Raw genomic sequence first — 56,032 nt, forward strand, 5'->3', positions numbered from 1 at the left:
TTTTCACCGAACTGGCGAGCTGAGCGCTTGCCTGAGGCCGGCGCGCCGCCTCACCCCGCTTTGAGCTGGGACACGCGATCAAGCAGCCGCAGCAGGCGACCCACATCCAGCGGCTTGCTGAGGTAGTCGACAAAGCCCTGGGCGCGTGCCTCACGAACCAGATCGGGCAGCACGTCGGCCGACAGCGCCACGCGCGGGATGTCGGCGGTGTCGGCCTGGCGGGCAAGCACGTTCGAGACATCCAGTCCGCTCATGTCGCCCAGGTGCATGTCGAGCAAGAGCAGGTCGGGTGGGTTGCGCAGCGCCATCGTGATGGCATCCTGACCGCAGTAGGCCACCTCCAGCCGCCACTGTGGGCGCATGCGCATCACCTGGCGCACCAGTTCGATGTTGACCACATTGTCTTCGGCGTAGAGCACGGTCAGCGGGTGCTCGCTGGCGCAGCCTTCGAGCTCGCCAAAGGCGGAGCCGGTGGCGAAGGTTTCTTCAGGGACCGGCTGCGTGGTCTGTCCTTGCGGCAGCCAGAGGCGCAGACAGGTGCCCACCCCGGGCGTGCTGGCCACTTCGATGCGCCCCTGCATCAGCTCGACCAGGCGCTTGACGATGTGCAGACTCAGGTGGGTGCCGTCGCTGGGGCTGGTCTCGTGTCCGGGCCCGGCGGGCGGCATGTCGAACAGCTGGGCCTCGGGGGGCGCGCCCCCGCTGCGTCGGGCGTCGCTGAGCGTGATGGCCACCTGATGGTTCAGGGTCTGCACCTCCAGCAGGAGGCGCCCGCCCTCACCGGGTTGGCGCAGGGCATGGTGCAAGAGCTTGAGCAGGATCTGACGCAGGCGGTCGCGGTCCGCCCAGACGCACACGGCGTCCTCGGCTTGGTGACAGCGCAGGGACACGCCGGTGTGGGCCGCAGTCGCCGCGATGCTGGCCAGCACCTCATCAAGCATCGGTGCCAGAGGCAGCAGCTGGATCTGCAGCGGCAGGCGCTGGGCCTCCAGGCGGGCGAGGTCGATGACGTCGGACAGCAGGGCCAGCAAGTGCGCGCCCGACTGTTCGATGTGGGCAACCTTCTCGCATTGACCAGGACTCAGACCCTGGCTGGGGTCCACCCGCAGCAGCTGCGCGAAACCCAGCATGGCATTGAGGGGGGTGCGCAGGGCATGGCTCATGCCCGCGATGACGTCAAAGCCCGCCGGGGCCGGGAGGGGCGGCTCGGCCTGCCGGGGCGCGTTCAGCGGTGCGGCGGCGGGCGTGCCCTCTTGCACCAGGCCCACGAACTGCAGGGGGTGCCCCAAGGCATCTCGCAGCAGGCTGCCCTGGATGTGCACCTGCGTCAGTTGCCCGTCGGCCCGCACGAGTCGCGGGTTCAGTACGATGGGGTGGGGTTCGCCGGCCAGGGCCTCGTCCATCTGGGCCAGGCCCGTCGTCAGGTCGTCCGGGTGGGTGATGTCGGCCAGATGGCGGCCGACCAGCGTGTCGGGCGTGGTGCCCAGCAGGGCGGCGCAGCGCGGGTTGACCTCCAGGATGTAGCCCTCGAGGTTGGCCCGCATCAGGCCGATGTCGAGGGCCTGAAAGATCTGGCGATACGCGCTGTCACCATCGGTAGCAGGCGGGGGCTCGAAGGCGGGCATGGTCATGGGTCCCGGGTGGCTGCCTCGGCAGGCAGGGCATCAGTGTGCGCCCACCAGAGGCTCTGCACCAGCGATTCCCACTCGAGAGGGGCTCGCGTCGTCGATCACGGTGCGGTCCCGCCCCGTTGACTTGGCTCGGTACAGGGCCCGGTCGGCGCGTTCGATGCACGTGCTCAGCTCTTCCACGTCGTCGTAGCCCGTCAGGCCGGCCGAGAACGTCACCTTGAGATCGGGCAGGTGCGCCACCAGCGGGCCGGCGGCCAGCATCTCGCGGGCCCGATCCAGGCCGATGTTGGCCAGCTCAGGGCTGGTGTCATTGATCAGCAGCAGGAACTCCTCGCCTCCCCAGCGGGCGAGCACATCGGTGTCACGCAGGGCGCGCTGCAGCGTGGCAGCAAACTCGCGCAACACCTCGTCGCCCACGCCGTGACCATGCGTGTCGTTGATGCGCTTGAAGTGGTCGATGTCGAGCAGGGCCAGGCAGAAGCGGTGGTGGCCGGAGCGGATCAGGCGCTTTTGGTGCTGGGACAGCACCTCGAGCATGTGGCGGCGGTTGAACAGGCCGGTGAGCTCGTCGCGCGTGGCCAGGATCTGGATGCGGGTGAGGGCCTGGGCCAGCTCGTTCTTTTGGCTTTGCAGCCGTGTCCGCATGCTGTTGAGTTGCGCCGCCAGACTGGAGATGGTCGGCAGGATGGCGGCGATCAGGATGAAGTGGGCGATTTCGACCTGGTAGGGGTAGTTGGCGGGGTCGGTGAGGGTCTTGTAGACCATGGCGACACCCATCAATGCCAGGCTGTAGAAGCCGGCCACACGCGCGTCACGCTGGCTCATGTTGAAGATGCCGAACACCTGTACCAGGGTCAGCAGCATCATGATGGAGCCGTGGATGCGGCCCGTGATGGAGTAGGCGTAGACGATGATGGTCAGCGCCGCAAGCACCTGGGGCAGGGTGAGGGAGGGGTCCTGAAAGCGCAGGTTCAGACCCGAGCGCAACAGGCCGTACCAGAAGACGACGTTGAACAGGATCAGGCTCGACAGGTGCCAGGCATGGTCGGCGTCCATGAAGCCGGAGCGGCAGGCGTAGATCTGCAGGCCGATGCAGGCCAGGAACACGTAGGCGGCGGTCAGGGAACGCGAGATGCGCAGCTGTTGCTTGCGCTCCGAACCCAGAAACAGGACAGCGAGCTGGTGGGAAAAGGCGGGTGCGTGCATGTGGACGGTTTTGGAGCCATCATGTGCCATCGGGAACGGGGACACAAGCCCGAATCGGGGGATAGGGTGGGGGGTAAAACCCGCAGACAGACCGCGTCTACCTGTTCAAAAAAATTGAAGCAAGGCGTGAACCGGTCTCAACCCGGGTGAGTGGGCAGGTCGTTACAGTGATGTTCATCAATCGGATTCTTTGGGGACGGCGATCATGAATGCACACACTTCCACGGAGCCGCGCTACGGCCTGATGGCCATCGCGTTGCACTGGTTGCTGGCGGTTTTCATTCTGTCTGTCTTTGCGGTGGGTGTGTACATGGTTGACCTGCCGTTTTCCCTTGCCAAGCTGAAATGGATCAACTGGCACAAGTGGGCCGGCGTGACCATCCTGGCGCTGTCGGTGTGGCGTTTGCTGTGGCGCCTGACCCACCGCCCCCCGGCTTTGCCGGCGCGCATTGAGCGGGCCATGCCGGGCTGGCAACGTGCGGCCTTCCACGGCACCCACCACCTGATGTACCTGCTGTTCTTGGCCGTGCCTCTGCTGGGCTGGGCCTACAGCTCGGCCAAGGGCTACCCCATTGTGTGGTTTGGCGTGCTGCCGCTGCCCGACTGGGTGCCGGTCAGCGAGGCGCTGGCCCAGGTGCTCAAGCCCCTGCATGCCCTGTCGGCCTACGGCCTGATCGGTCTGGTGGCCTTGCATGTGGGTGCGGCCCTCAAGCATCAGTTCGTTGACCGCGACGGCCTGATCGACCGGATGCGCCCGGGGCGTTGAGCCGCCGCTTGTATTTGCTCTCATTTTTGTAAGGATGCCGACCATGTTTTCTCGTCGTACCCTGTTGAGCGCCCTGGCACTGAGTGCCGCAGGCTGGGGCCTGTCCGCCCACGCGGCCGGTCAGACCCTGGTGCCAGCCCAGAGCGAAGTCACCTTCGTGGCCAAGCAACTGGGCGTGCCCCTGCAAGGCCGCTTCAAGCGCTTCCAGGCGCAGGTGGCGTTCGATCCCAAGGCGCCAGCCACCAGCAAGATCGCTTTTGAGCTGGACTTGGGCAGCGTCTCACTCAATGCTGACGCCGACGCCGAGCTGCCCAAGGCCGAGTGGTTCAACGTGCCCAAGTTCCCCAAGGCCACTTTCCAGTCCACGGCCATCCAGGCGCTGGGCGGGGGCAAGTTCCAGGTGAGCGGCAAGCTGGTCATCAAAGGCCAGGCCCGTGACTTGGTGGTGCCGGTCACCTTGACCCAGGCCAAGGGGCTGAGCACGGCCACCGGGGCCTTCACGCTCAAGCGTCTGGACTACCGCATTGGCGAGGGCGACTGGACGGACACGTCCATCGTGGCCAACGACGTGCAGGTGCAGTTCAAGCTGGTGCTGCAGGGCGTGCCAGCGCTGTGACCTGTGCCTTTGGGCTTGTTCTCTCTGCCGGCATCCTTTTCATTCCGGCGCCATGACGGCGCCTCATTCCCTCAGGAGATCTGACATGAACCGTACCGTGATTGCTTCCGTTCTGGCCGCTGCCACCCTGGCTGCCGTGGGTGTCGCCCATGCCGCCCCGGCCACCTACGCCATCGACCCCACCCACACTTTCGTGACTTTCGAGGCCAAGCACTTTGGCACCTCGACCAACCGGGGCCGTTTTGACAAGAAATCGGGCACCGTGACCCTGGACAAGGAAGCCAAGACCGGCTCGGTGAACATCACCCTGGACACCGGCTCGATCAACACCGGCACCGCCAGCTTCGACGGCCACCTCAAGAGCAAGGACTTCTTCAACGTCGAAGCCTTCCCCCAGGCCACGTTCAAGAGCTCGCGCGTTATCTTCAACGGTGACAAGGTGAGCGCGGTGGTGGGCGACCTGACGCTGCTGGGCAAGACCCAGACCGTGACCCTGTCGGCCAACAACTTCGGCTGCTACGACAACCCGATGCTCAAGCGTGAAGTGTGCGGTGGTGACTTCGAAACCACCATCCAGCGTGAGAAGTTCGGCATGACCTATGGCCTGCCTTTTGTGCCCAATGACGTGAAGCTGGTGATCCAGGTGGAAGCCGTCAAGCAGTAAGTGCCAGACGCGATTGCGCCGCCTGGATGGGTGGCGCAGGAAGGACAAAAGGCCGGGTGCGTGATGCACCCGGCCTTTCTGTTGGGCGATGCCCAGGAGCGGTCAGGCCGCGTGGCGACGACGGCGCGTGACCCCCAGGATGCCGACCAGCCCCAAGCCCATCAGGGCATAGGTGGAGGGCTCCGGAATCGCGGGGATGTCGATGGGTGGCACGTCGATCGGCGGGGTCCAGAGGCTGGGGCGGCTGGCGTACAGACTGAGGTCGCTGCTGACGTTCAAGTTCAGCGCCAGCACGCCGGTCAGGTCGGTCTGCCCCAGATTGGTCAGCGTGAACTCGAAGTCTTGCGAAGCGCCTTCATGGCGCGTCAGTTCTCCATCCAGGTTGCTCAGGTAGTTGGCGCCGTTGTTCAACCGGCTGGCAAAAATCCCGTTGACCTGATTCCCGGCCAGTCCAGCGAAGTGACCAGTTTCTGCTGCCAGATCATGAAGTTGTGCAGCCAGGATGAAGGCACCGTCAGCATACGCGGTGTGGTACAGAGACCAGTCGGTGTAACCGTTGGCACTCAACTCGGCCTGGAGGGCGGTGCCGTCGAGGGAGACGCTGCCGGACAGGGTGCCGCGCAGCACCAGCGCGGTGCCGGCGCTCAGCGTGAAGTGCTGAAACTCGCCGGGATAGGGATTGCCCACGGCCAAGTTGGTGCCCGTCGTGGACCAGTGGGAGATGTAGTCATCGGTGCCCTGGGTATTGGGGGGCGTCAAGGGCGGGAGCACCTGTGACAGCGGCAACTGGCTCTGCAGGGTTACGCTGTTGGCGGTGCTCGTGACGGTGCTCAGCCCATCGGCGCCGACGTAGTTCAGCGGGGTGGTGGGCAAGAGGCTGTTCTGGAATTGGGGCCCCTGGTGGCTGTACGTGTCGCTGGCCTCGTCATAGGCCATGTTCGAGGTGTCAATGAGTCCCTGCGTCTGGAAGCTCAAACTGGGGGCGATGCCATCGCCGGGGGTGAGGTCGATCAGCTGAAAGCTCAGGCCGCTCAGGCTCAGGGTGGCCTGAGAGACGATGGGACCGTCTGCGGCCTGCGCGCCGGTGGCGAAGCACAGCGCGGCTGCGAGGGCGAGCGAAGCGGGGCGCAGCCCCATGCGAACCATGTCGGACATGGCAACTCCTTGATTTTGTATGAGGAGCCGCCATCGTCTGAGGCCGGGAAAGGCCTGTCAATCAAGCGAACAGGGGGCGCTGTGTAACGGCATGCATCCGCCACGGTCCGGCGTTCAGGCCGGTGCGCTCACGCCTCAGGTGTGTCGCTCGTTGACGTTGAGCCGCTCGCATACCCGCATGGCCGCCAGCTGGAAGGCCTGGAAGTGCAGGCCGACCTGATGGGCGATGGGCTCCATCGTGGCCCACACGGCCGCGGGCTGGTTGGCGGTGGCCGGATTGAGCAGCAACTGGTCGACCGCGTGGCCGATGGCCAGCAGCTTTTGCACCGTGGGGCGTTCCTGGGTCCATTGGCCGGGGGCGTTGGTGCGCGCCCGCACGCTGTCGGTGACCTCGCGGGACAGGCCCCACGATTGACACAGGGCGGCACCCAGGGCGGCATGGCTCACGCCGAAGGTCTCGATCTCGCTGGCGCACAGCTGTGCTTCGTCGCTGGCCTTCTGCTCCAGAGCCGCATAGCGTTCGCGGTCGTGGGCATACAGGACGGCGCGACCGCTCTCGGCAAACAGGCCGACGGTGTGGGCCTGCCAGGGATCGACGTCGAGCTGACGGGCAATGCGCCCCATGGCCAGGCCCCGTACGCCCGCGCGGTCCCAGATGTTTTGCAGCGTGGGGCTGGGGGGAAAGGCGCCGCGCAGACCGATTTCATAGGTGAGGCCGGCCACCTGGGCCATGCCCAGGTAGCGCACCGCCTCGTGCACGGTTTCGACCCGCTTGAGCAGGCCGAACAAGGCGGAGTTGACGGTGCGCACCACCGCCGAGGCCAGCGCCATGTCGGTCTCGATCAGGGCCGCGAGCGGGTCGATGGCGCAGTTCTCGTCGGCCATCAGCAGGGAGAGCTTGACCAGGGTCCCAGGGCAGGCGGGCAGGTCGATGTTGAGGTTGCGCAGTTGCGGATCGATGGTCATGACACACTCGGAGATGGCAGCGACCTCAGTCTAGGGGCATTCACGCGCTGCCGTGAAGCGCGGATGCCCTGAGTCTGGGGCGATGACGGGACCGTTCCGTTGCGGCGGCGTCACGCGACCGATCGGGGGGGCTCCCTCAACGGGGGACGAAGCGGCGGCGGCTCAGGCGCGGGTGCTGGTTGGTCAAACCGCTGGCTCGACGGAATTCGCTGGGCGGCACGCCCTTCCAGCGGCGAAAGGCTTCGATGAAGGTGGTGACGTCGGCATAGCCCAGACGCTCGGCAATTTCACCATGGGTGAGGTTGGCCCCGCCCATCAGCTCTTCGGTGAGCGTGGAGCGCACTTCTTCGAGCAGGCCGCGGAAGGTGGCGCCTTCGGCGGTCAGGTGGCGGCGCAGGGTGCGCGAGGTCATGCGCATTTCTGCGGCCACTTCTTCCATGTCGGGGATCTGGCCCGGGTTGCGCAACAGGCGGTCGCGCACGGTGGCCGCCACGCCGGTGCGCTGGTTGCGCGCATCGATCAGCCGCTTGAGCATGTCTTCGCACAGGCGCTTGGTGTGGGCATTGGCCTGCGGCAGGGGCTGGTGCATCAGGCTGGCATCGAACAGGCTGCGGTCCTGCGGCTGGCCGAACAGGGGGCGCACGCCAAACAGCTGGGTGTAGGCCTCGACCATCTGGGGCGAGGGCTCCGGGCGGCGCAGCAGCATGGCGCGGTAGGGCATGGGCTGGCCGAGGACTTCGCGCTGCAGGGTGACGGCGGCCGCGCGGTCCCGGTCGAGGACGAACTGCCGGATGTCGGGGGGCAGGTGCTCGGCGTGGTAGCTGATCATCACCTGTTCGCCAAGCTGCTCGACCTCGTTGGTGCTCAGCGAAAACGTCTGGTTGAGCATGCGCGCGGCCATCCCGAAGGCGCTGCCCAGCGTGGGACTGCTCAGCACGGCATAGCCCCACAGGCCATAGGTGGTGACGTGGTAGCGCGTGCCGGCTTCGAGACCCAAGGTCTCGACCTGAGGCAGGTCGGCCTGCAGGTTGCGAATCAACTGGATTTCCTGCTGTGCCTCGATTTCGCCGTCGGCAGCGTCCAGCCGCGTGGGTGTGATCCCGGTGTGGCGCAGCAGGGCGTCCAGGGTCAAACCGCGGTCCAGACCCAACTGCGTAAGCACCCTGGCGGAGGCCATGCCTCGGCGGAAGTCCCAGGTGGGTTGGCTGGCTGCTTTGGTGACCATGACGCGATGCGCTCCGAACATTGACAATTAATTATGTCCGTTTTCAATTGGGGTGGGGCGGGCAACGTCCCATTTCCCATGACATTTTCAGCAAACGATTCGCATTTGCGGAAATATGCCTGCCAGACCCCCCTTAAAGGAGGGGTCAATCTTTGCGGCGGGCACGGGGGTGGGCGCGGTCGTAGACCTGGGCGAGGTGCTGGAAGTCGAGCTTGGTGTAGACCTGCGTGGTGCTGATGTGGGCATGGCCCAGCAATTCCTGCACGGCGCGCAGGTCGCCGCTGGACTGCAGCAGGTGGCTGGCAAAGCTGTGGCGCAGCATGTGCGGGTGCACGTGGGTGGGCAGGCCCGCTTGCTGAGCCAGTTGCTTGAGCCGGTTGCGCAACTGCACCGGGGTCAGGCGGCGGCCCAGGCGGCTGAGGAAGAGGGCGTCGTCCTGCGGGGGCGTGAGGGCCGCGCGCAGGTCCAACCAGCGTCGCAAGGCCTGCAGGGCGGCCTGGCCGACGGGCACGCTGCGGCGCTTGCTGCCTTTGCCCAGCACATGGGCTTCGCCGCCGGGCAGGTCGATCCAGCCGGCGGCCTGTGGACTGGCCTGCACGTCCAGGCCCAGCAGTTCGGCGCTGCGCAGGCCGCTGCTGTAGAGCAGCTCGATCATGGCGCGGTCGCGGGCCTGCAGCCAGGGGGCTTCGCGGGCGGCCCGGGTGGCGGCCGCAGGCGAGGCGGCGGTTTCGCCGGGATCGTCGGGTTGGTGTTCGGCCAGGGCGACGGCCTGGTCGACCGACAGGGCCTTGGGCAGGGGCTTGGCTGCTTTGGGCGGCTTGAGGCCATCGACCGGGTTCAGCTTCACCAGGCCCTCGCGTCCCAGCCATTTGTACAGCCCCCGCCAGCCGGCCAGGGTGATGGCGAGGCTGCGTGGTCCCAGTCCCTGGGCGTGCAGGCGGGCGGTCCAGCCGCGCACGTGGTGGGGGCGCACGGCCGTGAGGTCCAGGCCTTCCTGGGTGCAAAAAGCGCTGAGGCGACGGAAGGCATCCCCGTACATGGCCAGCGTGCGTTCGGCCAGCCGGCGCTGGATGCGCAGGTGGTCGAGGTGGCGGGTGATGAGGGGCGGCAGTGCGGGCGGGGCGGGCACCGCCGACTCGACCAGGGGGGCGCGGGCGGGGGCCGGCTCGGACATGGTCGGGGGCCTGTGCGCGCGCGTCCGCCGCGGTGCGGGGCTCAGTCCAGCAGGCGCGCCAGCGCGGCGCTGGCCACGTCGCCCACCTGGACGAGGAAGTCCACCCCCATGTCGGCGCTGTAGCGGGTGGCGTCGGGCGAACCCAGCACGAGCAGACCGAAGCAGACGCCTTCGTGGTGCAGCGGGATCAGGGCCAGCGAAGTGATGCTGGTGCCGTCGTCCAGCCACTTGCTGGCTTCGAAACCGGCGTTGAGACCGCAGTAGGGCTGGTTCAGGCTGGCGGCGAAACTGCGCGCATCGTCGCTGACGGGCTGGGTGCAGGCCAGGGCGCTCATGTTGGCGCGCAAGGGGTGGGCGTCGGTGCCCCAGAGGCGCACGCCCGCTTGCGGGATCAGGAAGAGGTCGCGCAGGCTGTCGAGCATCACGCCGGGCAGGGTGGCGGGGTCGTGGGCGAGCAGCACGGCGCGCACCCAGTGGTGCAGGCGTTCGGTGATGGCCTCGTTGTCCTGGCTGTGGCGGATCATCTCCATGATGCGCTTTTCCAGGCCGCGAATCTTGTCGCGCAGCATCTCCATCTGACGCTCTTGCAGCGAGACGGCGCGCTGGCCATGCGGGCTGGTGAGCTGGATGCTGGCCAGCAAGCTGGCGTTGCGCTCGAAGAAAGCCGGGGTGTGCACGAGGTAGTTGGCGATCTCGTCTTCGGTGATGCCTTGCAAGGTCATGTCAGGGATGCTCACAGTTCAGGAACGTCGATCACGCCGTCAAACACAGTGGTGGCGGGACCGGTCATCAACACAGGGGTGCCGGGGCCGGCCCAGCTGATGGTCAGGCGGCCACCGGGCATGTCCACGTCCACAGTGGCGTCCAGCCAGCCCAGGCGGATGCCGGCCACCACGGCCGCGCAGGCGCCCGAGCCACAGGCCAGGGTCTCGCCGGCGCCGCGCTCGTAGACGCGCAGGCGGATGTGGCCGCGGGTGACCACTTCCATGAAGCCGGCGTTGACGCGGCGGGGAAAGCGCGGGTGGCTTTCGATCTGCGGGCCCAGTTCGTCGACCGGGGCCTGGGCGACGCTGTCCACGCGCATCACGGCGTGCGGGTTGCCCATCGAGACGACGGCCAGCTCGACCGGGTGGTTGGCCAATGCGACGGGCCAGAGTTCGCAGCCGAACTCCATCCGCGGGCTCAGACCGGTGCTGTCAAACGGCACTTCGGCCGGGTCGAGGAAGGGGGCGCCCATGTCGACGGTGACACGGCCGTCGAGCTGCAGGCGTGGCTCGATGACGGCCTTCTGGGTCTGGACACGCAGCGTGGTCTTGGCCGTCAGGCCTTTGTCGTGCACGAAACGGGCGAAGCAGCGCGCGCCATTGCCGCACTGCTCGACCTCGCCGCCATCGGCGTTCATGATCCGGTAGGTGAAGTCGGTGCCGCGGGCCGGGTCGCCCGGCTCAACGATCAGGATCTGGTCGGCCCCGATGCCGAAGCGGCGGTCGGCCAGGAAGCGGTATTGCGCCGGGCTCAGGGCCAGGGGCGCGCGGGTGGCGTCGAGCACGACAAAGTCGTTGCCGGCGCCGTGCATTTTGGTGAAGGGCAGCTTCATGGCGCCGATTATCCGCCGCCCGCGCCCGTCTTGTCAGCGCAAGGCGGGGGTTTGCGCGATGCGACGGTCGATGTCCTGCATCAAGGCCCGGTAGGCGGGGGCGTCGATGCCGCCGTAGCGCTGCTGCAACTGGGCCGCGGTGAGGAACTCGGGCAGGTCGGCCACATGGGGCAGCAGGTCGGCATCGGCCTGCAGGCCGGCCAGACGGGTTTGCAGCGCCAGCGGCTCTTGCACGGCGAGGCGCCCCAGGCGCACCCCGGCCTTGTCGGCGGCCAGGTCGTTGAAGCTGAAGCCGCTGCCCTGGCCCTGGGGCGCGGCGTCCAGCAGCTCCTTGTACATGCCGATCAGGTCGGACAGGCGCCCGCCCAGGTCGGTGGCCATGGCGGCCGAGGTGAGGTAGTGCTGGGCCCAGTCGTCCCGTCCTTGCAGGGTCAGGGGCCGCGCGGGCAGCGCCGCCCAGTTGTGCGCCGCAGGCACCAGGGTGGCCAGGGAGACGCGGTTGACATACAGGCCCAGCACCAGCAGCACGGCGCGGTTGTCACGGGCGGCCTCGTCTTGCTGACGCGGGGCCGATGCGGTGAACGCGAGCGCCAGGCTGCGTTGCTGGGCGGCGGCCATCAGTGCCGGCAGCACCTCGCTCAGGCGCAGCTCCCAGCGGGGTTGACCGGGCCGATCGCCCGGCGCAGGCTGGGCCAGCAGCGTCGCCAGTTGGTGGTGGGCTCGGGACAGGGCCTCGACCATCTCGGGCGGCACCAGCAGGGCCGAGGCCTGGGCGCTCAGCTCCGGGCGCCAGCGCAGCGTGGCCGACACGCGGTGCGGAGTCAACTGGATGGTTTCGATCGCCGACAGGCCGAGTGCAGCGAGCTCGCCGACCCCGTGCGAGCGGGCGATGCGCTGCGCCCCCCACAAGGCCAGCGCCGGCGGAATGGACAAATCCCCCACCTGCACCGCCTGCAGCACCGGTGGGCCGCTGGAGGGGGCGCTGAGGCGCACGCGCACGTTCAGCCAGCCACCCAGCGGGTGCAAGGCACGCCAGGGCGTTTGCTGGACGGGCAGGCTCAACGCGAGGTCGGCCTGCTGGTCGGACAGGGTGAGGGTGGCGGGCGCGTGCAGCACGCGCGTGCCCATGTCCTGGGCGAGGGCACGCGCCTGGGAGGCGGTCAGCGACAGCGTCAGGGGCTGGCCGTGGAAGGCCTCGCGCAGCACCCCGCGGCTGATCAGCCGGCGAGCGGCATTCAGATCGCTGATGGCCAGCGGGGCGCCGGGGGCGGCGATGGGTTGAGGCTGCAGGGCCTGCGCGGCCACCCACAGCGCCGCGGCCGGCAGCAGCACGGCGCTGGCGCCGAGCACGGAGAAAACCACCAGCCAGGGACGTCGGAACATCGGCGCAGTATGCCGTGATCGCGTCGCCCCGGCCGGACTCAGGCCTGAATGGCCGCGTTGGCGCTGACTTCGATGTGGAAGCGCTGCACCGTGCGCGACAGCTCGATGGCCTGCTGGCGCAGGCTGTCGGCGGCGGCGGCCGACTCCTCGACCAGCGCGGCGTTCTGCTGCGTCATCTGGTCGAGCTGGTTGATGGACTGGCTGACGTGGCCGATGCCCATCGACTGCTGGCGGGTGGCCTCGGCGATTTCGCCCATGGCGTGGGTCACGCGCTGGATGGCGTCCACGACATCGGTCATGACCGCGCCGGCTTCGCGCACCTTTTGCGAGCCGATTTCGACCCGCTCGGTCGACTTGCCGATCAGGGCCTTGATTTCGCGGGCGGCCTCGGCGCTGCGCTGGGCCAGCGAGCGCACCTCGCCGGCCACCACCGCAAAGCCGCGACCTTGCTCGCCGGCCCGGGCGGCTTCCACCGCGGCGTTGAGCGCCAGGATGTTGGTCTGGAAAGCGATGCCGTCGATCACGCCGATGATGTCGCCGATCTGGCGCGAAGCCTGGCTGATGTCGGCCATCTGCGTGACGACACTCTCCACCACCTCGCCGCCGGCGACGGCCCGCTGGCTGGCGGTGCTGGCCAGGTCGTTGGCCACATGGGCCGAATCGGCCGAGTTCTCGACCGTCTTGCTCAGCTCGTCCATCGCCGAGGAGGTGGACTGCAGGTTGGACGCCGTTTGCTCGGTGCGGCTGGACAGGTCCTGGTTGCCGGCCGCGATCTGGGTGCTGGCCGTCAACATGCTCTCGGACGATTCGCGCACCGAGGCCACCATTTCGCGCAGCCCATCTTGCATGTGCTTCATCGACACCATCAGGTGGGTGATCTCGTCGTGGCCGCGCGGCTCGATGTCGTGCGTCAGGTCACCGTGGGCGATCGCCTGGGTGATGCCTTCGGCGCGGCGCAACGGGATGGTGATCGACAGGATGGTCAGCGCCATCAGCGGCAGGAAGATGAAGCCGGGCGACAGCAGCAGGCCCCACAGCAGGGCGATGGCATTCGTCACACCTTGCGTGGCCTTGACGCGGCGGGCCTCGGCCAGCTCGGTGATGCTCTCATTGAGCTCGTTGACCTGGCGCTCGATGGCGTCGGCCTCGGCACGCGCGGCCGTGCTGCTCTGATAGGCCTCGGCCGACGAGGTCATCGACTCCGACGTCACCAGGTTCAGCAGCGGCTCCAGCGACTGCCCATAGCCCGCGAGCTTGGGCTGCAGCGCCTGGATCTGGGCCTTGATGGCCTCGTTGGGGGCAACGTCCTGCAGGGCCTGGGTGGCCTGCTCGGTGGCCTTCAGGGCCTCGCGCCAGGCCTTGACCTCGGTCTGCGCCGACACCGAATCCCCGGCGTTGATGATGGCCGCTTTCTCGTGGCCGCGCAGTGACGACAGGTTCAGGGCCAGTTTGGCCATGCGCTGCACCGAGGCGAACTCCTGCTGGGTGAAGTCATCGAACTCGCCCTTGAGGGACCACAACTGCCAGCTCATGCCGGAGCCCACGATGGTGCCAATGCCCACCACCAGGACCATGCAGGTTATCAGGCGGGAGCGGATGGAAAATCGCCGCAACCAGGTGATCAAATTCATGTGCCGATACTCCTCAATCTCGTGAAAGGTCCCCGGCCGCGGTTGGCGGGACGTGGGATTTGCAACGGATCCTGAGTATCGACGCAGAATCACCCCGGTGCGGTCAATAAAAGCGCGTTTCCCCTGGGGGTCTTGTCTTGAAACGACGGTGAACCCACAAATATTGCGCAGGTTGTTTGAGAATTTCACGCTCGATGAAGTGGTTCATCTGCGCGGCATCGGCTTGGGCATCGGCGGTGGGGAAGTCCTGCAAGGCCGGCAGAAAGCGCACCCGCCAACCCCGGCCCCCTGGCAGCAGTTCGGTGATCACGGGCTGCACCACCATGTGGAGCATGCGCGCCATGCGCGACGGCGCCAACAGGGTGGCTGCCGGCACGCCGAAGAAAGGGACGAAGGCGGCGTCCTGCAGGCCAAAGTCCATGTCGGGCAGGTTGAAAAAGCCCCGGCCGTCCTTGATGGCGCGCAGCAGGGGTTTGACCGAGTCGCTGCGTGGGAAGATCTGGGCGTCGCCAAAGCGCAGGCGGCCGCGCTTCATCAGCTTGTCCATCAGCGGGTGGCTTTGCGCCTGGTAGATGGACGCGCCGGGTCGCGACTGGCACAGCAGGATGGCCGCACCGGCCACGTCCAGCCCGACGAAGTGCGGGCACAGCCACATCGTGGCGCGGCCTTCGGTCTGGTAGACGCGCTCGGCCAGTTCAATGTCGCCTTCGACCTGGATCAGGCCCTTGATGCGCGCGGGCGAGGCCCACCACAGCACGGCGCGGTCGAGCAGGCTCTGTGTCAGCCACTGGAAGTGCTGCTTCAGCAGGGCCTCGCGCTCGGCCGCCGGCATGTCGGGGAAGCACAGCTCGAGGTTGCGCAGGCCCACTTTGCGGCGCGATCCTGCCACGTGATAGAGCAAGCGGCCCAGGCGGTGGGCGAGGGCGGCCAGCCAGGGCAGGGGCAGCCAGTGCAGCAGCCACAGCAGGCCCAGGGCCAGGCGCAGACCGATCTCCTTCATGCCTGGCCCTCCCCGCTGCTGGCCGAGGTCAGGATCTCGGCGCGGGGGCCTTTGTAGCGGTTGTATCCCCACAGGTACTGCTCGGGTGCTTGCATGATCATCTCTTCCATCAACCGGTTCACGGCGGCGGCGGATTGTGCCGCATCGCCCCCGGCGAGCAGTTGTTCGGTCTCAAGGGCCACGCGGTCGGCGTGCACGATGTAGTCGCAACCGTGGGCTCGGCGTGCACGCCAGCCCAGGCGCTCTCCGCGCAGCAGCACCACGGCGCAGCCGGTCTGGGCCACGAGCTTGGCGGCCATCGTCATCGTGTAGGCCTCGCGGCCAAAAAAGGGCGCCCACACGCCCATGCCTGCGGGCGGCACCTGGTCGGGCAGCAGGCCCACGGTCTCACCCTTTTTCAGGGCGCGCAGCATCTGGCGCACGCCGCTGAGGGTGGCGGGGCTGGTGAGCATGCCGGGGCGGTTGCGGGCGTTCTTCATCAGCTCGGCCAGCCAGGCCTGCTTGGCCGGGCGGTACAGCGCCGTGATGGGCTTGTGTGCGCCAAAGCGGTCGGCATAGGCCTGCGCCGTGATCTCGAAGCAGCCCAAATGGGGCGTGAGCAGCAGCAGGCCACGGCCTTCGGCCAGGGCCGCGTCCACCACTTCGGGGCGTACCCAGCGCACGCTGTCGCCCAGCGGCAGGTCGCGCGGGCGACCCCACAGGCGGGGCGATTCGCTGACCATCTTGCCGGCATGGGCCACGGCTTGCCAGCGCTGCCTGCGGCTCAGCCCGGCCGCGCGGGCGTGGGCGTTCAGGCGATGCCGGTAGGAGGGGGACAGCAGGTAGGCCAGCCAGCCCAGCAGGCTGCCCAGGGGGTGCAGCACGGCCAGGGGCCAGCGTGACAGCATGAAAAACAGGCGGGCCATGAAACGGAGCTTGAGCCAGAACACAAAACCCTGATCTTCGCAGATCCCACGCTGCACGCGCCGGCGAGTTTGGCTACACTATGGTCATCGCCGAGTTAACAGGACAACTTGCGGGGCGATTCACAAATCCCGCTAAAGCGTTCGCCGCTGTGCACCTTTTCCATGCTCACAGCCTTGGCGACGCCGAGGTCTATGTTTTCAGCAATGGAGCCCACAGCGTGTCAAACGACTATCTCTTCACTTCCGAATCCGTCTCTGAAGGCCACCCCGACAAGGTCGCCGACCAGATCTCGGACGCCATCCTCGACGCCATCCTGGCGCAGGACCCCCTCTCCCGCGTCGCCGCCGAGACCCTGACCAACACCGGTCTGGTCGTGCTGGCGGGTGAAATCACGACCCAGGCCAACGTCGACTACATCCAGGTCGCGCGTGACACCATCAAGCGCATCGGCTACGACAACACCGAGTACGGCATCGACTACAAGGGTTGCGCCGTGCTGGTCGCCTACGACAAGCAGTCCAACGACATCGCCCAGGGCGTGGACCGCGCCAGCGACGACTACCTGAACATCGGTGCCGGTGACCAGGGTCTGATGTTCGGCTACGCCTGCGACGAGACGCCCGAGCTGATGCCCGCGGCCATCTACTACGCCCACCGCCTGATGGAGCGTCAGGCCCAGCTGCGCAAGGACGGCCGCCTGCCCTTCCTGCGCCCGGACGCCAAGAGCCAGGTCACCCTGCGCTATGTGGACGGCAAGCCCGTGGGCATCGACACCGTGGTGCTGTCGACCCAGCACAGCCCGGACCAGTCCGAGACGTCGCACAAGATGAAGGACAGCTTCTATGAGGCGGTGCGCGAGGAGATCATCAAGCCGGTGCTGCCCAAGGAATGGCTGACGGCCGAGACCAAGTACCTGATCAACCCGACCGGTCGTTTCGTCATCGGTGGCCCGCAGGGCGACAGCGGCCTGACCGGTCGCAAGATCATCGTCGACACCTATGGCGGTGCCTGCCCGCACGGCGGTGGCGCCTTCTCGGGCAAGGATCCCACCAAGGTGGACCGCTCGGCCGCTTACGCTGCCCGCTATGTGGCCAAGAACGTGGTGGCCGCCGGTCTGGCCCGCAAGTGCCAGGTGCAGGTCGCCTACGCCATCGGCGTGGCCCGCCCGATGAACGTGACCATCAACACGGCGGGCACCGGGGTGATTCCTGACGACCAGATCGCCAAGTTGGTGAATGCCCACTTCGACCTGCGTCCCAAGGGCATCATCGAGATGCTGGACCTGCTGCGCCCGATCTACCAAAAGACCGCGGCCTACGGCCACTTCGGTCGCGAGGAGCCCGAGTTCACGTGGGAGAAGCTGGACAAGGCGCCGCTGCTGCGCGACGCGGCCGGCCTCAAGGGCTGATCACACCCGTGCACAATGAAAGGCCGCCGCGTGCGGCCTTTTGCTTGCCTGGGAGACCCTGAATGACCGCTCGCACCCACCTGCCTGTCGCCAGCTGGCTGGCCATTTTGCTGGCCGTGCTCGTCTGGTCCTGGATCGGGGCCTATGACCCCGGTGTCTGGGTCATGGAGGTGCTGCCGGTGTTCATCGCGGTGCCGGTGCTGGCCTTCACGCGCTCGCGCTTTCCGCTCACGCCTCTGGTCTACACCCTCATCCTGCTCCACGCCATCATCCTGATGGTGGGCGGGCACTACACCTACGCCCGCGTGCCGCTGGGTTTTTGGCTGCAGGAGTGGTTCGATTTCAGCCGCAACCACTACGACCGCATCGGCCACCTGGCGCAGGGCTTCATCCCGGCCATGGTGGCGCGTGAAATCCTGCTGCGCCAGACGCCGCTGAAGCCGGGCGGCTGGCTGTTCTTCCTGGTCACCAGCGTGTGCCTGGCCATCAGCGCCGTCTACGAGTTCATCGAGTGGTGGACGGCGCTGGCGCTGGGCGCCGGGGCCGACGAGTTCCTGGCCACCCAGGGCGACCCGTTCGACACCCAGGCCGACATGCTGATGGCCACGCTGGGTGCCCTGCTGGCCCAGGTGCTGCTGGCGCGCTGGCACGACCGCCAGCTGGCGGCGCTGCCAGATCGTTGACGCGTTGCGCTGACGCTGAGCTGCGGGCCTCGGGCGGACGCGCTGCCCCCGCGCTGGCGCCGTGTCAGGCCCGTTGCGCGTCGGTCTGGAAGGCGTTGACCGCCGCGGTCAGGCGTTGGGCCTGCTCGGTGAGGCTGGCGGCCGCAGCGGTCGACTCCTCCACCAAGGCTGCATTCTGCTGCGTCATCTGGTCAAGCTGGCTCACCGCCTGGTTGATCTGGCCGATGCTGCTGCTTTGCTCGGCGGCGGCGGCCGAAATCTCGCTGATCACGCTGCTGACGCGCACCACGTCATTGACGATTTCCTGCATGGTGGTCCCGGCGTCCTGCACCAGCTTGGAGCCCGATTCCACCTGCGTCACCGAGGCACCGATCAGGCCCTTGATCTCGCGTGCGGCTTCGGCGCTGCGCTGTGCCAGCGTGCGCACCTCGCCGGCCACCACGGCAAAGCCACGGCCCTGCTCGCCCGCTCGGGCCGCTTCCACGGCCGCGTTCAGGGCCAGGATGTTGGTCTGGAAGGCGATGCCGTCGATCACCCCGATGATGTCGCCGATCTTGCGCGAGGCCTGGGCGATGCCGTCCATGTTGCTCACGACCCGGCCCATCACCTCGCCGCCCCGGCGTGCGGTGGCCGAGGCTTGCTCGACCAGCGCGTGCGCCTGCTGGGCCGCATTGGCCGACTCCTGCACATTGCCCGTCAGCTCGATCATCGACGAGGCCGTTTCTTCCAGGTTGGCGGCCGTCTGCTCGGTGCGGTTGGACAGGTCCTGGTTGCCGACGGCGATCTCGTTGGAGGCGGTGTAGATGCTGTCGGTGGTGTGGCGCACATCGCCCACCAGGCCGTTCAAGGAGCGGCTCAAGGTGTCCAGCGAGCCAAGCAACTGGCCGATCTCGTCCTGCCCGTGGGTGGGGATGCGCACGCGCAGGTCGCCGGCGGCCATCTGGGCGGCGGCGGCCACCGCCGCGTTCAAGGGACGGCGGATCGAGCGGATCAGCAGCGCGGCACCCAGGGCCATGGTGCTGAGCACCACCACGCCCATCACGCCGGCCAGCAGCACGGTCTTGCGGCGCTCTTCGGCAATCTGGTGGCGCAAGGCGATGGCGGCGCGCGGCTGCATGGCCGCGAACTCGCGCAGCGCCTCGGCGTAGGCCTTCAGCGCCGACTCGACCTGCGCGGGGTCACGCAGCGCCTGCTGGAACTGCGCCTGGGCGGCGTCGATGCGCGCGAGCTGCGCGCGGTCGGCCTCGTCCAGCGCCAGGGCATCGAGTTGCTGGCGCAGGCTCACCAGGCTGGCCTGGCTTTGCTGACGGGTGTCGGCCAGGGCGTTCGAGCCACCTTCGACGTGGCTCAGGGCGGCGGCCCGGTTGGCCTCGGCCTCACTCAGGCTGGTCCATTGCTGGGTGGCAGACAGCTTGGCATCGATCAAGGCCGATGCCGTTTCCGAGCGGGCCGTGAGCTTGGCCGTGCGCACACCCGAAAAGCCGACGATGAACACGTTGGCGACGATCAGGAAGATCACGCCCAGCCAGAGTTTGCGGGCGATGCCCAGGTTGTGAAGACGCATGCCGAGGACCAGAGAAGGGGTGACGCACCCCAGGTGAACAAATGACATGCGCATGTTGCGCGCGAACCTCACTGTAATGAAGGTGTGCTAGGGGTAACCCTGAGTAAAATGACGCGCTTTGCGGTGATTTCACGCAGCCCTCCTGAACGATGCGCGTTCATCGGTCCTAAGATCGGTTGAACCGCAGCCGCGTCTGCATCTTCGTCTGACCATGCTCCGAAAGATTCCCACCGATTCCCTGCGCGTTGGCATGCATGTTCACGAGGTGTGCGGCTCCTGGTTGGATCACCCCTTCTGGCGTGGCTCCTTCAAGGTGACCGAAGAGGCGCAGATCGCCCAGCTCGGCGCGATCCGCGAGGTGGTCATCGACACCGACAAGGGCCGCGACGTGGACATGGCCGTGATGGACGACATCGAGGTGCCGTCCACCGATTTCGCCGACCTGCCCGAGCCCCTGCCCACGGCGCCGATGCCGCTGGCGCCGCCGGCCACGCCTCAGGAGCGCGCCACCTTTCGCGAGGAGCTGGCCCGGGCCGGACGCGTGCTGGCCAAGTCGCGCGAGGCCATGCGCAGCATGTTCCAGGACGCCCGCATGGGCAAGGCCATCGACACCGAGCATTGCCTGCCGCTGGTGCGAGAGATCGCCGACTCGGTCGAGCGCAACCCCGGCGCCCTGGTCAGCCTGGCGCGCCTCAAGACGAGTGACGCCTACACCTTCATGCACTCGGTGGCGGTGTGCGCGCTGATGGTGTCGCTGGCCCGCCAACTCAAGCTCAGCGAGGACCAGGCGCGCGAAGCCGGCATGGCCGGTCTGGTGCACGACATGGGCAAGGCCCTGATGCCGCTGGAGGTGCTCAACAAGCCCGGCGCCCTCACGCAGGAAGAGTTCGCCATCATGAAGAGCCACCCCGCCGAGGGCTACAAGCTCCTCAAAGAAGGGGGGGCCGTGGGGCCGGTGGCGCTGGACGTGTGCCTGCACCACCATGAAAAGGTCAACGGCCGCGGCTACCCCAAGGGCCTCAAGGGCGACGAGATCAGCCTGTACGCCAAGATGGGCGCGGTGTGCGACGTCTACGACGCCATCACCTCCAACCGGCCCTACAAGGCGGGCTGGGATCCGGCCGACTCGCTGATGAAAATGGCGGCCTGGACCAAGGAAGGGCACTTTGACGAGCGCGTCTTCCAGGCCTTCGTCAAGAGCATCGGCATCTACCCCACCGGCTCGCTGGTCAAGCTGCAGTCCGGCCGCCTGGCCGTGGTGGTGGAGCAAGGCAGCGGCTCGCTGCTCTCGCCCATCGTGCGCGTGTTCTTCTCGACCAAGTCCAACCAGCCCATCCCGGTCGAGCTGCTCGACCTGAGCAAGACCGTGGACCAGATCGTCTCGCGCGAGTCCAAGAGCCAGTGGGGCTTCCAGAACCTCGATCAGCTCTGGAATCAGCCGGGCTGAACCCGGCGCCCCACCTTCCGGCTCATTGGTTCGACAGGCTCAGGCCCGCGTGCTCGCGCAGCGGGTGGAAGTGCACCTGCGGGTGGCGCTCGGCCGTCAGGCGCAGGTCGTAGGCCGAGGTCATCATGTAGGCCAGGGTGTCGGCCGCGTCCAGCGCCAGCTTGCTGGCGTTCTCGTCGGTGAACTTCTTCAGGGCCGCCGGGGTGTCGGCCGTGATCCAGCGTGCGCCCACGAAGCGGCAAGGCATCAGGCGGATGTCGACGCTGTACTCGGCCTTCAGGCGGTGCTGCACCACTTCAAACTGCAGCTGACCGACGGCGCCCAGCAGCATCGAGCCACCGACTTCGGGGCGGAACACCTGGATGGCGCCTTCTTCCCCCAGTTGCACCAGGCCCGCCTGCAGCTGCTTCGATTTCATCGGGTTGGCCAGCTCGACCGTCTGGAACAGTTCGGGCGCGAAGAAGGGCAGGCCGGTGTATTGCAGGGAGATGCCATCGGTGATGGTGTCACCCAGTTGCACGCCGCCGTGCGTGGTGAAGCCGATGATGTCGCCGGCAAAGGCCTCGTCCACCGCCTCGCGGCGCTGTGACAGGAAGGTCACCACCGAGGTGGGGCGCAGTTCCTTGCCCGAGCGCTGCACCTTGAGCTTCATGCCCGGCGTGTACTTGCCCGAGCACACGCGCACAAACGCAATGCGGTCGCGGTGGCTGGGGTCCATGTTGGCCTGCACCTTGAAGACCACGCCGGAGAAGTTCTCCATGTCCGGGGTGATTTCCTTGTGCGAGCCGTCTTTCTCGGTGCTGAAACGCGGACGCGGCGAAGGCGCCAGGTCCACCAGCGCGTCGAGCACCTCCTGCACGCCGAAGTTGTTCACGGCCGAGCCGAAGAACACCGGGGTCTGCTTGGCGGCCAGGAACAGCCCCAGGTCAAAGGCCGGGGCGGCCTCGGCCATCAGCTCCATGTTCTGTTCGGCCAGCTCCCACTCATGGCCAAAGCGGGCATGCAGCTTGTCGCGCTCGCTCAGCGGCACGACCTCGTCGGCTTCGCCACGTTTGTCGGCACCGGCGTCGAACAGTCGCATCGACTGCGTGCGCAGGTTGACGATGCCGCCGAACTGCTTGCCCTGGCCCACCGGCCATGTCATCGGCACGCAGGGCATGCCCAGCTCCTGCTCGACCTCATCGAGCAATTCGAGCGGGTCGCGGCCTTCGCGGTCCATCTTGTTCACAAAGGTGATGATGGGCGTGTCGCGCTGGCGGCAGACCTCGATCAGGCGCTTGGTCTGCGCTTCCACGCCGTTGGCCGCGTCGATCACCATCAGCGCCGAGTCCACGGCGGTCAGCACGCGGTAGGTGTCTTCCGAGAAGTCCTTGTGGCCGGGCGTGTCGAGCAGGTTCACCACGTGCTCGCGGTAGAGCATTTGCATCACGCTGGATGCCACCGAGATGCCGCGCTGCTTTTCGATCTCCATCCAGTCGGACGTGGCATGGCGCGAGGCCTTGCGACCCTTGACGGCACCGGCAATGTGGATGGCGCCCGAGAACAGCAGCAGCTTCTCCGTCAGCGTGGTTTTACCCGCGTCAGGGTGGGAAATGATCGCAAAAGTGCGACGGCGGCTGGTTTCAGGGGCAAAAACTGAGGTGGTCACGGCAGGCAGACTCCGGCGAAGCCCGACATGCTAGCCGATTCGCCCCCGCAGGTCACCCTCGCTCGACGAGGCCGAGCAGCTGGCCCAGCGGTTCCGGGCGGTGGATCAGGTAGCCCTGGGCGTAGTCCACCCCCAGCTCCAGCAGCTCCTGCAAGATGGGCTCGTTCTCGACGAACTCGCCCACGGTCTTGAGGCCCATCACCCGGGCGACGTCGCAGAAGCAGCGCACGGCGGCGCGGTCGAGCGGGTCGTGCACCACGTCCTTGATGAACTGGCCGTCGATTTTCAGGTAGTCCACCTGCAGGGCCTTGAGGTAGCCAAACGACGAGGAGCCCGCCCCAAAGTCGTCGAGCGCCAGGCGCATGCCCAGGCGGCGCATGTCCTGCACGAAGCTGCCGGCCTCGGCCAGCTTGGTGATGGCCGCGGTTTCGGTGATCTCGAAGCACAGCTTGCTGAGGTCGACCGGCTGGCTGTCGATGAGCTCAAGCAGGTAGCGCTGGAAGGCGGGGTCGGCCATCGACTGGCCCGAGAGGTTGACCGCCAGGGTGTGCACCGCGTCGAGCGCCGGGTGGCGCGAGGCCAGCAAGGCGAACACCTGGCGCACCACCCAGCGGTCGATGCGCGAGGCCACTTGGAAGCGTTCGGCGGCGGGCAGGAAGGCGCCCGGCGGGATGATGGCGCCGTCCTGGTCCTGCAGGCGGATCAGCACCTCGCAGCGCAGGCCTTCGCCATTGGGGCGAATCGGGGCGATGCGCTGGGCGTACAACAGGAAGCGGTCTTCGTCCAGGGCCTGCTCCAGGCGCGTGGCCCATTGCATCTCGCCCTTGCGGGTCTGCATGGTCTGGTCGGTGTCAAACCAGACGTGCACGCGGTTGCGACCGGCCTCCTTGGCCGCGTAGCACGAGGTGTCAGCAGCCTGCATGATGGCGTCGCCGTGGCTCCAGCGCTTGTCCAGGGGCACCAGGCCGATGCTGGTGCCGATGCGAAAGCGCCGGCCTTCGTGCACGAAGCGGAACTCCTCCATTTGATCGCAGATTTTCTGCGCCACGCGCTCGGCCTGTGCGACGTCGCAGTGCTCCAGGATCACGCCGAACTCGTCGCCGCCCAGGCGCGCCAACGTGTCGCGCGAGCGCACACAGCTGTTGAGCAGCTCGGTGACCTGGCGCAGCAGCTGGTCGCCCACCGCGTGGCCGCAGGCGTCGTTGACGAGTTTGAACTGGTCGAGGTCGATGTACATCAGCGCGTGTTCGCTGTCGCGCTGCAGGCTGTCGCTGAGGGCGCGTTGCAGCCGGGCCTCGAACTCGCTGCGGTTGGCCAGGCCGGTGAGCTCGTCGTGCGTGGCCCGAAAGCTCATCTCGTGGCCCATGCGGCGCTGCTCGGTCACGTCGTGAAACACCAGCACCACGCCCAGCACCTGGCCTTGGGCGTCGCGGATGGGCGCGGCCGAGTTTTCGATGCCGTAGGTGCGGCCGTCGCGCGCCGTCAGCTGGGTCAGCTTGAGCCGGTCGTCGTCCGGCTCGTCGATCAGGCAACGGCTGACGGGGCACATCTCCGGCTCACCTGTGGCCTCGTCCACAATGTGGAAGACTTCGCTCAGGGGCTGACCTGCGGCCTCGGCATTGCCCCAGCCGGTCATGCGCTCGGCCACCGGGTTGAGCCACTGCACCCGGCCGCGCGCGTCGGTGGTGATGACGGCGTCGCCGATCGAGTGCAGCGTCACGCGCAGCAGCTCGTGCTTCTCGGCCAGCTCGCGCTCCATGCGTTTGCGCTCGGTGATGTCGTAATTGGTGCCCAGCATGCGCAGCGGGCGCCCGTCCGGGTCGTAGAACACCGTGGCGCTGGCGTTGACATCGTGGATGCGGCCATCGCGGTGAACAATCCGAAAGTCGAAGTTCATGGGCCGCCCGGTGGCGACGGCGCGTTCCATCTCCTGCACACACATCGCCAGGTCGTCGGGGTGCACGCTGCGGCGCCAGTCCTCGGCGCGTCCCTGGAACTGCTCGCGGCGCACGTCGAAGATCTGGAACATCATCTCGCTCCAGGTCAGGCGCTGGTCGACCAGGTTCAGCTCCCAGATGCCGATGCCGTTGGCCTGGGTGGCCAGGGCCAGGCGCTCCTGGTTGGTGCGCAGCGCCGCCTCCACGGCGTGCTTTTCGGTGATGTCTTCGAGGATGGCCAGCGAGCGCAGCGGGCGCCCTTGCTCGTCACGCTCCATGGTGGCCGACAGCAGCACGTCGATCAGGGTGCCGTCCTTGCGCACCATCTGGTATTCGATGTGGTCGCAGCGCCCGTCGCGCAGGTAGCGGGGCAGGACGACGTTGCGGGCGTACTCGTGCGACTCGGGGGTGAGGAAGTCGGCCGAGTTGCGCCCGATCACCTCGGTGCGCGTGTAGCCCATCTTGGCCAGCCAGGCGTCGCTGACCATGAGCAGGCGGCCTTGGACATCGATCGAGTGCAGCATGGCCGGCGTCGACTCGTAGAGCGAGCGCAAGCGGGTCTGGCTGTCCTTGAGCGAGCGCTCGGTCAGCTTGCGCTCGGTGATGTCGCGCCCGACCGAGTGCACGGCCCACACCCGGCCGTTTACGTCAGGCAGGGGGTGGTGGGTCCAGCTGGTCCAGCGCACCTGGCCGTCGGGCGTCAGCTGGCGCACCTCGCTGCCCATCACCAGGCGGTGGGCGCACACGGCGGCCACCTGAGAGGCGACGGCCTCGCGGTCGGCGGCCGGCAGGTGCTCGTACAGACTGGTGCCGATCAGGGCCTCGGCCGGTCGGCCCACGTGGGCCGCGTAGGCGGGGTTGACGAAAGTGAGGCGGCCTTGCGGGCTGGCCAGGCTGACCTGATCGGTTTGGCTTTCGACGATGGCGCGGTAGCAGTCGAGCTCGCTCGGGGCGGTGCCCAGGGCCCCCAGGTCATCGGCGGGGCGGTGGGCCAGTGACAGGCCCAAGGTCTGGGCCAGGGCGCTGAACTGTGCCAGGGTGGCGGCGCCCAGCTCACGGGGCCGGGTGTCCATCACGCACAGGGTGCCCAGGGGGTGTCCGTCGGGGCCGCGCAAGGCCAGCGCGGCGTAAAAGCGGATGCCGGCCGGGCCGCTCGCCAGCCAGTCGTCCTGCCAGCGCGGAGTCGCGGCCACGTCGGGCACCACGAGCAGGCCGCTCTGGTTCAGGGTCTCGATGGTCCAGGCCAGATGGGGCAGGGGCGCACCGGGCTCACCCAGGCCGACCTGGGCGAGCAGGTGCTGGCGCTGGGGGGTGACCAGGCTGATGAGGGCGATCGGGGTGTCGCACAGGGTGCAGGCCAGGGCCGCCAGGGCGGTGAGCCCCGCGTCGGGCACGACGGCCCCCGCTCCCGGAGCCGGTGGCGCGGGGGCATCGTCATGGGGCCGGTGCGCAGGCATTGTCATGGCGTGTCATGTTAGCCCTGTCGTCGAATGCCACCGTCGGTGTCTGCCCGCATGCCGCGGGTGTTTCGTGTCCAAATGTGCCGCCGGGGGCTTCAAACGGGGTCAAAGCCCCTGCAACCGGCCCGTTTTCCACCAAAAAGCCCCACGGCGGGGGGCGCTCGTTCTATACTGGCGCCCGCTTTCGAGGAGCGTTGCAAGGTCCGCCACGGATCCCAGGCTCGAAAGACTTGACTTCTGCAACGGCGCTCACCCGCATGTGTCCCGCTGGGTGAGTGGTATCTCTCTGTGTCTTTTTGACCCCCGGTAGCGCACGGCGGCTTCTGAACGTTGAGGAGCTTTGTCCATGTCCGCTGTTAACACCAAACTGATCACTGAGCACAAGGGCGTGCCTTGCGCCATCGCCGACCTGTCGCTGGCCGCCTGGGGCCGCAAGGAACTCAAGATCGCCGAGAGCGAAATGCCCGCGCTGATGGCCATCCGCGAGGAATACGCCCCCAAGCAGATCCTCAAGGGCGCGCGCATCACCGGCTCGCTGCACATGACCATCCAGACCGGCGTGCTGGTCGAGACCCTGCAAGCCCTGGGCGCCGACGTGCGCTGGGCTTCGTGCAACATCTACTCGACCCAGGACCACGCCGCGGCCGCCCTGGTCGAAGCCGGCACCTCGGTGTACGCCTACAAGGGTGAGTCGCTGGAAGACTACTGGGACTACACCCACCGCATCTTCGACTTCGGGCCCAAGGGTTCGGCCGGCGAAGGCCCCAACATGATCCTGGACGACGGCGGGGACGCCACGCTGCTGATGCACCTGGGCAAGAAGGCCGAGACCGACCTGTCGGTGCTGGCCAACCCCGGCAGCGAAGAAGAGCGCATCCTGTTTGCCGCCATCAAGGCCAAGCTGCTTGAGGACAGCACCTGGTACTCGCGCAAGTCGGCCCAGATCATCGGCGTGACCGAAGAGACCACGACCGGCGTGCACCGCCTGAATGAAATGTCCGCCAAGGGCACCCTGATGTTCCGCGCCATCAACGTGAACGACTCGGTGACCAAGTCCAAGTTCGACAACCTGTACGGCTGCCGCGAGTCGCTGGTGGACGGCATCAAGCGCGCCACCGACGTGATGATCGCCGGCAAGGTCGCCGTGGTTGCCGGTTACGGTGACGTGGGCAAGGGCTCGGCCCAGGCCCTGCGCGCCCTGAGCGCCCAGGTGTGGGTTACCGAGATCGACCCCATCAACGCCCTGCAGGCTGCGATGGAAGGCTACCGCGTGGTGACGATGGACTGGGCGGCCGACAAGGCCGACATCTTCGTGACCACCACCGGCAACCGCGACGTGATCACCTACGAGCACATGGCCGCGATGAAGAACAACGCCATCGTCTGCAACATCGGTCACTTCGACAACGAAATCCAGGTCGCCAAGCTGGAAGAGAAGTGCCAGTGGGAAGAGATCAAGCCCCAGGTCGACCACGTCATCTTCCCCGATGGCAAGCGCATCATCCTGCTGGCCAAGGGCCGTCTGGTGAACCTGGGCTGCGGCACCGGTCACCCCAGCTATGTGATGTCGTCGAGCTTCGCCAACCAGACCATCGCCCAGATCGAGCTGTTCGCCCACAGCGACGCCTACGACGTGGGCAAGGTCTATGTGCTGCCCAAGCACCTCGATGAAAAGGTGGCTCGCCTGCAGTTGACCACGCTCAACGCCCAGCTCACCGAGCTGACCGAGGAGCAGGCCGCCTACATTGGCGTGCCCAAGCAGGGCCCTTACAAGCCCGACACGTACCGTTACTGACCACCCCCTACGGCCTTCGGCCGCCCCCTCAAGGGGGCAACCGCCAGCGGCCCGGCAGAGCCGGTTCCGCGGCGGTTGCTGGATCTGGCTTCGGCCACCTCACTGGAAATACCATGCCACGCGCAGACCAACTCATCGTTCAACAAGGGCACGCGCCCACCCGCTCGACCGCCCATCGTTTGATCGATGCGCGGGCGGTGCAGTGGCTTGGCCCCAAGGGCTGGACCGTGCTGCGCAAGGCGGGGGAAGACCTGCCGGAAGAGGCTCAGTTTCGCGTCACCAATGACGAGGAGCTGCGCTGGGTCTCGCGCGCCGGGCTCAAGCTCGAAGGCGCCTTGCAGCAGATCGACCTTGATGTATCGGGGCTGACCTGTCTGGACGTGGGCCAGAGCACCGGTGGCTTCACCGACGTGCTGCTGTCCCAGGGCGCCACCCGCGTGGTGGGCGTGGAAGTGGGCCATGGCCAGATCCACGAGAAGCTCAAGACCGATGAGCGCGTGGTGGTGCTGGAGAACGTCAATGCCCGTGAGCTGGACGACAGCCCGCTGCGCGAGCACGCCCCGGCCGAAGGTTTCGATTTGATCGTGGCCGACCTGTCCTTCATCGCGCTGTCCAAGATCGTGCCCCACCTGGCACCCTGGCTCAAGCCGGGCGGGCAGGTGCTGATGCTGATCAAACCGCAGTTCGAAGTGGGCAAGGACCACGTGGGCAAGGGCGGGGTCGTCAAGGACCCGGCCCAGCACGCCCGCGCCCGTGACATGGTGCGCCGCGCCTGTACCGACCTGGGCTGGACCGTCCACAAGGGCTTTGCCAGCGCGATCGCCGGTGGCGACGGCAACCTCGAATTCTTCATCTGGGCGCAGTCGCCGCAGGCCTGATCATCTTCCTGATCGGCCCGGCGGGCCTGCGTGCCCACCTTGAAAGTCAGACACATGACGCAGTCATCCCCGAACTCCCTGCCGGTGAGCGTGGAGTTCTTCCCGCCCAAGACCCCGGAAGGCGTCGACAAGCTGGCCGCCGTGCGCCAGCAGCTGTACGCGATCCGGCCTGAGTACTGCTCCGTCACCTACGGGGCTGGCGGCAGCACGCAAGACGGCACCATCCAGACGGTGCGCGCCATCCTGAGCGAAGGCTGCGACGCGGCCCCGCACTTCTCTTGCATCGGCGCGAGCAAGGCCAGTGTGCGCGAGCAACTCGCCCAGTTCAAAGCCGAAGGGATCAAGCGCATCGTCGCGCTGCGCGGCGACCTGCCCAGCGGCTACGGCGGCTTTGGCGAGTTCCGCTATGCCAGCGACCTGGTGGCCTTCATCCGTGAGGAAACTGGCAGCCACTTCCAGATCGAGGTGGGCGCCTACCCCGAGATGCATCCCCAGGCCCGCAATCCGAAGGCCGACCTGCTGGCCTACGCCACCAAGGTCAAGGCCGGGGCCGATGTGGCCATCACCCAGTACTTCTTCAACAGCGACGCCTACTTCCGCTTCGTCGAAGAGGCCGAGGCACTGGGCGCGACCATCCCGGTCGTGCCGGGCATCATGCCCATCCTCAACAGCAGCCAGCTGCTGCGTTTCTCGGATGCCTGTGGTGCCGAGGTGCCGCGCTGGATCCGCACGCGACTGGAAGGCTTTGGCGACGACAAGGCCTCCATCCAGGCCTTCGGGCTGGACGTGGTCACCGACCTGTGCGAGCAGCTGCGTGCCGGTGGCGTGCCGGGCCTGCACTTCTACACGATGAACCAGTCGGCGCCGGTGCTGGCGCTGTGCGAGCGCCTGGGCTTGATCCCCGCCTGATCGGGGCGCCTTGGCCGCGCTGAGCCACGGCCGCAACAGCCGTGTCAACAGGGTGTGGCGCGCTGGCATCGGGTTTTCCTGATCTGGCGCAAACGCCCTGAGCTTCTCAGGGTTGTTCCCTGCTTTCGCTGAGCGGACTTGATGTGGCGCAAGTCTGGCGCGAGGGGCACTTGTTGCAATGTGTTCATGGCGGCACCGAAGGTCGGTGTCGCAACGGTTCCCTGTCATCCAAAGGACTGCATCATGAACAAGACCCTCCGCGCTGTTGCCATCGCCGCCCTGTCTGTGGCCGCTCTGACCCCTGCCATTGCGCAGGAAACCCCTTGGCAGGTGCGTGTGCGCGCGGTGAACATCGACCCGGCGAACAAGGACAGCACCGGCTTGGGTTTGAGTGTCAACGAGAAGCTCATTCCCGAACTGGACATCAGCTATTTCTTCACCCCGAACATCGCCGCCGAGCTGATCCTGACCTACCCGCAAAAGCACAACGTCAAGTCGAATGGCGCCGTGATCGGTAGCCTGCGTCACCTGCCGCCCACGCTGACGCTGCAGTACCACTTCATGCCCAACGACACGGCCATCCGTCCGTATGTGGGGGCTGGTATCAACTACACCAACTTCAGCAGCGTCCGCTTTGACAGCGCAGTGCAAACAGCATTGGAGCCAAACGTCAAGCGCGGCAGCTGGGGCTGGGCCCTGCAGGCCGGCATGGACATCCCGCTGAACAAGCAGTGGTCGATCAACGTCGATGTCAAGAAGGTGCAGATCCATGCTGACGTGACCTCCTTCGGTCAGAAGGCTGGCACCCTCAAGGTCGACCCCCTGCTGATCGGCGTGGGCCTCGGCTACCGCTTCTGAGGCGGCTCATGGCGTGAGCCTCGCGAGGCTCCGCGTCCCCACAGGGCTCCCACTCGGGAGCCCTTTTTGCTGGCGCACGACGATTTCGACGTCAAATGCTCCCAGGTGCGCAGCTGTGACCTCCCTCGCATGGGGGGTGTTTAAGGGTGAACGCTAAAGGACGTTAGAGGCCGTGCTTGCAAGATCGGGTCATCGGCGGTGAAGACCGCTTTGTCCACATCTCACCAACCTAGAGGTGACCGCATGCAAGCACGCTCTGCCTTTCTGAAGTCCACCGCCCTGGCCGCTTTGCTTGCGACCAGCCTCACGGCCGCGCAGGCCGCCGCTTTCACCGCACCGACCTCGGCCGTGCTGTCCCTCGAAGGGCTGACGGGCTTGCTGACCTCGGCCACCTTCACCAGCCTCGGTAACGCCACCTTCGACGCAGGCACCAGCACGCTGACCTCGGCCTTCACTTCGGTGAGCCTGAGCAACGCCTCGGCCACCGACCTGATCGGCGTGGCCAACGCCAGCGACGGCATCCGTCTGACCGCGGGGACCGACATCGTCGACATCACCGGCCTGAGCTACAGCAACGCCACCAAGTCGCTGAGCGCCGTCGTGACGATCAACGGCTCACAGGCTTACAGCGGCGCGTTCCTGAAGGCGACCACCGCCTCCGTTTCCGAAACCTTCAATGCCACCGCTGGCACTGGCTTGTTGAGCACGGGCGCCCTGAAGTTGACCACGGCCGGTGCCACGCCGCTGCTGGCGGCTTTCAATGCCTCCGGCTCGATCGGCCTGATCGGGCTGTTTGAGATCGGCACCCTGCAGGTGGACGTGCTGGCCCCCGCGGTGGCCGTGCCCGAGCCCTCCACCTACGCCCTGATGGGCCTGGGCCTGGTTGGCATCGGTTTCGCCGCGCGTCGCCGCCGCGCCGCCTGAGACGCATCAGTTCTCTGCGTGGGCCCAGCCAGACCTGTGGTTTGGTGAGGTTTTCGGGGGCGCCTTCTGTGGCGCCCCACTTTTTTGTGACCGCTGCCCACGCCAGCAAGCCGGAACCCGCAGGAGTAGACTGACGGATTGCATCCCGCATCTGCCTTTTTCCGGAGTCGTTTCCATGTCGACCGCGCGTACCGCCGCTTCGCCCACCCCTCGCCGCACCGCCTCTGCTCAGGCCAAGCCGGCGATCAAGGCCAAGGCCGGACCGCTGACGATTCAGGACTACCTGCAGAAGATCCTCACCAGCCGCGTGTACGACGTGGCCGTGGAGACCTCGCTGGACCTGGCGCGCAACCTCTCGACCCGCCTGGGTCACCAGGTCTATCTCAAGCGGGAAGACCAGCAGCCGGTGTTCAGCTTCAAGCTGCGCGGGGCCTACAACAAGATGGCCAAGCTCAGCCCGGCCGCACGCGACAAGGGCGTGATCTGCGCGTCGGCCGGCAACCACGCCCAAGGCGTGGCGCTGGGCGCGCGCCGCCTGGGTTGCCAGGCCACCATCGTCATGCCGTTCACGACCCCACAGGTCAAGATCGACGCCGTGCGGCGCTTCGGGGGCGACAACGTGCGCATCGTCTTGCACGGCGAGAGCTACTCCGATGCCGCCCAGCACGCCAAGGTGCTGGAAAAGTCCGAAGCCCTGACCTTCGTCCACCCCTTTGACGACCCCGAGGTGATCGCCGGGCAGGGTACCGTGGCCATGGAGATCCTGCGCCAGCATGCGGGCCCCATCGACGCGGTGTTCGTGGCCATCGGTGGCGGGGGGCTGATCAGCGGTGTGGCCGCCTACATCAAGGCCGTGCGCCCCGAGATCAAGGTCATCGGCGTGCAGATGAACGACTCGGACGCCATGGTGCGTTCGGTGCAGGCGGGCAAGCGCGTCACCTTGCACGATGTGGGCCTGTTCTCGGACGGCACGGCCGTCAAGCTGGTGGGCGAGGAGACCTTCCGCCTGGCCCGCGAGCTGGTCGATGACTACGTGATCGTCAACACCGACGCGGTGTGCGCGGCCATCAAGGACATCTACGAAGACACCCGCTCCATCGTCGAGCCCGCGGGCGCGATGGGCGTGGCCGCCCTCAAGCAGTACGCCGCCCAGCACGGTGGCGAGGGGCGCACCTACATCGCCATCAACTGCGGCGCCAACATGAACTTCGACCGCCTGCGCTTTGTCGCCGAGCGCTCCGAGGTGGGCGAAGAGCGCGAGGCGCTGATGGCCGTGACGATCCCCGAGGAGCGCGGTTCGTTCAAGCGATTCTGCGAGCTGATCGGCCCGCGCAGCGTCACCGAGTTCAACTACCGCATCTCGGATGAGAACGTGGCCCATGTGTTCGTCGGCCTGAGCACCAAGCTCAAGGGCGAGTCCGCGCAGATCGCGGCGCAGTTCGAGTCCCAGGGCTTTCGCACCGTGGACCTGTCGGGCGACGAGCTGGCCAAGACCCACATCCGCCACATGGTGGGTGGGCGCTCGGCGCTGGCCGAGGGCGAGCGGCTGTACAGCTTCATCTTCCCGGAACGTCCGGGTGCCCTGATGACCTTCCTGACCAGCTTGCCGCCGGGCTGGAACATCAGCCTGTTCCACTACCGCAACCAGGGCGCCGATTACGGCCGCATTCTGGTGGGCCTGCAGGTGCCCAAGGGTGAGGCCAAGGCCATCAAGCCTTTCCTGTCGGGCCTGGGCTACGTCTACGTGGACGAGACCAACAACCCGGTCTACCGCCTGTTTCTGCGCTGAGCCTGAGCCGACAGGCTCAGTCGTCGACTCGGCGCTCGCCCCGGTCAGCCCCTTCGGCTGTTTGGGCCTGGGGCCGCGGTGTGAGGCCGGGCCGGGCGGGTGCCGTGGCGGTGGTGCTCACGCCGGTGGGTGGCGGCAGGGTGCCGGTGGCCGGCGCCGGCAAGGTGGGCAGTGCCAAGGTCAGCGCGGTCGGGCCGTCGGCCGGGCCGATCTGGGCGCCACTGGCGTCCACGCGCTGCAGCACCATCACGCCATCGACCGTTTGCCCCACGCGCACCGCGCGCGGCGGCTGGCCGTCGATTGAGAGCAGCGCCACGCCTCCGTCACCCTGGCTTGCGCCGTCAGCAAACGCCCCTTGCAGCTGGATGCGCCCGGCCAGCGCCGATTGCGCGCCCGGATCGAGGGCCTGAGGCGAGGCGGCGGCCGGCCCGCTCAAGAGGCGCCGGAAATCGCCCTTGCTGCCGCCGTCCATCGACACGGCGGTGGCGTTGGACGGCACCGCGATGGGCTGGGCGAGCCAGCGCAGGCCCCAATAAGCCAGACTGGCCGCAACCGCGGCCCAAATGACGAGGGCGGACAGACGTGATGACATAGAGGACCATTATGATGGGTCTTCCCCATCCCCTGTGTGACGGGTCGGGCCTTCAAACCTGGGGTTGATCCCACCGTGTGCGGGGTCGGCTGCCGTGCATGCTCAAGGCATGCGGCACGGGTGTCGCACGGTGGGCGGGAACCTTTCTCGGACTGTTTCGGAATCTGACATGAAGATGTGTGCGCGTATCCCCCAGGGGGCCCGGACGCTGGCGCGAGGCGTGCAGCGCGGTTTCACCCTGATCGAGTTGATGGTGGTGCTGGTGATCATCGGTCTGCTGGCCGCCCTGATCGTGCCCAATGTGATGGATCGCGCCGACGACGCCCGCGTGACGGCCGCCCGTACCGACGTGAGCAACCTGATGCAGGCGCTCAAGCTCTACCGCCTCGACAACCAGCGCTATCCCACGGCCGAGCAAGGCCTGCAGGCGTTGGTGGCCAAGCCCACGGCTGGCCCCATTCCGCCCAACTGGAAGCCCTATCTGGAGAAGCTGCCCAACGACCCCTGGGGCGCGCAGTATCAGTACGTGAACCCGGGTGTCAAGGGCGCGGTCGATGTCTTCAGTTTCGGCGCCGATGGCCAAAGTGGCGGTGAAGGCCGGGATGCGGACGTCGGCTCCTGGCAGTAAGTCGCGCCTCGCCCGAGGCTTTACCTTGCTCGAACTCATGGTGGTGGTGGCCATGATCGGCGTGGCCTCGGCGGTGGTGTCCTTTGCGCTCCCCGATCCGTCCAGCACGCGGCTGGAGCGCGAGGCTGCCCGCTTGATCGCCTTGCTGGAGTCGGCCCGCACGCAGGCGCGCGCCGGGGCCATGACAGTGCTGTGGGTGCCGCAGGCCAAGGGACCTGAGGCCGACTTCCAGTTCCTGGGCCTGCCGCCGGCCTTGATGCCGCCGCTGCAGTGGCTCACGCCCGAGGTGCGGGCCGAGGTGGTGGACGGGCGCAGCATCGTGTTGGGCCCGGAGCCGGTGATCGGCGCGCAGAAGGTGGTGTTGCGCCTGGGCGAGCGCCAGCTGGTGGTGGGCACGCAGGGCCTGGGGCCGTTTCAGGTCCTGACCGGCGAGCCCACGCTCGACGACGTGCCGCTGCTGGAAGGGATGGCCCGTGCCACCACGCCGTGACCCACGCACGCCAGGCGCCCCGCAGGGGCGCGGCATGACCCTCATCGAGGTGCTGGTGGCCCTGGCCATCGTGGCCATCACGCTGTCGGCCGGCATCAAGGCCGCCGGGGGCCTGACGCTCAATGCCCAGCGCATGAGTGACCTGGTGCTGGCGCAGTGGTGCGCCGAAAACCAGCTCACGACCTTGAAGTTGGGCCAGACGTTCCCGGCCGTCGGCGACAGCGATTTCAGTTGTCAGCAACTGGGCCGCCAGTTGTCCGGCCGCCTGACGGTGCGCCCGACGCCCAACCCCAATTTCCGCCGCGTGGATGCGCAGGTGGCCGATGAGGCCCGCCAGCCCATCGTCAAGCTGTCCACCGTGTTGCCGCGCGTCCGATGATGTCCCCGCCTGTTCACCTGTCTGCGTCTGCCCTGGCCCACCGGTCGGCGCGGGGCTTCACCCTCATCGAGGTGCTGGTGTCGCTGCTGATCCTGTCGGTGCTGGCGGCCTCGGCTTGGAAGGGGCTCGATGCGATCAGCACGGCGCGTCAGGTGGCCGAGGACAATCTGCAGCAGACGCTGCGCCTGCAGGCCGTGATGACCCAGTTCGAGACCGATCTGGCTCAGGTGCTCGACACCCAGGTGGTGCAGGGCTTTCAGTTTGATGGTGCGGCCCTGCGCCTGACGCGACGTAGCCCGGCTGGCGTACAGGTGGTCGTGTGGTCGCTGCGCGAGGGCCGCTGGCAGCGCTGGGCCAGTGCCGAAACCACCCAGGTCGGCGCCTTGCAGCGCGCCTGGCAGCAGTCGCAGCAGCTGCTGGGGCGCGAGCGCGGCACCCTGGTGGCCTTGCGCGGGGTGGCGCAGTGGCAGGTCTTTTGTTTCCGCAACGGGGCCATGAGCAACTGCCAGTCCTCGGGCGACGTGGTGCGGGGCGCGGCGGGCGAGGGGGCCGCGAGCGGCCTGCGTGAACAGCTGCCGCAGGCCGTGCGCCTGCAACTGGTGCTGGGTGAAGGCAGCGGGTTTCAGGGCGCACTCAGCCGCGACCTGATGCTGGCACCCCAGCCCCAGCAGGATTGAGGGCCGGAGGATGCACATGCGCTCGGGCACGCTCCCACGCCATCGCCAGCAGGGTGCGGCCTTGCTGATGGCCATGGTCATCGTCACGCTGGTGGCCACCTTGTCGGCCACCATGGTCTGGCAGCAGTGGCGCGCCGTGCAGGTGGAGAGCGCCGAGCGGGTGCGCACGCAGGCCACCTGGGTGCTCAGTGGGGCGCTGGACTGGGCGATCTTGATCTTGCGCGAAGACCAGCGCAGCGGCGGCCCCGATCACCTGGGCGAGCCCTGGGCCATCCCGCTGGCCGAGGCGCGCCTGTCCACCTTCCTGGCCGCCGACACCGGCAACAACGCGGCCGATGAGGGCGGGGCGCCCGAGGCTTTCCTGTCGGGTCAGGTCGAAGATGCCACCGCCCGCTACAACCTGCGCAATGTGCTGTCGGCCGAGGGCGAGCTGGTGCCCGAGGAGGTGGCGGTGCTGCGGCGTTTGTGCCAGAACGCCGGCCTGTCGCCGGCGCTGGCCGAAGGCCTGGCCTCGGCGTGGCGGCGCGCCACCCTGGCCACCCTGGCCGACGACCCGACCCAGCTGGAGAAGCTGGGCGGCGAGGAAGCCCGCAGCCAGGCGCCGCTGCAGCCGCAGCGCATCGACGAGCTCACCTGGCTGGGCATGGATGCCGCCACCGTCGAGCGCCTGCGTCCGGTGCTGACCGTGCTGCCTTTGCGCACCCAGGTCAATGTGAACACGGCCTCGCGCGAGGTGCTCGCCGCGGTGGTGGACGGACTGGACCTGGGGCGGGCGGCCCGCCTGGTGCAGGTGCGCCAGCGCAGTCCGTTCAAGAACCTCGATGAGCTGGGCAATGTGCTGGGCGCGGGCAACTGGCGTTTTGAGCGCCTGGCCGTGGGCTCGGACTTTTTCGAGGTGCGCGGGCGGCTGCGCCTGGAAGACAACGTGATCGAGCAGCGTCACCTGGTGCAGCGCGTGGGCAATGAGGTCAAGGTGCGCAGTCAGTCACGCTTTTCCGGACTGGAGCAGCGCGCTGTGTCGGGAGGGCCCCCGTGATCAGGGTGTGGCCGCCTCGCCCGTGCAGGTATCAATCCTTAAGGGATGGGCCTGATCGCCCTCCTACAATCGCTGAACACCCGGCTGGGGTGTTGCAGGGAACCCCGAGATCTGAAGTCCAGGCATGAGCATCCTCATCATTCAACTGCCGGCGCGCCAGCGTCTGAGCGCGTCAGCGCCCGATGCGGCCCCCGCCACGCCAGGGCCTCAGTCCTACGCCTATGTGCTCAGTGCCGATGGTGAGACGCTGAGCCGTCAGGGCCGCGGCGAGCTGAGCCAGATGCCGGCGGCCGACAGCGTGGTGGCCGTGCTGGCCCCCACCGATGTGAGCTGGCACCGCCTGACCCTGCCCAAGGCGCCGCAGGCCCGTTTGCGTGCTGCGCTGGCGAGCCTGCTGGAAGATGCGTTGCTGGAGGAGCCGGAGCAGTTGCACCTGGCAGTGGCCCCGCAGGCCAAGGTCGGGCAACCGACCTGGGTGGCGGTGTGCGACCACACCTGGTTGACCTCGCAGCTGATGGCGCTGGAGAAGGCCCAGCTGCGCGTCGAGCGGGTGGTGCCTGGTGCGGCGCCCGATGAGCCGGCCACGGCCTTGTTCCACGAGGCCTTTGAAGCGGGGCAGGGCAGTGCCGAGTCCGGGCCCGAGGTGCTGATGACCTGGGCGAGTCCCGAGGGCGTGTCGACCTGGCCGTTGGGCGGCAGCCTGTCGCGTGGTCTCTTGCCCGATCCGCTGCCGCCGCAGGCGCGCTTTGTGGCGACGCCGCCGGTGGCCTCGCCGGCCGAGCGCTGGCTGGGGCGGGCCGTGACCGTGCAAACCGCGTCCGAGCACATGTTGATGGCCTCGCGCTCGCTGTGGAACCTGCTGCAGTTCGAGCTGGCGCCGCGCAGCAAAGGCGCCCATGCGCTGTCCGACCAGTGGCGGCGTTTCCTGTCGCCCACCTGGCGGCCCGTGCGGGTGGGGCTGGGTGCGCTGGTGGTGGTGCAGGTGCTGGGGCTCAATCTGTGGGCCTGGCACCAGCAGCACACGCTCAAGAGCCGTCAGGCGCAGCGCGTGCAGTTGCTGCAGCAGGCGCATCCGCAGGTGCGCGTGGTGCTCGATGCCCCCGTGCAGATGCAGCGCGAAACCGACACCCTGCGGGCCCAGGCTGGCGAGCCGGGCGCTCATGACCTGGAGTCGCTGATGGCCCTGGTGGCCACGGCCTGGCCACGCGAGACCCCCACGGCCGCGCTGCGCTATGACGGCCAGGCCCTGACCGTGGCCCCGCCGGCGGGCTGGGGCCCGGGGGAGATCGAGCAGTTCCGGATGCAACTGGGCGCGGCCGGCGTCCAGGTGGACACCGAGGCCGATGGCCACCTGACCGTACGCCGTGGTCCCCGCAGCTGAAGCACCTTGAAAGCCGTCTGAATGAGTTCTCTCTCCGAGCGTGTTCAATCCTTGCGTCAGGCCTGGCAGGTCCAGTGGGCTGGCATGTCGCCCAGCGAGCGCCTTCTGCTGACCGTGGCCGCCTGGTTGGCGGGCCTCACGTTGACCGTGATGGTGGGGGTGCGGCCGGCCTGGCGCACGCTGCAGACCGTCCCGACCCAGATGCAAGCGGTGGAGGCCGAGCTGGCGCTGATGCGCCAGCAGGCCGATGAGGCGCAGACCTTGCGCCAGCGCCCGCCGGTGCCCCCTGTCCAGGCGGAAGCCAGTCTGCAGTCAGCCACCGCTCGTCTGGGCGCCGGTGCGCGCCTGAGCCGCCAGGGCGACCGGGCGGTGCTGAGCTTCCAGGGCGTGTCAGGCGAGGCCCTGTCCGCGTGGCTGGAAGAGGTGCGGGTGGGCGCGCGAGCCCGGCCGCTGGAGGCGACCTGGCAGCAGAGTGCCGATGGCGGCTTTCAGGGCTCGGTCACCCTGGCCCTGGGTGCGGGAGGGGCACTGTGACGACATTCCAGACCACCGTGCAAAGCACTTTTCAGTTGTTGCGCCTGCGCTGGGCGCGGCGCCCGCGCTGGTTGCTGGGCCCTGAGGCCTACGTGACCCGCAGCTTCGAGTCCACGCTGGAGGTGCTGCGCTGGGAAAAGGTGCGCAAGGCCGGTCGACGCTGGGCCTGGGCCGGCGCCGTCGTGGGGGGCGTGGCCGGGCTGGTGGCGTTCGCGCCCGCCAGCTGGTTGTCCCACGGCGTGTCCCGCCTGACGGGCGAGCGCCTGTTGCTGGCCGATGCCCAGGGCACGATCTGGCAAGGCCAGGCCGTGGCCGTGCTGACGGGCGGACCGGGCAGCCGCGATGTGCGCGCGCTGCCAGGGCGTTTGAACTGGACCTTGCGCTGGCAGGACCGCGGTGTGCGCGTGGTGCTGCAGCATGACTGTTGCCTGCCCCAGCCCGTGGCGGTGCAGGTGCGACCCGGTTGGGGACGCGCTCGGGTTGATGTGGGCCTGGTGCCGGCGGACAACCCACGTGGCTGGCAGGCCTCGGGCACGCTGGGTCACTGGCCTGCCGCCTGGCTGAGCGGGCTGGGCACACCCTGGAACACCTTGCAGCTCGGCGGTGTGCTGCGCGTGTCCACCGACCAGCTCGCCGTTGAGTGGGTGGGCGGGCGCGTGCGCGTGAACGGTCAGGCCGATGTCTGGCTGGACAATGTGTCGTCGCGGCTGACGACCCTGGACCGTCTGGGCTCCTACCACCTCGGTCTGCGGGCCGACGAGCAGGGCCTGGTGCAGATGTCGCTGCGCACCGTCGACGGCGCCTTGCAGTTGTCGGGCCAGGGCACGGTCAGTGCCGGCGGCACGTTCTTCCGGGGTGAGGCGCAGGCCCATGAGGCCGAGCGCGGGGCGCTGGACAATTTGTTGAACATCATCGGCCGCCGCTCGGGCGACCGGTCTGTCATTTCGATCGGATAAGGCATGAAGACCCATCCCCTGCTGACTCGTCCCCGCGCCACGGCGCTGCTCATGGCCCTGGCCCTGGGTTGGGGACCGGGTGGCTTCCTGACGGTCGGCCAGGCGCTGGCAGCCCCGCAAGCCGGGGCCCGCGAGGGCACGGTGACGCTGAACTTCGTCAACGCCGAGATCGAAGGCGTGGCCCGTGCCATGGCCGCCATCCTCGACCGCCAGATCCTGGTCGATCCGCGCGTCAAGGGCACGATCACGCTCTACAGCGACCAGCCCATGAGCACCCGCTCGGCCTATCAGAACTTCCTGGCGGCCCTGCGTGGCCAGGGCTTCAGCGTGGTGGACGTGGCCGGCCTGCTCAAGATCGTGCCCGAGGCAGAGGCCAAGCTGCAGACCGGCACCGTCGATGTGGGCGCGGTGCGTCGCTCGGGCGACCAGGTGCTCACGCAGATCTTCCGCCTGCAAAACGAGAACGCCAACAACCTGGTGGCGGTGCTGCGCCCGCTGATCAGCCCCAACAACACGATCAACGCCAACCCCTCGAGCAACACCCTGGTCATCACCGACTACGCCGACAACCTGCGGCGCCTTGGCCAGATGATCGCGGCGCTGGACGTGCCCACGGCCTCTGACCTGGAAGCCATCCCGCTGCAGCACGCGGTCGCGGTCGATCTGGCCCCGGTGGTGCAGCGTCTGGCCGATGGCGGGGGGGCCGCCCCGGCGCCCGCTGCCGCCGCAGGCGGTGCCGCCACCCTGGTGATGGCCGATGCCCGCACCAACACCCTGATGGTACGGACGCCCTCGCCGGCGCGCATGACCCTGGTGCGCAACCTCGTGCAGCGCCTCGACCGTCCCGGCAACGCCGGGGTGGGCGGCAGCGGCATCCATGTGGTCTACCTCAAGAACGCCGATGCGGTGAAGCTGGCCCAGGTGCTGCGCGCGGCTTATCCTGGCGCAGGCGGCTCGGGCGGCAGCGGGGGTGGCAGCGGCAGTGCGGACACCGCCGCCGCCACCGGCACCCGCAATGCCGGCAACACGCTGGGCGCGGCCAACCTGGGCAACGCCAGTGCGGCGTCATCGCAGTCCACCGCGCCGGTGGCGGCTTCGGCCCAGCCCTCGACGGGCGGATTCATCCAGGCCGACCCCAGCACCAACTCCCTGATCATCACAGCCTCCGAGGCCCAGTACCGTCAGCTGCGCGCGGTCATCGATCAGCTCGACGGCCGCCGTGCCCAGATCTACATCGAGGCCATGATCGTCAAGGTCGATGCCGAGAAGGCCGCCAGCCTGGGCGTGCAATGGGCCGGTGGCGCCGGCAGCAAAACGGTGGTGGGCGCCGGGGCCAACTTCACCGGTTTCGGCAAGATCCCTGCTCTGACCGATGTGATCACCAGCGCGGCCGCCAACTCGGTGCCCGCGATCAACGGCTTCAACGTGGCCCTGGCGCAGCGCCTGAGCGATGGCACCATCAGCCTGGGGGCGCTGGCCACCTTCTTGCAGACCGAGGCGGGCGGCAACATCCTGTCCACGCCCAACCTGGTCACCCTCGACAACGAAGAGGCCAAGATCGTCGTGGGCGAGAACGTGCCCTTCGTGACCGGCAGCTACAGCAACACCGGCTCGAACAATGGCTCGGTCAACCCCTTCCAGACGGTGGAACGCAAGGACGTGGGCCTGACCCTGCGCGTGCGTCCGCAGGTGGGCGAGGGCGGTGCGGTGCGCCTGACCATCTTCCAGGAAGACGCCAGCGTCAAGAGCGCCACGGCCGCGGCCGCCAACGGCCCGACCACGTCCAAGAGTTCCATCGAGACCTCGGTGGTGGTGGACGATGGCGAGGTGCTGGTGCTGGGCGGGCTGATGAAGGACGAGTACACCGATGGGCAGTCCAAGGTGCCGCTGCTGGGCGACATCCCCTACCTGGGCAACCTGTTCAAGAGCCAGGAGCGCGGCCGCAAGAAGACCAACCTGATGGTGTTCCTGCGCCCGATCGTGATGCGCAACCAGGACGCGGCCAACGCCCTGACGCTGGACCGCTACGAGTACATGCGCCAGCGCCAGATGGAGAGCCAGCCCAAGGAAAGCACCTTGTTGCCGATCAACGCGGCACCGGTGCTCGATCCGCTCAAGCTCAGCACCCGCATGAGCCTGCCTTCGCCGCAGCAGCCGCTGGACGATCCGGACACCCCGGTCACGAACGTCGTGATGCCGGCGGGCACGGGCTACGCGCCCAAGCTGGCCCCGGTGCCGGCCACCCCCGCGGCCCCGCCTGCGGCACCTTGAGGCAGGGAGCACGCACACCATGGGCGCACGCCACCCCCTTCCTTACGCCTTTGCCAAGGCGCACAACCTGCTGCTGGAGCAAGACGGCGAGCGCGCCACGCTGTGGGCCAGCCTGAATGTCTCGCACGCAGCGCTCTCCGAGGTGATGCGCCTGTACGCCGTGCACCGCATCGAGCATGATCCGCCTGACACGCTGGCGCAGCGCATCGCGGCCGCCTACTCGGGCGGTGAGGGCAGTGCGGCGGCCGTGGTCGGTGAGGTCGAAAACGCGGTGGACCTGTCGCGCATGCTGCAGGAGCTGCCCGCCGTCGAAGACCTGCTCGAATCGAGCAACGACGCGCCCATCATCCGCATGCTCAATGCGCTGCTGACGCAGGCGACCAAGGACGGCGCGTCCGACATCCACATCGAGCCCTACGAGCGTTCCTCGGCCGTGCGCTTTCGGGTGGACGGCACGCTGCGCGAGGTGGTGCAGCCCAACAAGGCGCTGCACGCCGCGCTGATCTCGCGCCTGAAGATCATGGCCGAGCTCGACATCTCCGAAAAGCGCCTGCCGCAAGATGGCCGCATCAGCCTGCGCATCGGCGGCCGCGCGGTGGACGTGCGCGTCTCGACCCTGCCATCGGCCCATGGCGAGCGCGCCGTGCTGCGGATCCTGGACAAGGGTGACGCCAACAAGTTCACCCTCGAAGCACTGGGCATGAGTGGCGAGTCGCTCGACAAGTTCAAGCGCCTGCTGCGCCAGCCCCACGGCATCGTGCTGGTCACCGGCCCCACCGGCTCGGGCAAGACCACCACGCTGTACGCGGGCCTGAGCACCGTCGACGCGTCCACCACCAATGTGCTGACCGTGGAAGACCCGGTCGAGTACGAGCTGGCGGGCATCGGCCAGACCCAGGTCAATGCCAAGATCGAGCTGACCTTTGCCAAGGCCCTGCGCGCCATCTTGCGCCAGGACCCGGACGTCATCATGATCGGTGAAATCCGCGACTTCGAGACCGCGCAGATCGCCGTGCAGGCCTCGTTGACGGGTCACCTGGTGCTCGCCACGCTGCACACCAACGACGCGCCCAGCGCCGTCACCCGCCTCACCGACATGGGCATCGAGCCCTTCCTGCTGTCGTCGTCGCTGCTGGGCGTGCTCGGTCAGCGCCTGGTGCGCAAGCTGTGCGTGCACTGCAAGCGCCAGGACGAGCAAGGCCGCTGGCATCCGGTCGGCTGCAAGGAGTGCGGCATGAGCGGCTACAAGGGCCGCACCGGGGTGTACGAGCTGATGGTGGCCGACGATGAGATCCGCGGCTTGATCCACGCCCAGGCGGCCGAAGCGCAGCTCTTCGAGGTGGCGCAAAAGGCCGGCATGAAGACCATGCGCGACGACGGCGACCGGCTGGTGGCCGAGGGCGTGACCTCGCTCGAAGAGGTCTTGCGGGTCACCCGCGAGTGACGGCTTTCATGACGAACCTCGCTTAAAGGCGCCCGATGCCGGCTTTCAAGTTCGAAGCGCTCAATGCCGCAGGCAAGACCGTACAGGGTCTGGTCGAGGCCGACACGCCCAAGGCCGCACGCACCCAGCTGCGCGGCCAGCAACTGGTGCCCCTCAAGGTGGACCCGGTGGCGGCCGGCGAAGCGGAGTCGGCCGGTTCGGTCCAGCTGTTCGCGCGTCGCGTGTTCAACGCCACCGCGCTGGCGATCTGGACGCGTCAGCTCTCGGGCCTGGTCGTGGCCGGTTTGCCGCTGGAGCGCGCGCTCACCGCCCTGGCCGACGAGGCCGAAGACCCGCGCCAGCGCGAGCTGGTGGCCCATCTGCGCGCCGAGGTGAACGCCGGCTCGACCTTCGCGCGTGCGCTGTCGGGTTTCCCGCGCGAGTTCGACGAGGTCTACCGTGGCGTGGTGGCGGCCGGTGAGCAAAGCGGCCAGCTCGGCAATGTGCTGGAGAAGCTCGCCAACGACCTGGAAGAGCAGCAGGCCCTGACCTCCAAGCTCATCGGCGCCACGCTCTACCCGGCCATCGTTTCGGTGTTTGCCGTGGTCATCGTGGTGGCGCTGCTGGTGTTCGTGGTGCCACAGGTGGCGCAGGTGTTCTCCAGCAGCAAGCGGGCGCTGCCCATGCTCACCCAGTTCATGCTGGGCCTGAGCGCCTTCATGCGCCAATGGGGCTGGCTGCTGGCGCTGGCGCTGGTGGGCGGCGGCACGGCGCTGATGTTCGCGCGACGCCAAGACGATTTCCGGGTGCGCTTCGATGCCTTCTGGCTGGGCCTGCCCGTCATCGGGCGCCTGGCCAAGGGCTACAACGCCGCGCGCTTTGCCGGCACCCTGGCCATGCTGGCCGGCTCAGGCGTGCCCATCCTCAAAGCCTTGCAGGCCGCCGCCGAAACCCTGTCCAACCGCGCGATGCGTGCCGACGCCATGGACTGCCTGGATCAGGTGCGCGAAGGTGCGCCGTTGGCCTCGGCCCTGGCCGCCAAGAAACGCTTTCCCGGCTTGCTGGCCATGTTCGCCCGCCTGGGCGAGCAGACCGGCCAGCTGCCGGTGATGCTGCAGCGCGCCGCCAACCAGCTCAGCGCCGAGGTCACGCGCAAGGCGCTGGCCATTGCCACCATCCTGGAGCCCTTGCTGATCGTGGCGATGGGCCTGGTGGTCATGCTCATCGTCATGTCGGTGATGCTGCCCATCATGCAGATGAACACCTGGGTCAAGTAAAGCATGGCGGCCTCCCTGTCCGGCAAGCTCGTCGTGGCGATTTCCTCGCGCGCCCTGTTCGACTTCGAAGAAGAAAACCGCCTCTTCGAAGGCGCCGACGACCGCGCCTACATGGCCCAGCAACTGGCCAAGGTCGACGAGCCTGCGCGGCCCGGCGTGGCCTTCTCGCTGGTGCGCAAGCTGCTGGCCTTCAACACGCCCGACGAGGCGCGCGTCGAGGTCGTGATCCTGTCGCGCAACGACCCGGTCTCGGGCATGCGCGTGTTCCGCTCGGCGCGTCACTATGGGCTGCCCATCGAGCGCGGCGTGTTCACGCGCGGCGAAAGCCCCTGGCGCTACCTGCGCCCCTTACAGGCGCATCTGTTTTTGTCCGCCAACGAGGCCGATGTGCGCTCGGCCCTGGGCGCTGGCGTGCCGGCCGCGCGCGTGCTGCCCCATGCCGCGCGCGCCGGCGAGGCCCATCCGCACGAGGTGCGCATCGCGTTTGACGGCGACGCCGTGCTGTTCTCGGACGAGGCCGAGCAGGTCTTCCAGCGTGGCGGGCTGGACGCCTTCCAGGCCCACGAAGTGGCGCTGGCGCAGCAGCCCCTGCCCGACGGGCCGTTCAAGCCCTTGCTCCAGGCCCTGCACACCCTGCAGCAGCACGCGGCCAGCGGCGGTGCCAACGGCATGCGCATCCGCACGGCGCTGGTCACCGCCCGGGGTGCCCCGGCGCACGAGCGCGCCATCCGCACCCTGATGGACTGGGGCATCGACGTGCACGAAGCTCTGTTCCTGGGTGGCCTGCCCAAGGGCGAATTCCTGCGTGAGTTCGAACCCGACTTCTTCTTCGACGACCAGACCGGCCACGTCGACAACGCCGCCCCGCATGTGCCCTCGGGCCATGTGGCCGCCGGGGTGGCCAATGACGGCGGACGCCGTCCAGGTCAGTGAGCTCATCATTCAGGCATGACACCCCGAACCCGACGTGTGTTGCAGGCACTCTTGTATGAGGTGTTCGCCATCGCCTTGGTGGGACCCATTCTGAGCTTGGCGTTTGACCAGCCGCCGGCGTCCACGCTGGGCCTGGCCCTGTTCTTGTCGAGCATTGCCCTGGTGTGGAACTATGTGTTCAACGCGCTCTTCGAGCGCTGGGAATCACGGCAGGGGGTCAGGGGGCGATCGCTTGCGCGGCGCATCGCGCACGGCGCAGCCTTTGAAGGGGGCTTGGCCTTCCTCCTGGTGCCCGTCATGGCGCTGTGGCTGGACACCTCGCTGCTCACCGCCTTTCTGGCCAATCTGGGGCTGATGGCGTTCTTCTTCATCTACGCGATCGGCTTCACCTGGTCCTTCGACCGTATCTTCGGGCTGCCCGCTTCGGCGATGCGGCACGGCGAGGCCTAGGGGCGCTGTCCCCCTACGTGCACTTCTGGGCGCCATGTTCGCCGTAGGGGCGTTGTGGCGTGCTGCGCGGACGAGCGCGGGTTGTTAGCATGGGGTTCCTCGGTGCGACATCGGCCGTGCTGGCGCGCACCGCCCTCCAAGCGTGACGACAAGCGACGGAGAAACCATGATGACCAACGACCTTCCCTCGCGCAGAGGTGTGCTGCGCAGCGTGCTGGCGCTCGGATGCGGTGTGTGGGCGCCCGTCCTGCTGCCGGGATGTGACGCCAAGGACAGCGCGACCTCGAACAGTCCAACGGCGACACCGCCTGCCCCGCCCACCCCCAGTCCGGCTCCCTCCCCAGGGGGCAACGCGGGCGCCTCCGTGTATACCGCGAAAATGACGCAGGCCACGGTGCAGTATCAGTTTCAGCCCAAAGGCGAACAAAGGTGTGCGACGTGCATGCATTTCGTCCCGGCATCGAACACCTGCAAACTCGTCGAGGGCCAGATCAGCCCCGAGGGCTGGTGCATTCTGTGGGTGAAGGCCGCCTGAGTTTGGCCTTGGCCACCTGCGACGACTGTGCTGCTGCGCGGCATCTGGCCCTTGGTGCCCAGTTGCCCAAGCCGGCGAGCACCGCAGTGCGTCGTGTTGGCCTCAATCCGTGTGGCGCCGGTTCATCTTGGCGCGAAACAGCTCAAGGATGCTGACCTCGCGTGCGCCGGGGATCACCTCATACGTCTCCCCGGCCGCGATCGTGCCCGGCTGGATCACCGACAGGTAAAAGCCGCAGTAGCCCGACTGCGCCATCATCTTGGTGGCCTGTCTGAAACCCATGATGGCGTCGAACTTGAAGCAGGGGCGGCGCGGCTCGCTGATGGCCAGCACGCAGTCGGCGAACTTCAACTGGTCGCCCACGTAGGCATCGGCCTCCAGCAGGCCGGTGAGCGTGAGGTTTTCGCCCAGCATGCCGTGCGGCAGGGCGTCGCCCCACGCGTGCACGCCCGCCTGGGCGCGCACGGTCTGCCAAAACGCATAGTGTTCGTGCGGATAGGCGTAGACCGCTTTGCTCAGGCCTCCATGCACCGTCAGGTCGGCCTGCTCGTCGCCCGCCAGGCCCAGCCGCTGTACGGCGATGCGTTGGGGGGCGGCCGGCGTGCTGACCGCGCGCTTGCCGATGCCGCTGAGGATGCGGCGGCCCTCGATCTCAAGGGGGGTGGCCAAGGCGGTGTTGACCGACAGGATCTGGCGCGGCAGCAGCGTGGACATGATCGGGGTGCAATCAGGCAGGGTGGAACAGGGGGCAGGACCGCAGTATGCGCCCGTTCACCCTGGGGACCAGCTGCGTGCGGCTCAGTGCCAGGCCGACACCGTGGTCGCCATGGCCTTGAAACCCACCACACAGGGTTGGCCCGGCTGCCAGTCCATCTGTTGAATGGCCTTGCGGGTCAACAAGACCCACACGGCCGGCGGCGCCTGCTCGGCATCGCCGTGCAGGCCGAGCGCCTGGTCCAGCTCGATCCCGACAGCGCCGTAGGTGCCATGCTCACCCGCGAGCATCACCTGGGCGATGCGGCCATGCAGGCAGTTGAGGCTGCTGGTGTCGCTGGGGGGCTGGCGGTGCAGACTCAGGTCGCGGGCGCGCAGCTTCAGGCGCACCCGGCTGCCCACGGGGTGCAGCATGGCCGGCACGGTGATGCGCTGGCCACCCAGGTCCACCTCGCTGAGCAGCCAGTTCAGGTCATGGCGGCGCACCACGCCTTCGAGCACGCTGCCCGCATCGGTGCCTTCCAGAAAGGTCGACAAGGACACGTCCGACAGCACCTGGGCGGCCGGGCCCGCGCTGGCCATGCGGCCCTCGTGCAGCACCAGCACATCGTCGGCCAGGCGCACCACCTCGCTCATGCGGGGGCTGACCAGCACCATGGGGATGCGCCAGCGGCGGGGGATCTCGGCCAGCCGTTCCAACAACTCGTCGTGCTCGTGGGCGGGCACCTCGCCCAGCGGGTTGTCCAGCAGCAGGGCCTGGGGGCGGGACAGCAGGGCGCGGCCCAGGGCCACGCGCACCCGCTGAACGGCGGTGAGCTGCGCGGGGTGGCGGGGCAACAGGGTGGCCAGCTCCAGCCACGCCACGATCTGTGCGAAGTCGGGGGCGTCGGCAGGGACGGGGCCGCGAGGCAGGCCATAGCGCAGGTTGCCGCGCACGCTCAGGTGGGCGAACAGGTGGGCATGGGCGTCCAGCCAGACCAGGCGCCGCTGGTGCGCGGGCAGGCTGACGCGAGCGGCTCCGTCATACAGGGTGTCCTGCCCCAGCGCGATGCGCCCCCCTTTGGCCGGGATGAGGCCGGCGGCCGCCTGCAACAGGGCGCTCTGGGTGGCGGGCTCGCGGCCCACCAGGGCACAGACGCGGCCCGGGGGCACGCGAAACTGCGCGCGGATGTCCAGGCCCGGCTGCTGCAGACGCAGCTCCACGCTCAGGGCGCGGGTCGACGCGGAAGAGGGACGGGGCCTGGCGAGCCGGGGTGCGGGCAGGCGCATGGCCAGGGTCCACCAGCTGCGCCAGCGCGAGGCGCCCAGGGTGTGGGCCAGCGGTCGGCTCATGGGGGCGAGGGCCTGGCTGCGCTGCCCCATCCACAGCATCAGGGCCAGCACCGCCATCAGGCCGGCGGCCACGATGTTGCCGAGCAGGGGCAGGTCGAGCTGGCCGTCGGGCAGGGTGGGCAGCCAGGGCCAGGGAGGCAGCATGCTGTCCATCGTCATCCCTTGGGGCCTTGCCAGGCCGGGCGGCTGGCCTGGACCGCCTTTTGGGCCAGCGGCCACTGCAGCCAGCTCACCAGCAGTTTGGCGCCCGGGTGGCGCGAGCGGAATGCGCAGGCAATCTGGGCTTCCAGCATCAGGTTCGGGCCGCCCGCCAGCCAGATCTTGCGGGGTTCGCTCTGGGGCGGGGTGGCCTGCCACTGGGCCCGGGTCATGAGCCGGTAGCTGGGCAGGCGGGCCCCGGTCTGGACGCTGGCGGCGAGACTCAACAAGGCCCGCAGCTGACCACCGCTGAGCCGGTGGGCCAGGGTTTCCAGGGGGGAGTCGGTTTCCAGCGGGTGCCAACTGGCCACACCGGCCCGGCATGCGGCCAGCACCTGCTGCAGCGCACGGGGGGCATCGGTCTCGCCGCGGATGCCGGCCACGTCCTTTTCCGGCCCCAGCAGCAGCACGTCGGTGCGTGCCACCGTCTGGCGGTTGTAGATCAGGCCGTCCTTGTCCAACGCCTCGGCGCGCGGGTGCGACAGGAAGAGGCCCGCATCGATGCGGCCTTGCTCCAGGTCGCTGAGCACCTGGCGCGTGGCCATGGCCTCGAAGCGCGCCGTCCAGCCCAGGTCCTGGCGCATGGACGATTGCCAACGCCCCGTCAGCCCGGTGCTGATCAGCAGCGGGTCAGCGCCGATGCGCGGGCTGTTGGCGCGTGCGGGCACCCGTCCCTGAGCGTGGCCGACCGAGGGCGCCACCAGCAGGCTCAGGCCGGGCAGGGTCGTGGAAAAGAAGGTGCGACGGGCAGAGGCGGTCATGGTGGCGGCAGGCAGCGGAGCGGCGCCCCGAGGGGTGGCAACCGTGTCAGGATACAAAAAAAGCGGAACGCCCGGGCACGCTCTTCTCGGGGGGTAGGGGTCTGTCCTTGGTCAGGATCAAGGCCGGGGGGGTGTCAAAAGCGGGCGACTCGATTAAAATGGAAGGTTCCCGCTGCGTCTTCAGTGCGGTCATCCTGCCAGTTGGAGGGTGCACACCCGATGAAGGGGCCGCTCGCAGAGGCGGGGTGTCGAGAGCATTGTGAAAAGTTCAGAGATGGGCAGTGCTGTCGAGACCCTGTTTTTTAATTTTCTGGAGTGAGTCATGACTGCTGCAGTACAGGTGAATGCACCTGCCTACGTCAAAAATACCAAGCTGATCGCCTGGGTGGCCGAAATCGCCGCCCTGACCCAGCCCAAGGACATCGTCTGGTGTGACGGTTCGACCGAAGAGTACGACCGCCTGTGCGCCCAGCTCGTGGCTGCCGGTTCGTTCAAGAAGCTCAACCCTGAGCTGCGCCCCAACTCCTATCTGGCATGGACCCACCCGTCCGACGTGGCCCGCGTGGAAGACCGCACCTTCATCTGCGCCGACCGCAAGGAAGACGCCGGCCCCACCAACAACTGGTGTGAGCCCGCCGAGATGCGCGCCAAGCTGCAAACCGGTGAAGACGCCCTGTTCAAGGGTTCGATGAAGGGCCGCACGATGTACGTGATCCCCTTCTCGATGGGCCCGCTGGGCTCCAACATCGCCCACATCGGCGTCGAGCTGTCGGACAGCGCCTACGTGGCTGTCAACATGAAGCTCATGACCCGCATGGGCAAGGGCGTGATCGACGTGCTGGGCACCGAGGGCGAGTTCGTGCCCTGCGTCCACACCGTGGGCGCCCCGCTGGAAGCCGGTCAGCAAGACGTGGCCTGGCCTTGCAACCCCGACACCAAGTACATCGTCCACTACCCCACGACCCGCGAAATCTGGTCCTACGGCTCGGGCTACGGCGGCAACGCGCTGCTGGGCAAGAAGTGCTTCGCCCTGCGCATCGCCTCCACCATGGGCCGTGACCAGGGCTGGCTGGCCGAGCACATGCTGCTCTTGGGCGTGACCAACCCCGAAGGTCAGAAGTACCACGTCGCCGCCGCCTTCCCCTCGGCCTGTGGCAAGACCAACTTCTCGATGCTGATCCCGCCCGAGGGCTACCAGGGCTGGAAGGTCACCACCATCGGTGACGACATCGCCTGGATCAAGCCCGCGGCCGATGGCAAGCTGTACGCCATCAACCCCGAAGCCGGCTACTTCGGCGTCGCCCCCGGCACCAACACGCTGACCAACTTCAACTGCATGAAGTCGCTCGACCGCGACGTGATCTTCACGAACGTGGCCCTGACCGATGACGGCGACGTGTGGTGGGAGTCGATGACCGACGAGCTGCCCGCTCACCTGGTTGACTGGCAAGGCAACGACTGGACCCCGGCGATTGCGAAGGAAAAGGGCACCAAGGCCGCCCATCCGAACGCCCGCTTCACTGTGTCGGCCACCAACAACCCGGCGCTGGACCCCGAGTGGGACAACCCCGCTGGCGTGCCGATCGATGCCTTCATCTTCGGCGGCCGTCGCTCCACGACCGTGCCGCTGGTGACGGAAGCCCGTGACTGGACCGAAGGTGTCTACATGGCCGCCACCATGGGTTCGGAAACCACCGCCGCCGCCTTTGGCGCGCAAGGCGTGGTCCGCCGCGATCCGTTCGCCATGCTGCCCTTCATGGGCTACAACATGAGCGACTACTTCCAGCACTGGTTGAGCCTGGGCAACAAGCTGGCCGCCTCCGGCGCCCAACTGCCCAAGATCTACTGCGTGAACTGGTTCCGCAAGGGCGCCGACGGCAAGTTCGTCTGGCCAGGCTACAGCGAAAACATGCGCGTGCTGGAGTGGATGCTGGGTCGCCTGCAAGGCAAGGCCCACGGTGTGGAAAACGCCTTCGGCATCAGCCCCACCTACGAAGACATCAACTGGAAGGGCCTGAACTTCACCAAGGACCAGTTCCAGTCCGTCATCGGCATCGACACCGCCGCGTGGACGCAAGAGCTTCAACTGCACGACGAGCTGTTCACCCAGCTGGCCCACAACCTGCCGGCCGAAATGCCAGCGACCAAGGCCAAGCTGGCCCAGCGTCTGGCAGCCTGATCGGACGATCCTCCGCTCGCCACGTGGTGGCGAGCCTCCCGAAGCCCCGCCCTGCGGGGCTTTTTTTCGCCTGTTGCAGCGGGCTGGGTGGCGCGGGTCCTTCATGTCGTGGGGAGGCGTGGCGGCGGTTTGACGCCCTTTGACCCGGGATCGATCCGGAAAGGCTGGCAACGGCGGGGCGCACGTCGGCTTCGCGGGGTATGTCCTGATGTTGGTGGCGTGGCAACGCTTGAACATGGCGCACCTGTCCTTCCCCCGGAGCCGATGTCATGCGCCTCTTCCAGCCTGTTGTTCGTCGCCTGTGCGGCCCGCTGTCGGCGTGGGGCGTGGCCCTGATGGGGCTGGCGTTCACACCGGCCTGGGCCGGCGATTTTTTGGTCGGCACGGGGGTGTACGACATCACCGGTCCGGCGGCCGAAACCGGCATGTTCGGTTATGCCGCGCAGCAGGAGGTCAACGGCCTGCACCAGCGCCTGCGCGCTCGGGCCTTCATCATGCAGGGTGCCCAGGGCGGCCCGCGCGCGGTGTTCGTGAACGTCGACCTGGGCGCGGCCCACGAGTCGCTGAAGTTGGCGGTGATCCAGCGCCTGCAGGCCCGGTATGGCGCGCTCTACGGCCACGAGAACGTGATGATCTCGGCCACCCACACCCACGTGGGCAGTGGTGGGCACGCGCACCACACGCTCTACATCCTGGCGGCGGCCGACAAGAGCGGGGCTGGCTACGACCCCCAGAGCTTCGAGGCGGCGGTGGCTGGCATCGTTGCGGCGGTGGAGCGGGCGCATCGCAACCTGGCGCCCGGGCGCATCGAACTGGTGGAGGGCACGCTGCTGGGGGCCACGCGCAACCGTTCCTTGGCGGCGTTCCGCGCCCATCCGGATGCCGCCGGGCTGAGCCACGACACGAACAAGACCATGACGGTGCTCAAGTTCCGCAAGGACAACGGGCGCGAGGTTGGCATGCTGAACTGGTATGCCATCCACCCGACCAGCTTCAGCCTGAAGTTCACCCACATCAGCGGTGACAACAAGGGCTATGCCGCTCAGTTCTTCGAGCGACGCCAGGGCACCAACTACGCTGCGGCCGAAACCTTTGTGGCGGCCTTTGCCAATGCCGACGAGGGCGATGTGGTCCCCACCGATGGCAACGCGTACTCGGCGCCGGGCTACGAGGGATCGAGCGACGAGTACGCCAACGCCGAAGCCGCAGGCCAGCGTCAGCTCCACAAGGCCCTGGAGCTGTACGCCACCCCGGGTCGCGTCCTGCCCGGCGTCGTGGACGTGCGCCACCAGTGGGTGACGATGCCCGGCCTCGCTGTGGCCCCGGCCTACAGCCAGCCTGGCGGCGCGGTGCTGTGCACGGCCGCGCGCGGCGTCTCATTTGCGGCCGGCGGCGAAAACGGGCCGTCGAACATCCCGGGCATCACCGAAGGCATGACCACGGCTAACACCTCGGTGGGCACGGCCTTGCAGTCGTTTGCGTCCTCCCCTTTGGGCGGGCTGGTGCAGACGGTCTTCTACGGGATCGCCTCGGTCACCAGCGATCCGTGCCAGTCCCCCAAGCCGACGCTGCTGCCCAGCGGTGCCTTGGACTGGGTGCCGTCGGTGCTGCCTTTCCAGGTGATCCAGGTGGGCCCGCTGGCCATCGTCGGCGTGCCTTTCGAGCCCACCACGATGGTGGGCCAGCGACTGCGCGCCCAGGTGCGTCAGCAACTGGCGGCCAAGGGCGTGGACACGGTGGTGGTGGCGGGTTTGTCGAACAGCTATGCCGGTTACCTGACCACCCGCGAAGAGTTTGCGCTGCAGCACTACGAGGGCGCGTCCAACGAGTTCGGTCCGTGGGCGCTGGGCGCCGTGCAGCAGACCGTGGCCCAGTTGACGCAGGCCATGGTCAGCGGAACTGCGGTGGCGCCGGGTGTGCCGCCGCGCGACCGGACCTCGGCACTGCGCCTGACCCGCCCGGGCGTGGTCTTCGATGACAAGCCTTTGAAAGAGAGCTTTGGACAGGTCCTGCGCGACGTGTCGCCGGCCTACCAGCGCGGGCAGATCGTCCAGGCGAGTTTCCGCAGCGGGCACCCCAAGAACCACCTGAAGACCCAGGACAGCTTCCTGCGTGTCGAGCGCTGGCAGGACGGGCAGTGGGTGGCCGTGGCCCAGGACTGGGACTGGGAAACCAGCTACCAGTGGCGCCGCGAGGGGCTGGCCTATTCGGTGGTGGACGTGGTGTGGCGTATCCCTGTGGGCACGCCCGCGGGCCGCTATCGGCTGCGTCACGACGGGCATTGGAAGAGCGGCTGGACACGGGCGCTCACGCCGTACACGGGCCTGAGCGGCACGTTTCGCGTGGACTGAGCTCAGTCCGGCGTCCACACCTGCGCTTCGGTGACCACGGCCATCAGCGGCAGGTCATGCGCTTGCGGTGCCAGCTCGGCTGCGCTCAGGCGTGCCTGCTCCCAGGCCACGCCGATCACGGTCACACCGGGGTGGGCGGCCAGGTAGCGGTCGAAATAGCCGCCGCCATAGCCCAGGCGGTAGCCTTCGGGCGTGAAGCCCACGCAGGGCACCAGCACCACATCGGGCACCACCGGTTTGCCGGTCGGACTGGGCAGGCCGCATTCGTCCACCGTGCTCAGCTCTCCGCCATCCCAGGGGCGAAAGTGCATGGCCACCGGCTCTCGTTGGGCAAATGGCAGGGCCAGGCGGCAATCCCACTGCGCCTGGGCGCGCAAGGCCAGCGTCCTTGGGTTAAATTCCCCCTTCATGGGCCAGTACACGCCCAGGCCATCGGGCTCCAGCTGGGCGAGCACGTCCAGCAAGCGCTGTGCCAGTTGCGTCTGGGCGGCTTCGCCGGCCGGTGTGGCGCACCAGGCTTGATGCGCGGCCAGCAGGCGGCGGCGCAGCGCCGGGCGATCGGGAGTCGGGTCGGGTGAGGTCATCACAGAAGGTCATTCCATTGAAATTCACACACAAGTATGCGGCCCCCGCCGCCCGGATGCTGGCGGCGATGGCCCTGGCCTGGGGCGCCCTGGCCTCTGCCGCCCTCGCCCAGCCCACGGACGCCGGCCTGGACAACACCGCCATCGTCGCCGCGCGTGAGGCGTGGCGCACCCGCGATGCGGTGGCGCTGCTGTCCGCCCGCGACCAACTGATCCGCACCCAGCACCCCCTGGCGCCCTGGGCCGACTACTGGGCGCTGATGCTGCGCCTGCCCACCATCAGCGTGGCCGAGGTGGACGCCTTCCTGGCCCGCTGGCCGGACAGCTATGTGGCCGACCGGGGCCGCAACGACTGGTTGCTGGAGCTGGGGCGCCGCCAGGACTGGGAAACCTTCCTGCGCATCCAGCCGCAGTTCCGCATGGCCGATGACCGCGAGGTGGCCTGCCTGGGGCTGTGGGCGCGTTACCAGATGAGCCCGACCACGCAGCCGCCAGCCGCCTGGCGCGCCCAGGCCCAGCAGGCCTGGTGGGACCAGAAAGACGCGGACCAGGGCTGTGACCGCATGGCCAGTGGCCTGCTCAAAGCCGGGGTGCTCACGCCCGACGACGTCTGGCGCAAGCTGCGCCTGGTGGTCGAGACCAACAAGCCCAAGGCGGTGCAGCAATCCGCCCGCCACCTGGGCGACGCTGTGGCCCAGGTGGCCGCGCGCCTGATGACCGCGCCGCAGGCGGTGCTGCAGCCGGGCGCCTTGTCGGGCCCCATTGCCTCGGTCGACACAGAGGCATCCGGGACCCCGGGCGCCTCGATCGGCCCCTCACCGACGGCCAAGGCCGCGAAGAAGCCCACCAGCCTCTTGCGCAAGAAGGCGGGGCCCAAGCCCACGCTGGCCGCCATCCCTCTGAGCATTCCGCCCGAGTCCGAGGGCCCGCTGAACCTGTTGGCCTTCATTCGCTGGGCGAGCGTGGACCACGCCGCTGCCGCGACGGCCATCGCTGACTCGGCCACGCGGGCGCGCTGGCAATGGCGCGCCGAAGAGGCGGCCTGGGCCTGGTCGCAGCTGGGCCGCACCGCCGCGTGGCGCCTGCTGCCTGAGGCGCCCGGCTACTACGCCCGTGCCTGGACCGACCTGG

At 67.9% G+C, this 56,032-nt stretch carries 50 protein-coding genes and 1 riboswitch (2 of these 51 running past the window's edge); of the genes, 30 read left to right on the forward strand and 20 right to left on the reverse strand.

Annotation, left to right across the window (positions count from 1 at the left end; all coding sequences use genetic code 11):
• Window positions 1-23 carry the final stretch of a flavin reductase family protein gene (locus AC3WW4_RS01480; RefSeq protein WP_488826619.1) on the forward strand. It extends 481 nt beyond the left edge of the window, so only the last 23 of its 504 coding nucleotides appear in the window; its start codon lies off the left edge, out of view; the stop codon is at window positions 21-23.
• Between the two features lie 27 nt (window positions 24-50).
• Here the strand turns inward: AC3WW4_RS01480 and AC3WW4_RS01485 are convergent, their stop codons facing one another.
• Complete coding sequence (locus AC3WW4_RS01485; RefSeq protein WP_488826620.1) at window positions 51-1,631, reverse strand: PAS domain-containing hybrid sensor histidine kinase/response regulator; 1,581 nt, start codon at window positions 1,629-1,631, stop codon at window positions 51-53.
• Between the two features lie 33 nt (window positions 1,632-1,664).
• Window positions 1,665-2,837: a GGDEF domain-containing protein gene (locus tag AC3WW4_RS01490; RefSeq protein ID WP_488826621.1), complete on the reverse strand. Its 1,173-nt coding sequence runs from the start codon at window positions 2,835-2,837 to the stop codon at window positions 1,665-1,667.
• 205 nt (window positions 2,838-3,042) lie between these two features.
• On the opposite strand from AC3WW4_RS01490, the gene AC3WW4_RS01495 reads away from it, so the two are divergent.
• The 3 genes from AC3WW4_RS01495 (at window position 3,043) to AC3WW4_RS01505 (ending at window position 4,883) form a co-directional block, all read left to right on the forward strand.
• Window positions 3,043-3,603, forward strand: a complete 561-nt coding sequence (locus tag AC3WW4_RS01495) for a cytochrome b (protein ID WP_488826622.1) — start codon at window positions 3,043-3,045, stop codon at window positions 3,601-3,603.
• A gap of 34 nt (window positions 3,604-3,637) precedes the next feature.
• Complete coding sequence (locus AC3WW4_RS01500; protein ID WP_488826623.1) at window positions 3,638-4,219, forward strand: YceI family protein; 582 nt, start codon at window positions 3,638-3,640, stop codon at window positions 4,217-4,219.
• Between the two features lie 85 nt (window positions 4,220-4,304).
• Window positions 4,305-4,883: a YceI family protein gene (locus tag AC3WW4_RS01505; RefSeq protein WP_488826624.1), complete on the forward strand. Its 579-nt coding sequence runs from the start codon at window positions 4,305-4,307 to the stop codon at window positions 4,881-4,883.
• A gap of 102 nt (window positions 4,884-4,985) precedes the next feature.
• Here the strand turns inward: AC3WW4_RS01505 and AC3WW4_RS01510 are convergent, their stop codons facing one another.
• The 10 genes from AC3WW4_RS01510 to AC3WW4_RS01555 all read right to left on the reverse strand — a co-directional run bounded on the left by AC3WW4_RS01510 (window position 4,986) and on the right by AC3WW4_RS01555 (window position 15,919).
• On the reverse strand, window positions 4,986-6,038 hold the full coding sequence (locus AC3WW4_RS01510) for a PEP-CTERM sorting domain-containing protein (RefSeq protein WP_488826625.1): 1,053 nt from the start codon (window positions 6,036-6,038) through the stop codon (window positions 4,986-4,988).
• Between the two features lie 135 nt (window positions 6,039-6,173).
• Window positions 6,174-7,004 carry an HDOD domain-containing protein gene (locus AC3WW4_RS01515; protein ID WP_488826626.1) on the reverse strand — a complete coding sequence of 277 codons (831 nt, stop codon included), beginning with the start codon at window positions 7,002-7,004 and terminating at the stop codon, window positions 6,174-6,176.
• Between the two features lie 136 nt (window positions 7,005-7,140).
• Window positions 7,141-8,229, reverse strand: a complete 1,089-nt coding sequence (locus tag AC3WW4_RS01520; RefSeq protein WP_488826627.1) for an AraC family transcriptional regulator — start codon at window positions 8,227-8,229, stop codon at window positions 7,141-7,143.
• Window positions 8,230-8,374: 145 nt separating this feature from the next.
• Window positions 8,375-9,403 carry a tyrosine recombinase XerC gene (locus tag AC3WW4_RS01525; RefSeq protein ID WP_488826628.1) on the reverse strand — a complete coding sequence of 343 codons (1,029 nt, stop codon included), beginning with the start codon at window positions 9,401-9,403 and terminating at the stop codon, window positions 8,375-8,377.
• A 41-nt stretch (window positions 9,404-9,444) separates the two neighbouring features.
• The gene (locus AC3WW4_RS01530; protein WP_488826629.1) at window positions 9,445-10,125 is read right to left on the reverse strand and encodes a DUF484 family protein; all 681 of its coding nucleotides are present in this window, start codon (window positions 10,123-10,125) and stop codon (window positions 9,445-9,447) included.
• 11 nt (window positions 10,126-10,136) lie between these two features.
• Window positions 10,137-11,000, reverse strand: coding sequence for a diaminopimelate epimerase (dapF, locus tag AC3WW4_RS01535; protein WP_488826630.1), 864 nt, complete (start codon window positions 10,998-11,000; stop codon window positions 10,137-10,139).
• 33 nt (window positions 11,001-11,033) lie between these two features.
• Complete coding sequence (locus AC3WW4_RS01540; RefSeq protein WP_488826631.1) at window positions 11,034-12,383, reverse strand: hypothetical protein; 1,350 nt, start codon at window positions 12,381-12,383, stop codon at window positions 11,034-11,036.
• A gap of 38 nt (window positions 12,384-12,421) precedes the next feature.
• Window positions 12,422-14,014: a methyl-accepting chemotaxis protein gene (locus AC3WW4_RS01545; protein WP_488826632.1), complete on the reverse strand. Its 1,593-nt coding sequence runs from the start codon at window positions 14,012-14,014 to the stop codon at window positions 12,422-12,424.
• 103 nt (window positions 14,015-14,117) lie between these two features.
• Complete coding sequence (locus tag AC3WW4_RS01550) at window positions 14,118-15,014, reverse strand: lysophospholipid acyltransferase family protein (RefSeq protein WP_488826633.1); 897 nt, start codon at window positions 15,012-15,014, stop codon at window positions 14,118-14,120.
• On the reverse strand, window positions 15,011-15,919 hold the full coding sequence (locus AC3WW4_RS01555; protein WP_488826634.1) for a lysophospholipid acyltransferase family protein: 909 nt from the start codon (window positions 15,917-15,919) through the stop codon (window positions 15,011-15,013). Before AC3WW4_RS01555 ends, AC3WW4_RS01550 begins: the two co-directional genes overlap by 4 nt.
• Window positions 15,920-16,137: 218 nt before the next feature.
• Between AC3WW4_RS01555 and metK the strand changes: the two genes are divergently transcribed.
• Entirely contained in the window at window positions 16,138-17,328 is a 1,191-nt protein-coding gene (gene metK, locus AC3WW4_RS01560) for a methionine adenosyltransferase (protein WP_488826635.1), read from the forward strand.
• A 62-nt stretch (window positions 17,329-17,390) separates the two neighbouring features.
• Complete coding sequence (locus AC3WW4_RS01565; RefSeq protein ID WP_488826636.1) at window positions 17,391-18,011, forward strand: DUF2238 domain-containing protein; 621 nt, start codon at window positions 17,391-17,393, stop codon at window positions 18,009-18,011.
• A 64-nt stretch (window positions 18,012-18,075) separates the two neighbouring features.
• Here the strand turns inward: AC3WW4_RS01565 and AC3WW4_RS01570 are convergent, their stop codons facing one another.
• Window positions 18,076-19,575: a methyl-accepting chemotaxis protein gene (locus AC3WW4_RS01570; RefSeq protein ID WP_488826638.1), complete on the reverse strand. Its 1,500-nt coding sequence runs from the start codon at window positions 19,573-19,575 to the stop codon at window positions 18,076-18,078.
• 211 nt (window positions 19,576-19,786) lie between these two features.
• On the opposite strand from AC3WW4_RS01570, the gene AC3WW4_RS01575 reads away from it, so the two are divergent.
• Complete coding sequence (locus AC3WW4_RS01575) at window positions 19,787-21,022, forward strand: cyclic di-GMP phosphodiesterase (RefSeq protein ID WP_488826639.1); 1,236 nt, start codon at window positions 19,787-19,789, stop codon at window positions 21,020-21,022.
• A 22-nt stretch (window positions 21,023-21,044) separates the two neighbouring features.
• Here AC3WW4_RS01575 and AC3WW4_RS01580 read toward each other — a convergent pair whose 3' ends face one another.
• Both AC3WW4_RS01580 and AC3WW4_RS01585 read right to left on the reverse strand, forming a co-directional pair.
• The gene (locus AC3WW4_RS01580; protein ID WP_488826640.1) at window positions 21,045-22,670 is read right to left on the reverse strand and encodes a peptide chain release factor 3; all 1,626 of its coding nucleotides are present in this window, start codon (window positions 22,668-22,670) and stop codon (window positions 21,045-21,047) included.
• Window positions 22,671-22,722: 52 nt separating this feature from the next.
• Window positions 22,723-26,070, reverse strand: a complete 3,348-nt coding sequence (locus AC3WW4_RS01585; RefSeq protein ID WP_488826641.1) for a PAS domain S-box protein — start codon at window positions 26,068-26,070, stop codon at window positions 22,723-22,725.
• 177 nt (window positions 26,071-26,247) lie between these two features.
• Window positions 26,248-26,325: riboswitch (S-adenosyl-L-homocysteine riboswitch) on the forward strand.
• Between the two features lie 88 nt (window positions 26,326-26,413).
• On the opposite strand from AC3WW4_RS01585, the gene ahcY reads away from it, so the two are divergent.
• The 6 genes from ahcY (at window position 26,414) to ilvA (ending at window position 33,220) form a co-directional block, all read left to right on the forward strand.
• Window positions 26,414-27,862: an adenosylhomocysteinase gene (ahcY, locus tag AC3WW4_RS01590; protein WP_488826642.1), complete on the forward strand. Its 1,449-nt coding sequence runs from the start codon at window positions 26,414-26,416 to the stop codon at window positions 27,860-27,862.
• Between the two features lie 113 nt (window positions 27,863-27,975).
• Complete coding sequence (locus AC3WW4_RS01595) at window positions 27,976-28,740, forward strand: TlyA family RNA methyltransferase (protein ID WP_488826643.1); 765 nt, start codon at window positions 27,976-27,978, stop codon at window positions 28,738-28,740.
• A gap of 54 nt (window positions 28,741-28,794) precedes the next feature.
• The gene (gene metF, locus AC3WW4_RS01600) at window positions 28,795-29,649 is read left to right on the forward strand and encodes a methylenetetrahydrofolate reductase [NAD(P)H] (RefSeq protein WP_488826644.1); all 855 of its coding nucleotides are present in this window, start codon (window positions 28,795-28,797) and stop codon (window positions 29,647-29,649) included.
• Window positions 29,650-29,892: 243 nt separating this feature from the next.
• The gene (locus AC3WW4_RS01605) at window positions 29,893-30,507 is read left to right on the forward strand and encodes an OmpW/AlkL family protein (protein WP_488826645.1); all 615 of its coding nucleotides are present in this window, start codon (window positions 29,893-29,895) and stop codon (window positions 30,505-30,507) included.
• 243 nt (window positions 30,508-30,750) lie between these two features.
• Complete coding sequence (locus AC3WW4_RS01610) at window positions 30,751-31,431, forward strand: PEP-CTERM sorting domain-containing protein (RefSeq protein ID WP_488826646.1); 681 nt, start codon at window positions 30,751-30,753, stop codon at window positions 31,429-31,431.
• 175 nt (window positions 31,432-31,606) lie between these two features.
• Complete coding sequence (gene ilvA / locus AC3WW4_RS01615; RefSeq protein WP_488826647.1) at window positions 31,607-33,220, forward strand: threonine ammonia-lyase, biosynthetic; 1,614 nt, start codon at window positions 31,607-31,609, stop codon at window positions 33,218-33,220.
• A gap of 16 nt (window positions 33,221-33,236) precedes the next feature.
• Here ilvA and AC3WW4_RS01620 read toward each other — a convergent pair whose 3' ends face one another.
• Entirely contained in the window at window positions 33,237-33,812 is a 576-nt protein-coding gene (locus tag AC3WW4_RS01620; protein ID WP_488826648.1) for a type II secretion system protein N, read from the reverse strand.
• 169 nt (window positions 33,813-33,981) lie between these two features.
• Here AC3WW4_RS01620 and gspG point away from each other — a divergent pair, with 169 nt between their 5' ends.
• The 14 genes from gspG (at window position 33,982) to AC3WW4_RS01690 (ending at window position 46,782) form a co-directional block, all read left to right on the forward strand.
• Window positions 33,982-34,440, forward strand: a complete 459-nt coding sequence (gspG, locus tag AC3WW4_RS01625; RefSeq protein WP_488826649.1) for a type II secretion system major pseudopilin GspG — start codon at window positions 33,982-33,984, stop codon at window positions 34,438-34,440.
• The gene (locus AC3WW4_RS01630) at window positions 34,415-34,930 is read left to right on the forward strand and encodes a pilus assembly FimT family protein (RefSeq protein WP_488829675.1); all 516 of its coding nucleotides are present in this window, start codon (window positions 34,415-34,417) and stop codon (window positions 34,928-34,930) included. Before gspG ends, AC3WW4_RS01630 begins: the two co-directional genes overlap by 26 nt.
• A complete protein-coding gene (gene gspI, locus AC3WW4_RS01635; RefSeq protein WP_488826650.1) occupies window positions 34,914-35,309 on the forward strand; it encodes a type II secretion system minor pseudopilin GspI in 396 nt (131 codons plus the stop codon). The genes AC3WW4_RS01630 and gspI overlap by 17 nt, the downstream gene beginning before the upstream one ends.
• Window positions 35,306-35,986 carry a PulJ/GspJ family protein gene (locus AC3WW4_RS01640; RefSeq protein ID WP_488826651.1) on the forward strand — a complete coding sequence of 227 codons (681 nt, stop codon included), beginning with the start codon at window positions 35,306-35,308 and terminating at the stop codon, window positions 35,984-35,986. The genes gspI and AC3WW4_RS01640 overlap by 4 nt, the downstream gene beginning before the upstream one ends.
• A gap of 10 nt (window positions 35,987-35,996) precedes the next feature.
• Window positions 35,997-37,022 (forward strand): type II secretion system minor pseudopilin GspK, encoded by a 1,026-nt coding sequence (gspK, locus tag AC3WW4_RS01645; RefSeq protein ID WP_488826652.1) that lies wholly within the window; start codon window positions 35,997-35,999, stop codon window positions 37,020-37,022.
• 124 nt (window positions 37,023-37,146) lie between these two features.
• Window positions 37,147-38,403, forward strand: a complete 1,257-nt coding sequence (gene gspL, locus AC3WW4_RS01650; protein ID WP_488826653.1) for a type II secretion system protein GspL — start codon at window positions 37,147-37,149, stop codon at window positions 38,401-38,403.
• Window positions 38,404-38,424: 21 nt separating this feature from the next.
• Window positions 38,425-38,937, forward strand: a complete 513-nt coding sequence (locus AC3WW4_RS01655) for a type II secretion system protein M (RefSeq protein ID WP_488826654.1) — start codon at window positions 38,425-38,427, stop codon at window positions 38,935-38,937.
• Window positions 38,934-39,893, forward strand: coding sequence for a type II secretion system protein N (gene gspN / locus AC3WW4_RS01660; protein ID WP_488826655.1), 960 nt, complete (start codon window positions 38,934-38,936; stop codon window positions 39,891-39,893). The genes AC3WW4_RS01655 and gspN overlap by 4 nt, the downstream gene beginning before the upstream one ends.
• A gap of 3 nt (window positions 39,894-39,896) precedes the next feature.
• Complete coding sequence (gene gspD, locus AC3WW4_RS01665) at window positions 39,897-42,164, forward strand: type II secretion system secretin GspD (protein WP_488826656.1); 2,268 nt, start codon at window positions 39,897-39,899, stop codon at window positions 42,162-42,164.
• Between the two features lie 19 nt (window positions 42,165-42,183).
• Window positions 42,184-43,608, forward strand: coding sequence for a type II secretion system ATPase GspE (gene gspE / locus AC3WW4_RS01670; protein WP_488826657.1), 1,425 nt, complete (start codon window positions 42,184-42,186; stop codon window positions 43,606-43,608).
• Between the two features lie 35 nt (window positions 43,609-43,643).
• Window positions 43,644-44,864, forward strand: coding sequence for a type II secretion system inner membrane protein GspF (gene gspF / locus AC3WW4_RS01675; RefSeq protein WP_488826658.1), 1,221 nt, complete (start codon window positions 43,644-43,646; stop codon window positions 44,862-44,864).
• A gap of 3 nt (window positions 44,865-44,867) precedes the next feature.
• A complete protein-coding gene (locus AC3WW4_RS01680) occupies window positions 44,868-45,797 on the forward strand; it encodes a 5'-nucleotidase (protein WP_488826659.1) in 930 nt (309 codons plus the stop codon).
• A gap of 15 nt (window positions 45,798-45,812) precedes the next feature.
• Window positions 45,813-46,247, forward strand: coding sequence for a PACE efflux transporter (locus AC3WW4_RS01685; protein ID WP_488826660.1), 435 nt, complete (start codon window positions 45,813-45,815; stop codon window positions 46,245-46,247).
• A 166-nt stretch (window positions 46,248-46,413) separates the two neighbouring features.
• Window positions 46,414-46,782: a high-potential iron-sulfur protein gene (locus AC3WW4_RS01690; RefSeq protein WP_488826661.1), complete on the forward strand. Its 369-nt coding sequence runs from the start codon at window positions 46,414-46,416 to the stop codon at window positions 46,780-46,782.
• 102 nt (window positions 46,783-46,884) lie between these two features.
• On the opposite strand, the gene AC3WW4_RS01695 is transcribed toward AC3WW4_RS01690, so the two are convergent.
• The 3 genes from AC3WW4_RS01695 to AC3WW4_RS01705 all read right to left on the reverse strand — a co-directional run bounded on the left by AC3WW4_RS01695 (window position 46,885) and on the right by AC3WW4_RS01705 (window position 49,787).
• Window positions 46,885-47,496: an MOSC domain-containing protein gene (locus AC3WW4_RS01695; protein ID WP_488826663.1), complete on the reverse strand. Its 612-nt coding sequence runs from the start codon at window positions 47,494-47,496 to the stop codon at window positions 46,885-46,887.
• Window positions 47,497-47,580: 84 nt separating this feature from the next.
• Entirely contained in the window at window positions 47,581-48,972 is a 1,392-nt protein-coding gene (locus AC3WW4_RS01700; protein ID WP_488826664.1) for a molybdenum ABC transporter ATP-binding protein, read from the reverse strand.
• 11 nt (window positions 48,973-48,983) lie between these two features.
• On the reverse strand, window positions 48,984-49,787 hold the full coding sequence (locus tag AC3WW4_RS01705) for a hypothetical protein (protein WP_488826665.1): 804 nt from the start codon (window positions 49,785-49,787) through the stop codon (window positions 48,984-48,986).
• Between the two features lie 322 nt (window positions 49,788-50,109).
• On the opposite strand from AC3WW4_RS01705, the gene AC3WW4_RS01710 reads away from it, so the two are divergent.
• Together AC3WW4_RS01710 and AC3WW4_RS01715 are read left to right on the forward strand one after the other, a co-directional pair.
• Complete coding sequence (locus AC3WW4_RS01710) at window positions 50,110-51,966, forward strand: phosphoenolpyruvate carboxykinase (GTP) (protein ID WP_488826666.1); 1,857 nt, start codon at window positions 50,110-50,112, stop codon at window positions 51,964-51,966.
• Between the two features lie 269 nt (window positions 51,967-52,235).
• Window positions 52,236-54,317, forward strand: coding sequence for a neutral/alkaline non-lysosomal ceramidase N-terminal domain-containing protein (locus AC3WW4_RS01715; RefSeq protein WP_488826667.1), 2,082 nt, complete (start codon window positions 52,236-52,238; stop codon window positions 54,315-54,317).
• Between the two features lie 2 nt (window positions 54,318-54,319).
• Here the strand turns inward: AC3WW4_RS01715 and AC3WW4_RS01720 are convergent, their stop codons facing one another.
• On the reverse strand, window positions 54,320-54,901 hold the full coding sequence (locus AC3WW4_RS01720; RefSeq protein ID WP_488826668.1) for a 5-formyltetrahydrofolate cyclo-ligase: 582 nt from the start codon (window positions 54,899-54,901) through the stop codon (window positions 54,320-54,322).
• A 17-nt stretch (window positions 54,902-54,918) separates the two neighbouring features.
• Between AC3WW4_RS01720 and AC3WW4_RS01725 the strand changes: the two genes are divergently transcribed.
• Window positions 54,919-56,032: the start of a lytic transglycosylase domain-containing protein gene (locus AC3WW4_RS01725; protein ID WP_488826669.1), read on the forward strand. It continues 1,154 nt past the right edge of the window; the window shows 1,114 of its 2,268 coding nt (coding positions 1-1,114); it begins with the start codon at window positions 54,919-54,921; its stop codon lies off the right edge, out of view.

This window comes from Aquabacterium sp. TM01 (genome assembly GCF_057808345.1).

What these genes read in the sequence shown, in the direction of transcription:
- AC3WW4_RS01540 (WP_488826631.1), bottom strand. Translation starts at nt 12,383, where the DNA reads ATGTTCCGACGTCCCTGGCTGGTGGTTTTCTCCGTGCTCGGCGCCAGC.
- dapF (WP_488826630.1), bottom strand. Translation starts at nt 11,000, where the DNA reads ATGAAGCTGCCCTTCACCAAAATGCACGGCGCCGGCAACGACTTTGTC.
- AC3WW4_RS01515 (WP_488826626.1), bottom strand. Translation starts at nt 7,004, where the DNA reads ATGACCATCGATCCGCAACTGCGCAACCTCAACATCGACCTGCCCGCC.
- AC3WW4_RS01710 (WP_488826666.1), top strand. Translation starts at nt 50,110, where the DNA reads ATGACTGCTGCAGTACAGGTGAATGCACCTGCCTACGTCAAAAATACC.
- AC3WW4_RS01575 (WP_488826639.1), top strand. Translation starts at nt 19,787, where the DNA reads ATGCTCCGAAAGATTCCCACCGATTCCCTGCGCGTTGGCATGCATGTT.
- AC3WW4_RS01685 (WP_488826660.1), top strand. Translation starts at nt 45,813, where the DNA reads ATGACACCCCGAACCCGACGTGTGTTGCAGGCACTCTTGTATGAGGTG.
- AC3WW4_RS01545 (WP_488826632.1), bottom strand. Translation starts at nt 14,014, where the DNA reads ATGAATTTGATCACCTGGTTGCGGCGATTTTCCATCCGCTCCCGCCTG.
- AC3WW4_RS01595 (WP_488826643.1), top strand. Translation starts at nt 27,976, where the DNA reads ATGCCACGCGCAGACCAACTCATCGTTCAACAAGGGCACGCGCCCACC.
- gspK (WP_488826652.1), top strand. Translation starts at nt 35,997, where the DNA reads ATGCACATGCGCTCGGGCACGCTCCCACGCCATCGCCAGCAGGGTGCG.
- AC3WW4_RS01695 (WP_488826663.1), bottom strand. Translation starts at nt 47,496, where the DNA reads ATGTCCACGCTGCTGCCGCGCCAGATCCTGTCGGTCAACACCGCCTTG.
- ilvA (WP_488826647.1), top strand. Translation starts at nt 31,607, where the DNA reads ATGTCGACCGCGCGTACCGCCGCTTCGCCCACCCCTCGCCGCACCGCC.
- AC3WW4_RS01585 (WP_488826641.1), bottom strand. Translation starts at nt 26,070, where the DNA reads ATGACAATGCCTGCGCACCGGCCCCATGACGATGCCCCCGCGCCACCG.
- gspD (WP_488826656.1), top strand. Translation starts at nt 39,897, where the DNA reads ATGAAGACCCATCCCCTGCTGACTCGTCCCCGCGCCACGGCGCTGCTC.
- AC3WW4_RS01690 (WP_488826661.1), top strand. Translation starts at nt 46,414, where the DNA reads ATGATGACCAACGACCTTCCCTCGCGCAGAGGTGTGCTGCGCAGCGTG.
- gspL (WP_488826653.1), top strand. Translation starts at nt 37,147, where the DNA reads ATGAGCATCCTCATCATTCAACTGCCGGCGCGCCAGCGTCTGAGCGCG.
- AC3WW4_RS01610 (WP_488826646.1), top strand. Translation starts at nt 30,751, where the DNA reads ATGCAAGCACGCTCTGCCTTTCTGAAGTCCACCGCCCTGGCCGCTTTG.
- AC3WW4_RS01720 (WP_488826668.1), bottom strand. Translation starts at nt 54,901, where the DNA reads ATGACCTCACCCGACCCGACTCCCGATCGCCCGGCGCTGCGCCGCCGC.
- AC3WW4_RS01550 (WP_488826633.1), bottom strand. Translation starts at nt 15,014, where the DNA reads ATGAAGGAGATCGGTCTGCGCCTGGCCCTGGGCCTGCTGTGGCTGCTG.
- AC3WW4_RS01655 (WP_488826654.1), top strand. Translation starts at nt 38,425, where the DNA reads ATGAGTTCTCTCTCCGAGCGTGTTCAATCCTTGCGTCAGGCCTGGCAG.
- AC3WW4_RS01715 (WP_488826667.1), top strand. Translation starts at nt 52,236, where the DNA reads ATGCGCCTCTTCCAGCCTGTTGTTCGTCGCCTGTGCGGCCCGCTGTCG.
- AC3WW4_RS01520 (WP_488826627.1), bottom strand. Translation starts at nt 8,229, where the DNA reads ATGGTCACCAAAGCAGCCAGCCAACCCACCTGGGACTTCCGCCGAGGC.
- AC3WW4_RS01620 (WP_488826648.1), bottom strand. Translation starts at nt 33,812, where the DNA reads ATGTCATCACGTCTGTCCGCCCTCGTCATTTGGGCCGCGGTTGCGGCC.
- AC3WW4_RS01555 (WP_488826634.1), bottom strand. Translation starts at nt 15,919, where the DNA reads ATGGCCCGCCTGTTTTTCATGCTGTCACGCTGGCCCCTGGCCGTGCTG.
- AC3WW4_RS01500 (WP_488826623.1), top strand. Translation starts at nt 3,638, where the DNA reads ATGCCGACCATGTTTTCTCGTCGTACCCTGTTGAGCGCCCTGGCACTG.
- AC3WW4_RS01680 (WP_488826659.1), top strand. Translation starts at nt 44,868, where the DNA reads ATGGCGGCCTCCCTGTCCGGCAAGCTCGTCGTGGCGATTTCCTCGCGC.
- AC3WW4_RS01705 (WP_488826665.1), bottom strand. Translation starts at nt 49,787, where the DNA reads ATGACCGCCTCTGCCCGTCGCACCTTCTTTTCCACGACCCTGCCCGGC.
- AC3WW4_RS01570 (WP_488826638.1), bottom strand. Translation starts at nt 19,575, where the DNA reads ATGCGTCTTCACAACCTGGGCATCGCCCGCAAACTCTGGCTGGGCGTG.
- ahcY (WP_488826642.1), top strand. Translation starts at nt 26,414, where the DNA reads ATGTCCGCTGTTAACACCAAACTGATCACTGAGCACAAGGGCGTGCCT.
- AC3WW4_RS01630 (WP_488829675.1), top strand. Translation starts at nt 34,415, where the DNA reads ATGCGGACGTCGGCTCCTGGCAGTAAGTCGCGCCTCGCCCGAGGCTTT.
- AC3WW4_RS01605 (WP_488826645.1), top strand. Translation starts at nt 29,893, where the DNA reads ATGAACAAGACCCTCCGCGCTGTTGCCATCGCCGCCCTGTCTGTGGCC.
- metF (WP_488826644.1), top strand. Translation starts at nt 28,795, where the DNA reads ATGACGCAGTCATCCCCGAACTCCCTGCCGGTGAGCGTGGAGTTCTTC.
- AC3WW4_RS01495 (WP_488826622.1), top strand. Translation starts at nt 3,043, where the DNA reads ATGAATGCACACACTTCCACGGAGCCGCGCTACGGCCTGATGGCCATC.
- gspG (WP_488826649.1), top strand. Translation starts at nt 33,982, where the DNA reads ATGAAGATGTGTGCGCGTATCCCCCAGGGGGCCCGGACGCTGGCGCGA.
- AC3WW4_RS01530 (WP_488826629.1), bottom strand. Translation starts at nt 10,125, where the DNA reads ATGACCTTGCAAGGCATCACCGAAGACGAGATCGCCAACTACCTCGTG.
- AC3WW4_RS01565 (WP_488826636.1), top strand. Translation starts at nt 17,391, where the DNA reads ATGACCGCTCGCACCCACCTGCCTGTCGCCAGCTGGCTGGCCATTTTG.
- AC3WW4_RS01640 (WP_488826651.1), top strand. Translation starts at nt 35,306, where the DNA reads ATGATGTCCCCGCCTGTTCACCTGTCTGCGTCTGCCCTGGCCCACCGG.
- gspF (WP_488826658.1), top strand. Translation starts at nt 43,644, where the DNA reads ATGCCGGCTTTCAAGTTCGAAGCGCTCAATGCCGCAGGCAAGACCGTA.
- gspE (WP_488826657.1), top strand. Translation starts at nt 42,184, where the DNA reads ATGGGCGCACGCCACCCCCTTCCTTACGCCTTTGCCAAGGCGCACAAC.
- AC3WW4_RS01485 (WP_488826620.1), bottom strand. Translation starts at nt 1,631, where the DNA reads ATGACCATGCCCGCCTTCGAGCCCCCGCCTGCTACCGATGGTGACAGC.
- AC3WW4_RS01490 (WP_488826621.1), bottom strand. Translation starts at nt 2,837, where the DNA reads ATGCACGCACCCGCCTTTTCCCACCAGCTCGCTGTCCTGTTTCTGGGT.
- AC3WW4_RS01510 (WP_488826625.1), bottom strand. Translation starts at nt 6,038, where the DNA reads ATGTCCGACATGGTTCGCATGGGGCTGCGCCCCGCTTCGCTCGCCCTC.
- AC3WW4_RS01700 (WP_488826664.1), bottom strand. Translation starts at nt 48,972, where the DNA reads ATGCTGCCTCCCTGGCCCTGGCTGCCCACCCTGCCCGACGGCCAGCTC.
- AC3WW4_RS01525 (WP_488826628.1), bottom strand. Translation starts at nt 9,403, where the DNA reads ATGTCCGAGCCGGCCCCCGCCCGCGCCCCCCTGGTCGAGTCGGCGGTG.
- AC3WW4_RS01505 (WP_488826624.1), top strand. Translation starts at nt 4,305, where the DNA reads ATGAACCGTACCGTGATTGCTTCCGTTCTGGCCGCTGCCACCCTGGCT.